The organism is Pelotomaculum schinkii, assembly GCF_004369205.1.
Classification (GTDB): Bacteria; Bacillota; Desulfotomaculia; order Desulfotomaculales; family Pelotomaculaceae; genus Pelotomaculum_C; species Pelotomaculum_C schinkii.
The window spans coordinates 1-57,671 of record NZ_QFGA01000004.1; the positions used below are offsets into that span (position 1 = coordinate 1).

Consider the following 57,671-nt stretch of genomic DNA (forward strand, 5'->3'; position numbering starts at 1 on the left):
GTTTGAGTCATGGTTTGTAGTTCGCTTGTCGTGTGAACTCCCGGCTTCCTCTTGGGTCCTGGACCCTTGAGTCTGTCATTCATTCCCACGTCTCACGTCTCACATCCCACGTCTCATTTCCATCCATCCACTGTTTAGTTTTCAAAGACCGTGTCGCCCTTTAGCGCGACGCAAGTGTTATCCTATCATTTCTGCCGGCCCCGTGTCAACCGGTATTTTCTGGCCGGATTCGTACTCTTGCTCCCGTGGGCTGTCCACCACACGGCACGGTTATAAATTTAACACAGGGTTAACATGCTGTCAAGGTACCTTATGGCTTTTTAACTTTTTAGTCGTAATATATTTTTCTGATATTATTCCTCGTTATCATCGGTGTAAACCTTGGCCACCGCAACTACAGAGTCTCCCGCATCCACCCGCATCAGGGTAACACCCATGGTAGACCGCCCAATAGTAGAAATATCTCCTGCTCTCAACCTGATGATGATACCCTCGGCGCTGATCATCATGATTTCTTCTTCATCTTTGACCACTTTTACAGCTACCACCGGGCCGTTCCGCTCGGTTGTTTTGATATTAATCAGCCCTTTGCCGCCTCTGGCCTGGGATCTATATTCCGTAAGAGGAGTACGTTTACCGAATCCATTGGCAGTGACAACAAGTAAAAATGCCTCGGGACGGACCGTTTCCATACCGATAACCTCATCATCATACTTAAGCGTAATCCCCCGGACTCCGTGGGTACCCCGTCCCATGGGGCGTACCTCTTCTTCCGGGAAGCGGACGGCCATGCCGCCCTTGGTGGCCAGGATAATTTCTTCTTGACCATTTGTAAGCTTGACGTCCACCAGTTGGTCGCCTTCTCTAAGTGAAATGGCTATAATCCCGTCCCGGCGGGAAGTGTCGTACTCATCGAGGGAGGTTTTTTTGACCTGACCCCTGGTTGTAGCCATAAAGAGGAACTGCTCGGGGTCGAACTCCCGGACAGGAATAACCGCGGTAATTTTTTCGTCCCCACCAATATACAACAGGTTCACGATGGCGGTACCCTTGGCCTGGCGTCCCGCCTCAGGAATTTCATGCACCTTCAAACGGTACACCTTGCCCTGGTTGGTAAAGAAAAGAAAGAAATGGTGGGTTGTAGTTATAAAGAGATGCTGGACATAATCCTCTGTCTTGGTCCCCATAGCCGTTACACCACGGCCGCCCCGGCGCTGGCTGCGGTAGGTGTCCAGGGGGATTCTCTTAATGTAACCCTGGTTGGTTATAGTGATGACCACGTCCTCTTCAGGAATTAAATCTTCCGCACCAAAAGTAATTTCATCACTGGAAATAACTGTGCGCCTGGGATCGGCAAATTTTTTCTTAACTATGGTAAGCTCGTCCTTAATGATGCCCAGGACCTTGCTCTCATCTGCCAGAATAGCCCGCAGATAGGCGATCCTTTCCATCAGCTCTTTGTACTCCTGCTCCAGCTTTTCCCGCTCCAACCCGGTAAGCTGTCTCAGCCGCATTTCTACAATAGCCTCGGACTGTCTTTCCGTAAGGCTGAACCTTTCCATCAAAGCCTTTTTGGCGGCGTCGGTATTATGCGAGGACCTGATTATTTTAATTACCTCGTCCAGGTAGGCTATGGCAATGCGCAGGCCTTCGACGATGTGGGCGCGTGTCTCAGCCTTGTTCAGTTCAAAGCGGGTACGGCGTACGATTACGTCCTTTTGATGCTCCAGGTAGTAATGCAAAGCCTGCTTTAAGCTCAACACCTGGGGTTTTCCGTCCACGAGCGCCAGCATGATAACGCCGAAGGTTTCCTGCATTTGGGTGTGCTTATAAAGCTGGTTTAGAAGAACCTGGGGGTTGGCGTCTCTCTTTAGTTCGATCATAATCCGCATACCGCGGCGATCCGACTCGTCCCTGAGGTCGCTGATCCCTTCCAGTCTTTTATCCTTAACCAACTCGGCAATCTTTTCAATCAGCCTGGCTTTGTTGACTTGATACGGTATCTCGTTGACAATAATGCAGTTTCTGCCGTTGTTTGTCTTTTCAATGACGGCTTGAGCCCGCACCTTGATGCTGCCGCGCCCGGTGCGATAGGCGTTCCAGATCCCTTCCCGCCCCATAATCATACCGCCGGTTGGAAAATCAGGGCCTTGAATGGCGCTCATTAATTCTTTAACTTCTATGTCCGGGTTCTTAATCAGCATTATGATACCGTCGATGATCTCGCCAAGATTATGGGGTGGTATATTGGTTGCCATTCCTACGGCAATACCGGATGACCCGTTTACCAGCAAATTAGGGATACGGGCCGGCAAGACCGTTGGTTCCTCATTTTTATCATCATAGTTCGGTATAAAATTAACTGTATCTTTATCTATATCGGCCAGCATCTCCGCCGTTATTCTGGCCATACGCGCTTCAGTATAACGCATGGCTGCCGGAGAGTCACCGTCCACGGAGCCAAAGTTGCCGTGACCGTCCACCAAAGGGTAACGGGAGGCAAAATCCTGGGCCAACCGGACCAGGGCGTCATAAACTGCCACGTCACCATGGGGATGGTACTTGGCCAGTACTTCACCAACTATATAGGCAGACTTACGGTGTGATTTATCGGAAGTTAAGCCCAGACTATGCATGGCATAGAGAATGCGCCTGTGTACCGGTTTCAGGCCGTCCCTTACGTCCGGCAGAGCCCGCCCTACGATTACGCTCATGGCATAATCCAGATAAGAATGCTTCATCTCTTCGTTAATATTTATTGGCACGATTTTTCCGGTTAATGACGGCAAACTCTGCTCACCTCAATCAATCCATTATTTTCTACGAAGGAATTATATCAAAATGAGCCGTCAAATGCAATTTGGCGCTCTGCTCATAATAAAGAGCAGGCCGTAAACCCGCTCTTTTAATACTTGAATTTTTTTGAGGTATCCAGGCTGGCCTCCCAAACAGTTTCCGCACCGGCTCCACCGGAGGTAAATGTGTTTATTTTGGAGATGTTTGCTTACCTGTAATACCGTTTACTCTATACAAATAATTATATAACATATTAAATTTTCCACAACCAGGCAGCTTGGTTATTATCGGGTTTAACAACCCGGGGATGGTACATATTCCCCTTATCATCACACCTTTGAAGCCGCATGGTCTTATTTTTTTAACCCCAGGAGCCCTGCCCGGAGTTTATACATGCAATCAAGGGACACCACCTCATATTTTTCTGTCTCGTTTTTTTGGGCGACATAGTTCATCCGCCCCAAACAACCTCCGGCACACTTTTCCAGCCGATAGTTTCAATACCAGTTGAAACTTTTGCAGGAGAGCCTGCGGCCTGTGCCTCGAGATTATTATTATTTTTGCATCCCCAATTAAGCACCTCCCATGTATACCGCATCATTCTTTAAGGCCCTCTAACGGAGTGCCAGATGAAATCCTTTATAACCAGCAGCGTTATAGCTACCGTCCATTTAAATTGGCTGGTCACTGTATTCACCTTAAAAACGACCTTCTCATTCAGGAACGCTTTAATTCCTTCTAAAGCGACGGGAGCCGCTGCAATTAAATCCTGTATGAAATTAGCTTCTTTTTGGACGGCGGCGCCCGCCAGGAATGCTGCTGCAAGAAACAGCAATGTTATTAATAAAGACTTTATTTTTTGCCCTTTAGCCGGCCGGTAGTTCGCGATAGTTCTCATAAGACGCCCCCCCAGATTTATGTGCAATCACACTGGGTCATCTTTACTGCATGTAGTTATTGGCCATGGTGTTGGCCTTCTGAAGGGTTTATCTAAACCACTCATCCCACGGCATGCTTCATACAAGCAAGGGACACCACCTCTTTTTTTGTTTTTTTGTAATGTAAGTTTTTTTCATTATCCCCCCCTCTTTACAAAAGTACCTTCGCCATATACCACCCAAGGACATATTGGTTATCCTTAAGTTCCTGGCCGATCCGGCAGGAATAATTCCAGCCTGTGCTCCAACCCTTACAGCCAGGCGGACAGCGTCCCGGGCAACGCCGCCACGGTACAGGGCACTCAATACTCCATCCTAATACAATAAAAAACTGCCTTCGTTTTTATTTTAAGGCCCCACAGACCCGTGTTAATTTAACCACGGCGTCATACATGGTTGACCAGAACTTTTCTTTTTCGGCGGTGATCTCATCGCGCACCTCAATTTGTGCTTCACGTTTCATAATCTCCCTTTCTTTATCCTGAAAATCCAACTCCATGTAACGGCGGTACTCCTCGCTTCTCTCCCTGACCTCGTTCTCAATGGCTGCAAGTCGCGCCTTGTACTCTTCCTGCTGCCTGACACCGGTTTCCTTTAGTTCAGCCAACTTGGCCTGGTAGTCTTCCTCAAGCGCCTTGGCCCTTAGTTCCAATTCCTTTTTACGCTCTTCGATAATAGCGTCCTGCGCTTGCTCCAATTCGCCAAGACGCGTCTCTCTATCTGCAATGAGCTCCTCCTTGTCCTCTATGTACCTCAACTTGTCTTCGGCGTAAGCAATTTGCCCCAGGATCCGGTCCAGTTCTTCCTTGGCGTCTTTAATCTCCTCTGCCTGCAGGCGGTATGTCGCGGCTTCTTTCCAGAATTGAGCCATTGTACTACCTTTATCTTTAATAAAGGCCTGCACCGCCTGCATAATGGCGGAAGGCACCTCAACGTTGGGTATGCGGCAATTTTTAACAGTTTCTATGGTCTTTGATTCCCCGGCGGATTTTTTTAGAGCAGTTACTTTTGACATAATTTACCACCTCGTTTTTGATTAACATATTACCATATCGATGCAAACTCCAAAAACGGTAATTATCGTTAAATAAGTTTTATTTTCTTTTGTATTCTTTTTGTATCGCTTTATTATAAATATCCATATTATGGATATTTATAATTTAATTAATTATAAAAAAATAAGAGGCCCGGACGTGAACTTAATCCAGGCCTCTCATTTCTATATTAAATGATTTTTTTAAACATCCAGGTTGCGCACAGCAAGCGCGTTTTCTGTAATAAAATCACGGCGTGGCTCCACCCGGTCACCCATCAGCATGCTGAAGATGGCATCTGCTTCGATGGCGTCTTCCAGGTCAACCCGCAGGACTGTTCTGGTATCCGGGTCCATAGTAGTTTCCCAGAGTTGGGTGGCGTTCATTTCACCCAAACCTTTATAGCGCTGGATGGTAATCCCGTCCCGGCCAGTTTGTTTAAGGGTTCTCTCCAATTCTTCGTCGTTGTAAATATATCTCTCTGTTTTTCCCTTCTTGATCCGGTACAGAGGAGGCTGGGCAATGAAGACATACCCCGCCTCTATAAGTGGGCGCATGTACCTGTAAAAGAAGGTCAGCAGCAGAGTCCTGATGTGGGCTCCGTCGATATCAGCATCAGACATCAAGATCAGCTTGTGATACCTGGCCTTATTAATGTCAAAATCCTCACCGATACCGGTGCCCATGGCGGTTATCATAGCCCTTATTTCTTCATTGGCCAGAATTTTGTCCATCCTCGCCTTTTCAACGTTTAAAATTTTGCCGCGCAGGGGCAAAATCGCCTGGAAGCTTCTGTCACGTCCCTGCTTGGCCGACCCACCGGCGGAATCACCCTCTACCAGGTAAAGTTCTGTTACCGACGGGTCGCGATCGGAGCAGTCCGCTAACTTACCCGGCAAGGTTGAGCTTTCCAGCGCGCTTTTACGTCTGGTTAATTCCCTGGCCTTGCGTGCAGCCTCGCGAGCCCGCGCGGACGTAAGAGATTTTTCCATAATACGTTTGCCAATCGCCGGGTTTTCTTCCAGGAAGGTAGAAAGGCTTTCTCCAACCACATTGTCGACAATACCTCTAACCTCGCTGTTACCCAGTTTGGTCTTGGTCTGTCCTTCAAATTGAGGATCCGTTACTTTAACGCTGATTACCGCGGTTAAACCTTCACGGATATCTTCTCCGGACAGGTTGCTGTTCCCATTTTTAAGCAAGTTATATTTACGCCCATAGTCGTTGATGACCCTGGTAAGAGAAGCTTTAAACCCGGCCTCATGGGTCCCGCCGTCAATAGTATGGATATTATTGGCATAAGAGAGGATGTTCTCTACATAGGCGTCGGTATACTGCATGCATACCTCAACCATAACTTCGTCTTTCTGCTTTTGCATATAAATTGGTTTGCTGTGCAGAGGAGTTTTATTTTTATTGAGATGTGTGACAAAGTCGCGTATACCGCCATCGTGGTGAAAAACAACCTCGGTCCCCTTGCGTAAATCACGCAGTATAATTTTGATGCCCATGTTCAGATAAGAAAGCTCCCTAAGGCGCTGAGCAAGGGTATCATGGTTAAAAACCAGCTCTTCAAAAATCTCCGGGTCGGGCTTAAAAGTCACTTTGGTGCCGTTGCTTTTGCTCTTGCCGATAATTTTTAACTCAGTGACCGGTTCGCCCCGCTGATACTTTTGGTGATAGACGTTACCGTCCCGTCTGACTTCAACCTCCAGCCAAACAGAAAGGGCGTTAACCACGGAGACACCAACACCGTGCAACCCGCCTGATACTTTATAGCCGCCACCGCCGAATTTGCCGCCCGCGTGCAGCATGGTCAGGGCTACCTGTACCGCGGGAATACCTGTTTTAGGGTGAATATCGACAGGGATACCCCGTCCGTTGTCGATGACCGCTATTGAATCATCTTCGTTGATAATGATCTCAATCTTATCGCAAAAACCAGCCATGGCCTCATCAATACTGTTGTCCACCACTTCATAAACCAAGTGGTGCAGGCCACGGGCAGAGGTGCTGCCTATATACATGCCCGGCCGCCGCCTGACGGCCTCAAGGCCTTCCAGGACCTGAATGTCCTCAGCGCCGTAGCGGACATTATTACTATCGTTAGACATAGCCAGTCAACTCCTAACTCCAATACTCTAAATCGCTATATTATCATAAATTTGGAAATTCCTCAAGTTTATCCGGAAATACAAAACCGTGACAATAAAGCACGGTAATATTTAGAAAATAACAATTAGATATAGATAACGCGGCGCCGGCAGAAGGTAAGAACAGCAATGCGGGCGCGAATTCAATCATACTTGCGTTGCGAAGCAGTTCAAGGTTTTTCTGCCAGGCCTTATACTGCGAATGAATTCGCACCCGCATTTGTAAGGCAACCAAGGACGTTATCCCCGGGGTGCTCTACTCACCCAGAAAAGCGTCGGATCTTTTACGTAAAGTAACGCAGGAAATAGGAGATATATAAATTTCCTTGTTTGTCACGATATATGCTTTATCTTTGTCGTTTTGCGATATCTTTTTTATAAAACCTTCATCTTTGGAAATCTCCAGAAACTCCCTGGTTGCAGGAGAAAGCTTTGTTCTGTAATCAAGAATTGCGATAATATCTTTCTTGGGGACAACCACGTCTCCTCCCAGATGTAAAAACATTTTTATTCCTCCTCGTAAAAGCAAAAATTTATATGATGCTGCCGTGGCTTACTGTAAATGTCTTATGGTTCAATTCTTTTGAAAAACCTATATCTTCAGTTTTGGTGGTAGTAAGAAAGGTCTGTACCAAACTTCCGATTCTCTCAAAAATAGCCTGCCGCCGGTCATGATCCAACTCAAAAATGACATCGTCTAAAAGCAGAATCGGATACTCATCCAGTTCTTCTTTCCACAGGTCAATCTGGGCAATTTTAAGAGTTAGCACAATAGTCCGCTGCTGTCCCTGCGATCCATAAATTCTGGCGTCCCGTCCGTTTATAAAAAAAATAAGGTCATCCCGGTGCGGACCCAACAGAGATTGCGCTCTGTCAATCTCCTCGGCCTGAAGGAGGTACATTTGTTGCTGCAATTTATTATAAATTTCTTCCTCGGAATTTAGCCCCTCCAACTTTACCGTCGACTTGTAACGAATATCAAAATCTTCGACTCCTGCGGCTAATTCACGGTACAGCGACCGCAGCAGCGGACTAAACTTTTTAAGGAGCTCCAGTCTGATATATAAAATTTTGGCTCCATAACGGCACAGCTGTTCATCCCAAACCTGTAAGGAACTTTTTTCTTCTCTCTTCTGCCTGACTTCCCTTAAAAGATTGTTGCGTTGTACAAGCACACGTTGATACCTGGCCAGGTTATGAGCGTATTGCGGGTGAAAAGGACCTGCCTCTAAATCTAAAAAACGCCGCCTCTCAAAAGGCGACCCTTTGACCAAAGCCAGATCATCCGCTGTAAAAAGTACCACACCCGGCCAACCCAAAGGGCTGCCGCGTTTTAACGACCCGTTCACTTCAATTTTTTTAAACCCTTGTTTAAGAAAAATATTAACCTGAAGCGAACGTTGCTCTGTTTGCAGCAGGGAGTGAATATAAGAGAAGTCGCTTTCCCAGTTAATAATTTCTTTTTCCTTGCCCGTACGAAAAGAATTTCCAATACATGCCATGTAAATAGATTCCAGTATATTGGTCTTACCCTGAGCATTTTGACCTGTCAGGATGTTTAGAAAAAGCCCTGGTTCAAGGACCTGTTTATGATAATTTCTAAAATTGTTCAACTCGAGCTGCTTTAAAAACAATGACCTAACAACTCCCAACGAAAAACAGGCTAGAACACGCTGATAAACCACCCCCGGAGAAAAAACAAATAAACAAGGGCGCCTCCACTATACCCCCCGTAAGCGAACCGGAAGCAGTAGTGAAAGATATTCTTGATCATCAACCGGTCTAAGTACTCCCGGACTGAGAGGACCGGTCAATTCCATGATTATTTCTTCCGAGCCCATGGCTTTCAAAACATCGCCAAGATAGCGGGCGTTAAATGCTACCTGAAACGGTTCTCCTTCCTGGAAAACCGGGATTTCCTCATGCACTCTGCCGGCTTCTGTATTAACAGAAATTATCAGTGTGTTTTGTTCAAGGCTCATTTTTACGATAGGAGAGCCATCCTTGGTCAGGAGAGAAGCCCTTTCCGTAGCTTCGGCCAATTCCTTGGTTTTAAGCCGTATCCTGGTAAGATGCTCCTGCGGGATTACCTGCTTGTAATTTGGAAACTGTCCGTCAATGAGACGGGAAATAAGACAGGTGTCATCAGCCTTAAAAAGAATCTGGTTTTCCGTAACTGTTATATTAACGACTTTCTCCGGCTCTATGACTTTTACCAACTCAGTTAAAGTTTTACCTGGAATGATAATATTTATATCAATTTTTTCGCAATTCTCCAGAGGAAGCCTGCGCCAGGCGAGGCGGTAAGTATCTGTTGCTATCACTTGAAGGTAGCCGTCATGTAATTCAAACAGGACCCCGTTAAAAACCGGACGGTTCTCATTATTGGCAGCTGCAAAAACGATCTGCCTGACCAACCCTCTTAATACTTCCGCCGGTAAATCGAAGGTCAAATCACCAGAGGGTATTGGAAAATCAGGAAATTCTTCGGCTGGATAGCCGTTGATACTTGTCTCTGATTGACCGTACTGAATGGTAACGCTGCCGGTGACTGTCTCGGCTCTTAGCAAAACTGGCACATCGGGCAACCGCCGCACCAATTCGCTTATATACCTGGCGGGAAGTACGGCGGCTCCAGGTTCTATTACTTCTGCTGCCAAGGAGCAACGTATACCCATGTCGAGGTCTGTTGCGGTGAGAAAAATCTTATTATCAACAGCCTCAAATCTAATCCCTGACAGTATAGGTAGAGGGTTTCTGACTGATACGGCCCTTTGCACGATCTGAACAGCGTTTAGAAGCTGTTCTTTAGCGGCAACAACTCTCATGGTTTTTCTCCAGTTTTTTTTATTATTATATTATTTATTATTAGAGATCTTTTAGTAATAGTAGTAGTTAGGTGTGATTATGTGTATAAGTAGCTTTAGAGATTGGTTAAGCTAGAAAATGTACGTGTTGATTAGTTAAGGACAAAGACAAAATAATTTTGCGCCATAAATGGACCGTTTAAAAAAATCCACAACTGTAGCAACAAGTTATAAGAGCAGCCTGTTAGTTCTTTTTAATAAGCTCAATCAAATGTTTTATTTTATCCTGTAAATCAACGTTTTGATTTAGTTCGGTGTTGATTTTTTCACAGGCGTGGATGACGGTGGTATGGTCCCGGCCACCAAAAGCTTCTCCTATTTTGGGCAGAGATAAATCTGTCAACTCCCGTACCAGGTACATGGCTATCTGGCGGGGGAAGGCTACAAGCCTGGTCCTTTTCTTGGCCTTGAATTCATCAATGCGGATATTGTAATAGGAGGCCACTACTTCCTGGATCAGATCAATGGTTATCTGTTTGGGTTTTCTGGTAGGAAGCATGTCTTTAAGGACTTCCGAGGTTAAGTCAGCATTAATCTCTTCATGGTTAAGAGTGGCGTAAGCGATGACCCGGATCAGAGCTCCTTCCAGCTCCCGGATATTGGATTGAATATTGTCGGCGATAAAATAGATGCACTCATCAGGTATTGAAAGGTTTTCCTGTTGCGCCTTTTTTCTTAAGATAGCAATGCGAGTTTCTATATCGGGAGGTTGTATATCCGTAATCAGCCCCCACTCAAAACGGGAACGCAACCTGTCTTCCAGAGTGGGGATATCCTTTGGTGGCCGGTCGCTGGATATAATGATCTGCTTATTGGCTTCGTAGAGGGTGTTGAAAGTGTGGAAAAATTCCTCCTGGGTACTTTCCTTACCGGCCAGAAACTGAATATCGTCAACCAAAAGAATATCCATACTGCGGTATTTATTTCTGAATTCTACCGTTTTATCAAAGCGTATTGAATTAATCAGTTCGTTGGTGAATTGTTCGGAAGAGGCATAAGAAACCTTTTTCTTATTGCTGTGTTCCAGAGTATACTGACCGATTGCGTGCATTAGGTGGGTTTTGCCGAGACCGACACCACCGTAAATAAACAAAGGATTGTAGGCCTTGGCCGGCAATTCCGCCACGGCCAGACAGGCGGCGTGGGCAAAGCGGTTGCTGTTTCCCACGACAAAGGAATCGAAGGTATATTTGGGGTTCAAGTGGGTCATGTTCAATTCTTCGTAATTATCTTTGTTTACTTTTTTATTCGGGCTTTGTGTATCTTCTACTTCACCTGATAAGACGAACTGGACCTCTATCTCTTGTTTTACAAGTCCTTGAAAAACGTTTTTTATCATTGGGGCATACCGGTCACTCAGCCAACTTTTTGAAAAATGACTGGGAGCCTCGATAATCAGCCTGTTATTATAGCAACCAATTGGTTTGATTGATCTGAGCCAGGTATCAAAAGAGTGCTTGTTTAATTTCTTTTCTAAAATATGGAGGGTTTGTTCCCATACCTCAAGTAATTCATTTCTGGTCAACCTAACATACCCTCCCGCATGGTGTTGTTTCAACGTACTATGAAAAGTAAACCTTTAAATTCCTCTCCTAGTCGAGAAGTGTTTTAAAGGTCGTTAAGAGAAATCAACAAATTAATCCACAATATTGTACACAGGGTGTGCAAAACCTGTGTGTGGACATTTTCAATGTTAAAATCATATCAAATTTTTTTAGAGTTATCAACAGGCTTTTTCCAGTAGAGAGGTAATAGGGCGGGGCGGGGATGCTCCTTGACGTTGAAAATTGGTTATTATATAATTGGTAGTGTGTGTCAATAGGACGGACTTTAATTTCCTTAAATGTATAAGAATTACTTTTCTATGTATTGCTTTTTTACAGGTAGAATAATTATATCAAATTTATTCAATATATAGAATTAATATATTCTATATCTACAAAATTTGATTTCTTGTGTATTACCTGTTTTAAAAGAGGTCTGCATCCTGTATAATAAGGTTTTTCGAAGGAGGGGTGTTTTTTGAAGCGTACCTATCAGCCTAAATGCCGCAAACATAAAAAAGTCCACGGGTTTTTAAGCCGGATGGCCAGTCGTGCGGGTCGTAATGTAATTAAAAGAAGGAGAATTAAAGGTAGAAAGAGGTTAACCGCGTGAGGCCGCTTCATCACAGCGGCCTCTCTAACTGTATAACGTGATAGGAGTATTGGATAAGCTATTTTTTGCAGGCAGGAAAATGATCTTGGGGAAGAAATGAGCAGTCTTACCAAAATTAAAAAAAACGGTGATTTTAGAAAAATATATAACAGCCGCAAGTCGGTTGCAGACCGCAATATGGTGTTGTATTTTTTGTCTAATAATAGAGAAGATTGTCGATTTGGTTTTACTGTCAGCAAGAAAGTTGGTAACGCGGTTACAAGGAATAGGGTCAGACGCCTGTTTGGAGAGGTATGCCGTTTAAATAAGGAAAAGTTTCCTAATGGATACGACTTTATTTTGCTGGCGCGCCGCGAAATAGTTGGGCTTAATTTTTACCAAATCGAGGAAGGTTTATTAAGGCTTTTAAAAAAAATCAAGATAAACAGGGGTTGAACCCTTTGCGAGTAGTAGTATTATTAATCAGGTTTTACCAGGCGGTTATTTCACCTTTAAAGCCGCCTTCCTGCCGGTTTTATCCCACGTGCTCCCATTATGCCCTGCAGGCCGTAGAGAGATACGGACCGTTTAAAGGTTCATGGATGGCCTTAAAAAGAATTTTAAAGTGTCATCCATGGCACCCGGGAGGATATGATCCGGTTTAAAATCAATTGGGAACCGCAGGGCTTATAAGGAGGCAGATTTTATTTGGAGATTTTTAATGCCATTGTAGATGGGATGACCTGGTTATTAAACTGGTTGTACCAGCTGACGGGCAGCGTTGGGGTGCCGAATTACGGCATAGCTATCATTTTGCTTACCGTTATTATAAAAGTGGCTCTCTATCCGCTTACCAACAAACAGATGAAATCTATGCTGGCCATGCAGCAGCTGCAGCCAAAGGTCAAGGAAATACAGGAAAAGTGGAAAAATAAAGACCAACAAAAAATGCAGCAGATGATCATGGAATTGTATAAGCAGAACAATGTCAACCCAGCTGCCGGTTGTTTGCCGCTTCTGGTTCAGATGCCTATTTTGTTTGCGCTGTACAGGTCTCTATTTAATTTTCCATATCTCAACGAAGCTCATGCCAGTTTCATCTGGGTGCAAAATTTGAGCGCCAGAGACCCTTATTTTATTCTACCGGTTCTGGCAGGTGTTACTACCTTCTTCCAGTCCAAAATGACAACTACAACAAACGATCCTACCCAGCGTATGATGCTCTATACCATGCCCGTCTTTATTGCCTGGATTTCCGGCACCGTTCCGGCCGGGCTCGCGCTTTATTGGGTAGTATTTAACATAGTCGGCATTATCCAACAGTTTTTTATCAATAAGCAGATGCTGGTAGTAAAAAAGGAGGCCGAGAACAGTTGAAGGCAGTCGAAAAAACTGGTAAGACGGTGGATGATGCCGTAAGCCAAGCCTTAATAGATTTAGGCGCTTCCAGGGAAGAAGTGGAAGTAACCGTTCTCGACGAGCCGTCTAAAGGTATCTTTGGTATTTTCGGGGCTAAAATGGCCAGGGTTATGGTTAGTTTAAAAAACGGACCGTCCCAAAAGGCCACCAACCTTCTAAAAAATATATTTAGAGCCATGCAGATTCAGGTGGGCATAAAGGCAAATGAAAAGGACCATGAAATTCAAATTAACCTGGAAGGGGACGACCTCGGCATCCTCATCGGCAGGCGGGGTGAGACACTGGATTCCCTTCAGTATCTGGTAAATCTCTCGGTTAATAAGAACCAGGAAGTCAGAAAAAAAATCATTATAGATATTGAGGGATATCGCAGAAGGCGGGAAGAGACGCTCCAGAAACTAGCATTGAAGCTTGCGGACAAAGCCAAGCAACGGGGCAGAAACGTAGTGCTGGAACCGATGAGTTCACAAGAAAGACGTATCATCCATACCGTCTTGCAGGGAAGGGATGATATTTACACCTTCAGCGAGGGAGAAGAACCCTTACGCAAAATTATTATAGCCCCAAAAAAATAACACCTTAAAACCCAGCAGGCCTTAGCCCGCTGGGTTTATAAATAGTGTGCCGGGAAGGTGCAATCGATGTACGAGGATACCATTGCAGCTATTGCTACGCCACTTGGTGAGGGCGGGATCGGTATTGTACGGGTAAGCGGCCCAGAAGCAGTAGAGATAGCCAAACTTATTTTCCGGGCCAAAAATAAAAATTGGACTGCTGCCGGAAGCCACCACCTTTTTTACGGACATATTGTTGACCGTGAAGGCGTGGTCGTTGATGAGGCTTTACTGAGCTATATGCAGGCGCCGTATACCTATACACGGGAAGACATCGTAGAAATTAACTGTCATGGCGGAATAGTACCATTGCGCCGGGTTCTGGAGTTGGTATTGGGTTGCGGAGCACGCCTGGCCGAGCCGGGTGAATTCAGCAAGAGGGCTTTTTTAAACGGCAGGCTGGATTTGGCTCAAGCCGAATCGGTCATTGATATCATCCGCGCCAGGACTGACGCAGGCTTAAAGCTGGCTGTGTCCCAGCTAAGAGGGGAACTTTCCAGGCACATTTTTTCTCTGCAGCACAAGCTGCTGGGTTTGTTGGCGCAGCTGGAGGCTGTTGTTGACTTTCCGGAAGAGGGACTGGAAGAATCGGCTGCCGCTGAAATCATGGTAATTAGTAAGGATCTCCTGTCAGAAATTGAGCAATTGATAAAAGGAGCTGAAACCGGCAAGATCTACCGGGAAGGTATCAGCACGGTTATTATTGGCAGGCCTAACGTAGGGAAGTCTTCCCTCTTAAACGCCATGCTGCGGGAGGACCGGGCCATTGTCACGGAAATTCCCGGTACAACCAGGGATATTATTGAAGAGATACTAAATATCCGGGGGATTCCATTAAAAATAATTGATACCGCCGGGCTGCGGGAAACGGAAGATGAAGTTGAAAAAATTGGGGTGGCAAGGACCAGGGATAGTATAGGCCGGGCCGACCTGATCCTGCTGGTGCTGGATGCCGCCAGGGGCTTGGCGGGCGGAGACAGGTCGATTATTGAGAGCATCGGAGAAAAAAAATCAATTATCCTGTTAAACAAGGTTGATGTTGCAGAAATAAAAATTGAGCAGGGTGAAGTTGAGAGCCTTGCTCCGGGAAGTCCGGTGCTTTGGATTTCAGCTGAACAGGGGACCGGTCTTTCAGAGCTGGAAGATACGATCGTTGACATGGTTTTGGGCGGCCGGGCGCCCTCTTCTGACACGGTACTGGTGGCAAGTTTGAGGCACAAGCAAGCTCTGGAAAAAGCAGCCTCGCATCTGGCAGAGGCTATTAACGGTATACACGGAAAACTGCCGCTTGACATGGTGTCAATTGATTTGAGATCTGCCTGGGAGAATTTAGGGGAAATAACCGGGTCAACTTCAACGGAAGATTTGCTGGATCGAATATTTGCAGACTTTTGCATTGGTAAGTGAGGTGAGGAAATGGAGTACAACGCGGGCAGGTACGATGTAATTGTGGTAGGAGCCGGCCACGCAGGGTGTGAGGCCGGTTTGGCTGCCGCGAGAATGAACTGTCGCACCCTGGTGCTGACACTTAACCTGGACTATGTGGCGCTGATGCCGTGCAACCCGGCTGTGGGTGGACCGGCCAAAGGCCACCTGGTGCGGGAAGTGGATGCCCTGGGTGGCCAAATGGGTCTGAACACCGATTACACCTCGATCCAGATGAGGCTATTAAATACCGGCAAAGGCCCCGCTGTCCACGCTCTTAGAGCGCAGGCGGACAAAAGTCTGTATCAGGGAAGGATGAAAGAAACCCTGGAAAGCCAGGCGTGCCTTGATTTAAAACAGGCTATGGTGGAAAGACTTGTTATCGAAAAGGGAAAAATTAGCGGTGTGGTGACCAGCACCGGGGCGCGGTTTACAGCGACGGCAGTGGTGATTACCACCGGCACCTACCTTAAAGGCCGGATCGTGATCGGGGACCTGTCCTATCCGGGCGGACCGAATGGACAGTTTCCGTCGGTAGGTTTATCAGATAGCTTGACTGATCTTGGTCTGAAATTGGGTCGTTTCAAAACCGGCACTCCGGCCAGGGTCAACCGGCACTCAATAGATTTTAGCCGCATGACTGTCCAACCTGGTGACGATAAGCTGCATAACTTTTCTTTTATTTCGGATGTCACCGGGAGGGAGCAGATACCATGCTGGCTCACCTATACCAATGAAGAAACCCACCGGATTATCCGCGACAACCTGTACCGCGCACCGCTCTATACGGGGGCCATTCAAAGTCAGGGTCCGCGTTACTGCCCTTCTATCGAGACGAAAGTAGTGCGTTTTGCGGACAAGCCGGCCCACCAGGTATTCATTGAGCCGGAAGGTAAGAATACGGCTGAGATGTACGTACAGGGCATGTCCACCAGCCTGCCGGAGGACGTCCAGTTGGCCATGCTGCGTACCCTCCCTGGTTTGGAAAGAGTTGAGGTAATGCGGCCGGGCTATGCGATAGAATATGATTACGTGGCGCCCACCCAACTGAAGCTGACCCTGGAAACCAAAACCATACCAGGTCTCTTCACGGCGGGACAAATCAACGGCACCTCCGGCTACGAGGAGGCGGCGGCGCAGGGCATTGTGGCGGGAATCAACGCAGCCCTTTACGTTAAAGGACGGGAACCGTTCATTCTAACACGTTCAGAAGCTTATACCGGGGTCATGATCGATGACCTGGTGACCAAGGATATTGATGAACCCTACCGGATGCTTACTTCCAGAGCCGAATACAGGCTACTCTTGCGGCAGGACAACGCCGACCTCAGGTTGACGGAAAAAGGTTACCAGGTAGGGTTGGTCTCACCGGAAAGGTACCGGAGTTTCGAGAGCAAGCAAAAACTAATAGAAATAGAGAAAAACAGGTTGGAAAAAACTATCGTGCCGGTTACGGAAGAGGTGAAAGGGATTCTGGAACAGCTTGGGAGCGCTCCCCTTCCCCAGCAGGGAGCATCGCTGGCAGGCCTGATCCGGCGGCCGGAAATCACCTACGAGCAGCTTCTTCTTCTGCCTTTGGAAAATCCCGGACTGCCTGAAGATGTACGGGAGCAGGTGGAAATTCAGGTAAAGTACGATGGTTATATAAAAAAACAGCAGGCTCAGGTTGAGCGGTTCCGGCGGCTGGAGGATAAAAAAATTCCCGGTGACCTGGATTATCAGATGGTCCGCGGACTGTCTTTGGAAGCCAGAGAAAAACTTGAGACGATCAGGCCCGCGTCGATCGGACAGGCCGGCCGGATCGCCGCTGTAACTCCGGCTGACGTATCCGTGCTGATGATTTACCTGGAGCAGATACGGCGTCTCAAGTAAGGTGGTAAATGTGGGAGAAATAACGGCTGTGCTGAACGCCGCAGCAGGCGATTTGGATCTGGAGCTTACAGGCGGACAGCTCGAACAATTTGAAAAATTCTACGCGTTGCTGGTTGAGGTTAATAAAAGTTTCAACCTCACCGCCATCACTGATGAACGGGAGGTTGCCATTAAGCACTTTCTCGATTCATTGACCTGTCAGGCCACAGTTCGTCTTAATAACGGCCTAAGGATTGTGGACATTGGGACGGGCGCAGGTTTTCCCGGTATTCCCCTGAAGATATACCGTCCGGGTATTATTCTGACTCTGGTAGAATCGCTGGAAAAGAGAGTTAAATTTTTAAAAGACGTGGTTGAGGCTCTGGGTCTTAGTGAAACCAGGGTTATACATGCCCGCGCTGAAGATTTTTGCAGGGACGGGGAGCACAGGGAACAGTATGATCTGGTTGTAGCCAGGGCTGTCGCCTGCCTGCCCGTACTGGCCGAGTACTGTCTGCCGGCCGTAAAAGTGGGCGGTTTATTTGTAGCAATGAAGGGTCCCAAAGTGGAGGATGAGACAAAAGCCGCAAAAAACGCACTGTCAATCCTGGAAGGAGCGCTGGAGAATGTGATTAAATTGAGGCTGCCGCTGTTGGGAGACGAAAGGAACCTGGTCATGGTAAGAAAAATTAGCTCTTCACCCGCCAAGTACCCCCGCCGCGCCGGCATGCCGCAAAAAAAACCGCTGTAGCTTGTGGCTTAAGCAGGTTACATTGGTTGTACAAAATAACTTTTTTATTCTAAAGAATTAGTAAGGTTAAATATGCCGTAGGGCGTAAGGCATAGGGCGTTAAAAAGTTGCTGGTAAACAAAATTTGATAACTCATTGCTTAGACAACATGTCGCTAATGTGCACGACTGTTGAAGATAAAAAACAGCGATGTGGGTGCGATTTTAATCGCACCCGGCGCGTAAGCGCCGAACCTGTATGGCGTTAAGGTAACATTGTGCGAATAAATTAACAACCAGCTCTCTGAAGCAAACCCAAAACGTTATTTTTTGGCGACGACAGGTCACTTGATAAGTAAAAAAATTCTTAACAAACATTTTCCGGGCGCTAAAAAAGCCCGGAAAATTCATTTTGGCTGGGGTAGCAGGAACTGGTACGGCGGATGTTGAATAATTACGACCGGAACCGCCGGATAATAACCGGCTTTCCATGCGGGGGGTGGGTACCATAGGCAAGTTAATAGCTATCGCCAACCAAAAAGGCGGGGTTGCCAAGACCACTACGGCTGTAAACCTGAGCGCGTGGCTGTCACTGATGGGACAAAAGGTGCTGCTGGTCGATATAGACCCGCAGGGCAACGCCAGCACTGGAGTTGGGGTGGACAAACAAGAAATAGAGCTTTGCATTTATGATGTCCTGATCAACGGTGTGCCCGCCCGTGAGGTGATTGTGCCCTGCGCCGTCGAAAAACTGTACCTGATCCCCGCCACTATTGAACTGGCCGGCGCCGAAGTTGAATTGGTCGGCGTGGCGGACAGGGAAAAAATATTAAAGAAAGCGCTTGGGGAAATAAAAGAGGATTACGATTATATATTTATTGACTGTCCTCCCTCTCTGGGAATGCTGACTTTAAACGCGCTGACCGCCGCCGATTCCGTACTCATCCCGATCCAATGTGAATATTATGCTCTGGAAGGACTGGGCCAGTTGATGAACACCATCCAAATGGTGCAGCAGCAGCTTAACCCCGACCTGGTCTTGGAGGGAGTGCTGTTAACCATGTTTGACGGCAGGACCAATCTTGCCATTCAGGTGGTTGACGAAATAAAAAAACACTTCCGGGAAAAGGTATACAGGTCTATCGTCCCGAGAAATGTAAGGCTCAGTGAAGCGCCCAGTCACGGCAAGCCCGTAATGGTTTACGACCGGCGTTCGCGGGGCTCGGAGGCCTACCAGGAGCTGGCAAAGGAAGTGATGGGGATTGAGTAAGCGCAGGGGTTTGGGTAAGGGCTTGCAGGCTCTGTTTCCCGGCGCCGATCAGGCAGCCGCCGGCGCCACAGAACAGCTCAAAGAAATTGATATTGACAAGATCAGGACGGCGTCCCGGCAGCCCAGGCAGTTGTTTGATCCGGAAAAATTGGCTGAACTGGCGGAATCGATCAGGGAACTGGGTGTTATCCAGCCGGTGGTGGTGCGACCCGAAGCAGGTGGCGGCTACGAATTAATTGCCGGCGAAAGGCGTTGGCGAGCCTGCAAAAGTCTGGGATACAAGACGATTCCGGCTGTGGTCAAGGATTACCGCGACCTGGAGGCTACTGCAGTTTCTTTAATTGAAAATATACAAAGAGAGGATCTGAACCCATTAGAAGAAGCTCTGGCCTATCACCAACTGATGGAGGATTTTCAGTTGACCCAGGAGGAGGTCTCGGGAAGGGTTGGTAAAAGCAGGCCTTTCGTTGCCAACATGGTCAGGCTGTTGGGACTGCCCGACGAGGTTAAGGAAATGCTTGCCGCAGGGCAGCTTAGCGCCGGGCATGCCAGAGCTTTGTTAGCCATAGAAGATGCCAAAAAGCAGGCTGCCGCAGCCGGAAAAATTGTCAGGCAGCAGCTTAACGTCCGCCAGACTGAGAATTTAGCGAAGGCGCTTATGGCGGAGAAAGCTGCCGGCGAAAAAAAGAAGCGGTATAAAGCAATGCTGTTGGCGTCAGCCGAGGAAGAATTGCAAAAATTTTTAAAGACTCCGGTCAAAGTTCGAGAAACCCGAAACGGCAGGGGTAAGCTGGAAATTACTTATGGAGATCCGGTTGAACTGAACAGGCTTGTGGAACTTATCACCGGGCGGAAAAAGACGTGAATGTTTCACGTGAAACATTGTGAGGGGCTGGTTATACAGTGGGGACAATTGTCAATGCAGTTTCCATTATCCTGGGCTCCGTCCTGGGTCTTTTGTTTAAAAAAGGGATCCCGGAACGTTACGGGAGCACTATCATGCAGGGCCTAGGGTTGGCCGTACTCCTTGTTGGTGTCAGTATGTCGCTGCAGACCAAACAGGTACTGGTGGTTGTCCTGAGCCTGGTGCTGGGGGCCGTGACCGGCGAGTTTCTGAATATCGAAGGTGGTCTGGCCCGCTTGGGCAAATGGTTGGAAGCGAAGGTTGGCGGATCTACAGGCGACGTCGGCCGGGCCTTTGTCACCGCCAGCCTGATTTTTTGTGTGGGGGCCATGGCTATTATGGGCTCGATCGAAGACGGTCTAAATCACAATCCCCGCATCCTCTTCATTAAGTCGGCTTTAGACGGCGTTTCATCGGTTGTTTTTGCCTCGACCATGGGGCTGGGGGTGGCCTTTTCAGCTATACCTGTGCTCCTGTATCAGGGTTCCATTACCCTTCTGGCCTGGACTGTGAAGGACTACCTGGGACCGGCTGTGATTTCGGAGATGACTGCCACGGGAGGTCTTTTAATTCTGGGCATAGCTTTTAATATGCTAAACATAACCGAGATCAAAGTCGGCAACCTGCTGCCGGCGATATTTTACGCAATTCCCCTGGCCATACTAATACCCAGAATTATACCAGCGTGATTGGACGTGAGACGTGGAACGTGAGGTTTAATACTTGAAGCAGTGTTGATACTAGCGCCGGTATAGACCCAAAGGGTATTATTTCTGACCCCAAAGGAATACAGCATATTCCCACGTCCCACGACCCACGTCCCATAGTTAGGTCGTAGGCTAATCCAGTATTCCTATCGGGTCTTGAAAAACCCTTGGAAATTTCATATTTTCCAAGATATAATACCCGATTACATGTTGTTACGCCTTACGCCCTACGCCTTACGACGCAACAATTAATGTTCAACAGAATGATTTTAGAATGCAACGTGCAATCCATATGCTATCTAGACTTTCGTTTGCTTTTATATATTCATAATAGACCCAGCGGGTATTTTCCCTACCCCAAAGGAATACAGCATATTCCCACGTCTCACGTCTCACGTCCCAAAAAGCAGGCGCGCAAATTCCTTAGTTATGCTATTCAGGCTTTTTACCGCATTTGTGTATATATTCGTGTGCTGCCCGCTGGGCGGCGGCGTATACTTTTTTAATGGGAACTGCATGCTGCAGGGCTAATTTTTTGCAGTCTTCAAATTCAGGAGCGTATTGTACCGGCGCGCCTCCTTCAGCGAGGCAGCCTGCTTTTACAGCAACCTCTCCGTATAGGGTACTTGTCATAAAGAAGTACCTGTGCAGGATTCTCCTCTCATCGTCCCGCACGCGGACGCCAAGCGTTGTTGTTTCATTAAATATAATACTAAGAACATCCTCAAGCCTTGACCGGTTGCACAAGGCTGTTAGCAGGTGGGCCGGACGGCTCTTTTTCATGTAAATGGGGATCAAAAAAGCATCCACGGCGCCGCCGGCAAGGAGACGATCGACCAGGAATGGGAAAAACTCGGGGTTCATATCGTCAATTGCTGTTTCAACTACCGTAATCGTTTCCGATTGGCCGAGCGGGGTTTCACCATCTCTTCCCGTACCGTACAGGATCCGCACCCGGGGGTTGTCCTGCCGGTCTTCACCTGAGGCGCCATAACCGGTTTCAGACAGCGTCATTTCCGGTAACAGTCCGAATTCATCCGCCCGGCAGGTCAGCAGCGCCACCCCCAGTGGAGTTATGGGGACGTCCGTCCCTCCGTATTGCTTGACTGCCGCTCCCCTGGCCAGTTCCATGAGGAGGGGCGCCAAGTTATGGGTGGAAAGTTGAGAGCCAACCGGCAAGGGAGACGCATTTATTCTCTCAATCCCTAACTGCTCTAAGGCCGTGAAAAAACCGGTGGCTATAATTATCATTCTCAGTATTTCCGCTTCCGGCATGACGACCTCCGCGACAGGTAAATTGAAAACTTTGGACTGAGCCAGAATAAATTTGTCGAATAAAGAATGTAACCTGTCTTCCAGTTCATCGCCAAAAAAAACTTTGGTGTTAATGCTTTTGAACATGGCGGCAACCGGTACGGGTTCTTGCCCGGCTTCCACCTTCAGGACAGTGGCCGTGGCAGTAGCGCCGTTTATGTTTCTCTTACGAAAGGTCAGTTGAAAAGGAATAGTTACAATGCTTTTAATTTTTTCCACCAGCAACTCCGGCTTTGCTCCCAGTTCAACCAGCGCTCCCAGGAGCGCGCTGCCGCTGAGTCCAGCCGAGCAATCTATATAAATGGCTTTCAATACAGCTCCCTCCCATACTAACTATTAACAATTTTAACGCTTCGATATTAATTTATTAAGAAGTTTTTTTTGGCTGTAAAACTGTTAGCGAGTATATTATGATGTAACCTGTTAACGATAGTGTATAATGATTTATCAATTGTGGCACTAGTTTAGTCAAAAATCCTGACCGGTGGGCCTTTAAGCAGGAACAGCAGTGCTTTTTTTTATACACAGAGCGCTTCAAAAAAAAGCAGGTGCGAAATCATTCGCACAAAAGTTAATTTAGATCCCATGTTCGGCGCTGGCGCGCCGTGTGCGATTAAAATGGCGCCTACATCGGCTGGTATTTTCATGATACGTGGCGCCGCGGCGGCATGGACAACTACAATGAAAACATGCAGAGCGCTTCCACTGTCGTGTATAACAAGTGGATGTGTTTGGGAATTATTGAGAACATAAGGCTGGTTGTAACAGCAGGTTTAAAAGGTGGTGCGACATGATTTTTCGTAACAGGGCCGAAGCTGGAAGGCAACTGGCGGAAAAACTTGCTGGTTTTATTGAAAGGGACGCGCTAGTGCTGGCTGTACCCCGGGGCGGGGTGGTTATAGCCGCTGAAATTGTCAGGATGCTGAATCTCAATATTGACCTGATTATACCCCGCAAAATAGGGGCGCCCCATAATCCCGAGGTTGCCATAGGCGCTGTCACTCAGGACGGAACCACTCTCTTTGAGCCACGCCTGATTGAATTGCTGGGAATAAGCCGGGGGGAACTGGAAGACAGGGTCGCCTATGAACTGGAAGAGATCCGGCGTCGTATGACGCTTTACGGCGCCGGACGAAACATAGGGAAAAGCGGGGGTCGCCAGTTGATAGTGGTTGACGACGGTGTCGCAACCGGCTACACCATGCAGGCCGCCCTGCGTTCCGCCAGAAGTTATGGGCCAAAAGAACTGGTTTTGGCCATTCCGGTAGCTCCTCGGGATACGTTGGAACTGTTGGAAAAAGAGGTCGACCGGACGGTCTGCCTGATGGTTCCCGAGGATTTCTACGCTGTTGGGCAGTTCTATGAGAATTTTGAACAAACTAAAGATGAGGAGGTCATGGAAATAATGCGAAGATTTTCAGATCTTTAAATCCGGCTGAAGAATAAAAAACACCTCTTTAGCAGAACACTAACTGTTGTACAGGGAGGTGATTCAAGCTGAAAAGGATAATTGCTGTAGAAGACGGGCTGTCCAATATTAAAAATGCATTGGAGCGAGTGGGTTACAAGGTGGTCAGTCCTGACACCGGCGGCAAAATTGACGCCACCATCGTGACAGGTATGGACGATAACATGATGGGGATGCAGGATATTAAAGAAAGGTCCATAGTGTTGGAAGCGGCAGGAAAAACTGAGGACCAGATTATAGACGAGCTAAGAAATAGGCTTTAGCAAAGGGCGTGGCGCTTTAATGTTTCTGCTTCTTGGCTTGATTTGTACAGCGCGGACTCTCTTTTAGAAATGAAGAGAATATCAAACACCCGGGGGGTATGCTTCCCGGGTGTTTGATTGCCGAAAACCTTTTGTCATGCAATTAGAGCATTCCCCACATACGAATAAATCTCTAAATAACATACGCGCAGGTTTATACTCCCCCTGCGTATTCCTGCTCAAACTCGCGGATAGCCTTGATGAGTCCGCCCACAATGGTGTCAGCCAGTCGCATCACCAGGTTGAGCCGGGTGTTCTGCAGGATCATGTATTCCATATAGCCGCCAACATTGACAATGCCGGTAATATGGATTTGTCCCACCGGGGGGAGGTTTTTGTTTACACCTGCTCCAGGCAGTAGAGAGCCGTCGCCAAGGTGAATGCAGCCAACGCTTTCGAGCCGTCCGAGGCAGGCGTCAACTGCGATAATAAAAGGATTTTGATAGAGGTTGTTGATGTGTTCCAGGGTCTCTTTGAGGTTGCTGGCGTGTACCGGTTGGTCCAGGGTGCCGTAAACAGCAAAGAAATCTTGCTGCATTAAATCAATTTTTGAGCCAACCAGTGGTCCCAGACAGTCCCCGGTAGACCGGTCGGTGCCGATACACAGCAACATCTTGGCAGTATCTCCGGTTACCCTGTATCTCTGCATGCGCTTAACCAGGTCACTTGCAATTTTGCTGACGGCCACCGGATCTTCTATAGTTATTTTAGTCTTATCAGATAAAACCACAGTACCAGGATTGCCAGTAGTGGTCATGCGCCTTCCCCCCAACGCGACACAAGCAATTTTTCTCCAATAATATATTTATTGCCAAAGTGGAGGAGGGATATTCTTCAATCTGTTAAATAATTTTTATGGTCAGCTCCTGTCCTTCCCGGCATAGTATTGCATCAGGCGGCTTTCGTTGCTATCCGGGAGCGGCCCAAAGGGGGCTCTAATCAGCTTGAAGGGACAGGTGTGGCTGCTGGCCAAGGTTGTCACCGCTTACATCGGGGCTGTAATCGGGGCGGGATTTGCCTCCGGGCAGGAAATAATGCAGTTTTTTATCCTGCACGGAGCAAGCGGGCTGAAAGGTGTAGCTCTGGCAACCGCACTGTTTGCGTATCTGGGCGGCTATGTTATGTTTCTCTGTACCTCGTTGAAATCAACCGGCTATAAGGAAATTCTCACTCTGCTGCTGGGTTCGCGGGTTGGAAAGGTTATAGATATATTAAATCTATGCATGCTTCTCGCTGGACTTAGTGTGATGCTATCCGGCAGCGCGGCTGTTTTCGGCGAGCAGTTTGGCCTGCCTGCCAGAGCCGGGGTCCTGGTGGTGGCCACCCTGACCGCAATGGTTATCCTGGGGGGGCTGGATGGAGTGTTGACGGCGAATGTGTTCATGGTTCCCTTAAAATTTTTGGCGGTTTCTCTTATATCGCTGGCTGCTCTGCGCCTGGGTGGAGGGCCGGTAAACCTGGAGCCGGTTGTACCGGCGGCGGCCGGGGTGGCCGGGCACTGGGCTGTGGCGGGCTTGCTCTATGTATCCTATAACATGGTGGTGCCGGTGGCAGTCCTTTCCTCACTGGGCAGGATGGTTCCTCGCAAAATTGGAGTGGCCGGGGGGGTATTGGGTGGCCTGCTGCTGGGAGCCGCGGTCTGCCTGGTTACCTTGGCCGGACTGCGGCACTTTCCGGAGGCGTCCACTTACCAAATTCCGCTGCTTTACCTGGCCGGGCGCCTGGGTTATGGCTTTCAACAGGCTCTGGGCCTTCTGATCTGGTTGGCTATCCTCACCACTGCTATCGCCCAGGCCCACGGCTTTGCCAGCAGGTTGGCCGGAGGAGCGTTGAAGCCTTACCGCATCTTTGGTGTTGGGGCCTGCCTGCTGGCCTTGCCTCTATCCGGGTTCAGCTTCGCTGCGCTGGTCAGGTTACTCTACCCTCTCTTTGGTTGTGTCGGGCTGGCGTTGCTGTTAGCCTTGCTGGCGGCGCCGTTTTCTAAATTTTTCCGGAGACCGGAAAAAATGCTTCACATTATTAAAAGATTCAATATAATTAATAGGAAAATATGATTAGACAGGGAGACTTGAGATGAACTGGCTGGATTGGTTAATCGTTGTGATTGTATCCTTTTCAGCTTTCCAGGGTTTGCGCCGCGGTCTATTGGCAAGTTTGGCAGGACTGGCCGGCACCCTGGTTGGCCTGTTTGTCGCCTACACCTATCACCGTCCCCTTGCGGATTACCTTATCATAAACTGGAATGTGGAAGAAAAGATTAAGCCTCTGATCATGCAGTTGTTTAAAATTTGGATGCCTTCCCAGAGCCCTGTTCCCGGCGCCGCTCAGCCGGGCAAGCTTATATCCGCAGGGAGCGCGGCTTCTGGTCAACTGTCTGATATCGGTGATTACCTGGCCGGAAGCTTTGCCTCCGTGGCGCTGGACGCCCTATGCTTTTTAGCTCTTCTGCTGGCCACCACCTGGGCTATTAACCTGGCTGGGATAGTTTTGACCAAGGTGGCTCAATTCAGTCTGCTGGGAGCGCCGAACCATCTCGGTGGTCTTTTGTTCGGAACCGTCCGGGGGTTGGCCGTTGTAGTCATCTTGTTGGCTCTGCTTACACCCTTTCAGAGCGCCACTTCTTTTCCTGACAGCCAGCACGGGACGCCCGGCGCTACCCAGCGCCGCAGCGGCGCCTTTGAGGACTCCATGCTGCTGCCATATTTTGAACCTCTGTTTAGTGCAATCGGACGATCGCTGCCCACCGGCGCCACCGTGCTCCGTAAAGAACCGGGGGAACTCAAAGAAAACTAATATATTCCATCACGTTTAAGGGGTATAATAGAAGTACATGCCGCCAATGTCCATAACAAAAACATCAAACATCTATTGATGCGAACACAAGTTCTGCGATAAAATGGTAACGGTTAGCAGGTAAACTATATATAGCTGAGTGAGAATATAAGTGAAAGGGAAAAGGGTTTCTCAGCAGTTACATCCAATGAATGTAAGCGGCGAAGATATTAGCTTACGAAGTGGAATCCTTTTGCAACTGCCTCCTGTTTAGTCGGCAGGAGCGAAATCCAAACAAAGGCCTTTGTTTGGATTTTAGAAACCAGGCCTAAACAATGCATGTCGATAAGGAGTACCCTGCTCAAACACTTGCTTACAGCAGGCGCAATGTCTGGGACAGGATGTCTAATCAGGAAAAAGCTACGACCATGGGCTTTTGTGAATACTATAAGAGATACTTAAACGATTGTAAAACAGAAAGAGAAGCGGTTGATGTAACTGTTGCTCAACTGCGGGGCGCCGGCTTTCTACCCCTGGGTGGGAGTGTCCGGTTAAAGGCAGGGGACAAAATATTTGCAGTCAACCGCCAAAAGGCTCTCATCGCTGCAGTCATTGGCAGCAAACCACTGGAGTACGGGCTGAACCTGGTGGGGGCGCATGTAGACAGCCCGCGACTGGATCTCAAGCCGCAACCTCTGTTTGAAGAAGAAGGTTTGGCCCTCTTGAAAACCCATTATTATGGTGGAATTAAAAAGTACCAGTGGCTGTCGCTCCCCCTGGCCCTGCACGGGGTGGTCGTCAAGGGGGACGGCAACGCCGTTCCTGTGGTAATAGGAGAGGCGCCGGGAGACCCGGTTTTTACTATTACAGATCTGTTGCCTCACCTGGCCAAGGACCAGATGGAGAAAAAAATGATTGACGCCGTACCCGGTGAAAGCTTGAATGTCCTGGCCGCAGGCATGCCGCTGGGCGGGGTTGATCTGAAGGAACGTTTTAAATTATATGTCCTCGAATACCTCCATCGCATATACGGGATTAACGAAGAGGATCTGATCAGCGCTGAACTCGAACTCGTCCCGGCCTGGTCTGCCAGGGACACCGGTTTGGACCGGAGTTTCGTCGCCGCTTACGGTCAAGACGACCGTGTTTGCGCTTACACTGCTCTGAGGGCTATAATTGATACGCCCAACCCTATACGGACATCCATGCTGCTGCTGGCCGATAAGGAAGAAATAGGCTCTCTCGGCAACACCGGGATGAATTCGGCTTTTTTCGAGCATACGGTTGCGGAAATCGTCTCACGCTGCACGCCATCTTACAGCGATCTCCTTGTACGGCGGGTACTTGCTAACTCCTTTGCCCTTTCAGCCGATGTAAATGTAGGTTTGGATCCCAATTTCGGGGATGTAGTTGAGAAAATGAACACTGCCCGCCTGGGCTGTGGTGTGGTCTTAACCAAATATACAGGAAGCCGCGGCAAATCTTCTTCCTCCGACGCTCATGCTGAAGTGGTGGCCACGATCAGGAGGTTGTTTAACAGCGCCGCAGTAACCTGGCAGACTGGAGAACTTGGTAAGGTAGACCAGGGCGGGGGCGGGACTATCGCCCACTTCCTGGCAGAGCACGGCATGGATGTCCTTGATTGCGGGGTGCCCCTGCTGGGTATGCATTCTCCCCTTGAGGTGGCCAGCAAGGCGGATATCTACATGGCCTACCAGGGCTACCGGGCTTTTCTGGCTGGCTTACAATGACAAGCTTCAAGACCATCCGCCTGTGAGGAGGTCGACGATTTGCATAAGTATACTGTCGGGGATGTGGTCAGGACGAGAAAAACCCACCCCTGTGGCGGCGACCTGTGGGAAGTCATTCGCACTGGCGTGGATTTCCGGATTAAATGCCTGAAATGCGGGCGGGTTTTGCTGCTGCCGCGGCCTAAATTTGAAAAAGCGGTTAAAACGGTGGTCCAACAGGGAACACAAAGCCCCCCGGAACAGCTGTCCTGAAAATGCAGGTGCGAATTCATTCGCACAAAAGTTACTTTAGATGCCCAAGTTCGGCGCTGGCGCGCCGTGTGCGATTGAAATTCGCACCTGCATCATACGTGGCGCCGCGCTAGCGGCGTGGGCAGCTATCATGAAAATAAGTTGCATCATTTGATAAGCTATAACACCAGAAATTGTGGGTGGAGAATTATTCGCGCCGGACTACTCGGAAATTCGGTAGGCCCAGTTCGTTCCGTTGTTGTTGTCCCAGTGGTTGGAATTGTCTTTGAAACAAAAGTTTAGCTGGTTGCCCTTTTCTAGCCGTACAGCCTTTTCCCATCCGTCGTTGCGTTGCTCCATCGGCTGGTCGATTGTTTCGAGCCAATCCTGCTGTTCCCCGTACCCGTAGTGCAGGTAAACGCTGGCAGCGCCCTGGTTTGCCAGGAGACCCTTGTAAAGTATGCTTACATGCCGTCCGTCTTCCGAAAGCGGTTTAACTTGTACGCCTTGGATGGAATGAGAGTAGGTAAAAGGCTTAATTGAGCTCACAAAAGCACCTCCCAATATATTCACCAGCTTTATTGTGCGCCGAAGGCCTTTGTAATATTAGCTAAGCGGAAGAGGACAAATTTCCCATTATCCTTGTCAATTTTAAGTCCTTGTGCTATAATCTATAGGTCAAAATTTGCATTTGACGTTCCACCCTGCTCTACCCCTGGTGTAGGGCCGATAGTCCAAAGGGAGGAGGTGAATGGTTTGCGCAAGTATGAGGTAGTCTTTGTGCTTCGTCCGGATCTGGACGAGGAAAAAAACGCGGCGGTATTGGATAAATTCCAGTCTTTAATTGAAAGCCACGGTGGAGAGATTACAAAACTCGACAAGTGGGGCAAGCGCAGGCTGGCTTACGAGGTGAAAGACTTCAGAGAAGGCTTTTACATCCTGGTCAAAATGAATGCAGAACCCAAAGTGGCTGCAGAGCTTGATCGCGTTTTTAAGATTACGGATGAAGTGCTGCGACATATCATCGTCCGGGAGGACGAGTAGCGCCAGGTAGAGCATAACTACCTTTAGCGCTGACCGCTGGAAAAAGATTAACTTAAGGCGGTGAGAAAAATGCTAAACCGAGTGATTCTAATAGGCCGGCTTACCAAAGATCCGGAGCTTCGCTACACACCTAACGGTGTGGCGGTAGCCAGGTTTACCTTGGCCGTGGACCGGCGTCAGGCCAAGGACCGGGAAAAAGAGGCCGACTTTATTGACATCGTGGTATGGCAGAAACAGGCCGAAAACTGTGCCAACTATATTGGCAAGGGGAGGCTGGTGGCGGTCGACGGTAGATTGCAGATACGCTCTTACGACGACAGCCAGGGTATACGACGCAAAGCCGCCGAGGTAATTGCCGAGAATGTGCGTTTTCTGGATCGCGCCAAAGAAGGCGGATCTTCATATAACGCCAGTCACCCCAACCACGCCGACGAGGGCATGGGGAGCGAAATTAGCTTTAATGAGGATGATATACCGTTTTAATAAATGACCGGTACCAGCGCAGCGGGCCGGTATGAGGAGGTGCGCGAATAAATCGTGAAACGTGAAAGAGGCCGTCGCGGTAAAAAACGGATTTGCAGTTTCTGTGTGGATAAAATGGAAGCAATTGATTATAAAGATATACCTCGCCTTAAAAAATATATCACCGAACGGGGCAAAATTCTACCCCGCCGCATTTCTGGAAACTGCGCCGGACACCAGCGCATGCTGACCACAGCGGTTAAGAGGGCTCGTAATATAGCGCTCCTGCCGTTTACAGCGGAATAGTAGCTACCGGGGAGGCCAAGGCCTCCTTTTTTAATTAAACGTGTCTTTTCGCGGGCACAGGGCCGGCCGAAAGCGCTACGGAGCGCCTGGGCGCGTTCTCCGTAGCGCGTGCAAGCATGTTTATGAAGCTTGCATAGAAGCGTAGTGAACTGGCGGCTGCCTGCAAAAGCGGCAGGTATGATGAATAGTAGACCATGACCTCTTTTGTGAAATTATATTGAAAGCTTCTAGGCCCATACATTTGGGGCAACAAATAACAGGCAAATCGGCCATGATAGGGGCAGGAAAAGAAATCGCTCCTGAAGAATAGTTAAAGGTCAAGTGTCAAGTCTACCGAAGGAGGATACCCATGTTACCCGGCAGTCAGGAGGGCGGTATTGCCAAGAATATTAAAATAATCGATTGGTTAAAGGCAGATTTGATTACCTCCGTTTCTGCGCTTTTCAAGGCCATGCTTAGAAGCAATGAGGAGTTAATCATGGACGCGCTGGCCAGCTTGCACATCACTTGCTATGTATTAGGCCGGCGGTTGGGTATTAATTTTAACCGACTCGACTTGAAAGTGGAAGCAAAACTGCGTAAGGGCATCGACCAGGAGCATGAGGTTGAAAAATGGTACGGCGACCTCTCGGGTCTGTTAAATTATCTGGCCGAAAAAAAGAGGTGATTCTTTGCTGACCGGCAATAAGACCAGAGCCCTGTCGGAATGGGCTTTTTTTACATCCCTGGCGATTCTGTTTGTTCTGGCTGGTCTTTATGTACCGTTTCTCGGTCTTCTAGCCACAGTAGTTTTCCCCCTGCCGTTGATACTGTTGGTTTTACGGCTTGACACCCGCTACGCCGGCCTAAGCCTGGCGGTGGTTGGAACCAGCCTGTTTATTTTGGTTCCCGGCCAAACTCCGGCCTTGCTGATGCTTTTACCGGCAGGTTTGCTGGGTGTTTTGTACGGTTTACTGTTTAAAAATCAGGTATCCCCCGGTATCAGTATTTTTGCGGGACTGGCCGGGGCGGCTGTTCTTACGCTCCTTTCAGCTCTGCTCATAGATGTCATTACAGGCATAAAGCTGTTTACTCTGGACCAGGACAGCCGGTTGTTTGTCGAGCAGTGGCTGGAAGCGAACAGTAGTGTGAATGTTTTCAGTGACGTTCCCCCTGAGATGCAGGGAAACTTAAATCAGAACGTTACGAGCCTTTTTGAACTATTCATTCCGGGTCAGTATATTGTAGCTTCGGCTGCCGGCGCAGTTTTATCGTATTTTGCGGCCAGAACCGTGCTCAGACGGATGCAGTATGAGTTGCCGCCGGTCCCCGCCTTCAGCAGGGTATATGTTCCATGGTATGCCATCTGGGGTCTTATTTCAGGATTGGGGATGACCCTGGCGGGTGATTTTTTATCAATACCGCTGGTGGGGAAGATAGGAAAGAACATCCTTTTCGTCTTGTTTTATTTTCACCTGGTGTTGGGAGCCTCTGTCGCCGCGTATTTTTTCCGCAGCATCAAACTGGCCAGGCCTTTCAAACTGGCGCTTTTGGCCTTGGTCTTAGTCTACCTGCCCTTCAGTGTTTCTGTTTTTTTGATGTTGGGAGTGATTGACCCTCTGATAAACATGCGTCAGCTGCCGGAAGCGAAGGAATAATCCCTTATAGGGCCGTCCAAGTGTTTTTCATGCAAAACAGGCTGAGGTTAGCTTTCCAGGAGGTAATGGATATGAAAGTAATACTGCTAAAAGATGTACCCGGCCAGGGCAAGCGGGGGGACGTAATCAACGTAGCGGAAGGCTACGCCCGCAACTATCTGCTGCCGCGCAACCTGGCCAGCGAGGCTTCCCAGGGAAAGATGAAGGAACTGGCCGAGCGACAGCAGGCGAATGCGTTAAAAGGGGAAAAAATAAGGCGGGAGGCGGAAGAACTGGCAGCCCGCCTGGGAAAGATTACAGTAGTTGTGCAGACTAAAGCCGGTGAGGGCGGCAAGCTCTTCGGCTCTGTCAACAACAAGGATGTTTGCGACACCATGGTCTTACAACATCGTATCAGGCTTGACAAAAAGAAGGTTATTCTGAAGGAGCCCATCAAGCAGCTTGGAGAGTATTCTGTGGTGGCCAAACTGCATCCGGATGTACATGCCGAGATTAAGGTCAAAGTGGTTGGGGAGCAGGATTGATTAACCATCATCTTTCTCTGGGTTTGGTCCGGTTGTTTGTGCCCGTAAACTGTAAACGCCGGGTTGTTCAGTTAGTTCACAACCATAACGCGGCGCCGGCAGAGTAGGAAAACGCAGCAATGTGGGTAACACCACACCGGGTCTTTCAGGTTTTGCCTATGCCTCTATGGCGGCGACTTGAGCCGTGCGATTTTCTTTCGCACACGGCGCGCTGGCGCCGAACTTGTAGGGAGCGAATGCAGCACTTGTCGAATGAATCGCCCCCACGTTTTGGGGTTATCGCTTCTTATGCCGGACTCTTATTTTTAGGGTAGCACTGAAAGGAGCACAACATGAAAGTATTCCTCGAAAAGTTTATCGGAGGGAACAAAAACGAAACCTCTGTTAAACTGAAAGGCAACGAGCAAATTAAACGCCAGGTTACGGCTATGTTTGGCCTCCTGGCTGATCTGTACGGCTCCGACAAGCTGGTCCTGCGGGCCGGCAAGTTGGATGCCCTGCAGTTCATGCGCTCCGAAAGGATGGAGGAAAGAGTACTGGCCCTCCAGAAGTTGGTTTTCGAGGATCCAACCTTTAATACCCCGCCCGAGCAGGAAGCCATCCCGGGCATATTGGAAGAGATAGAAGAAGAGATTGCCGATAATATTGCCCGGCGCACGGTCGAAGACCAGCTGGAAAAGAAAATCAGCGAAAAGCTGCAGCAGCGCCACGAGGAGTATGTCAAAGAAATAAAAATGCAGGTTATCAAGGAGAACGCAGGTCCGGAAAACGCCCACACTTTAAAGAAGCTGGCCCTCCTGGAAAAGATGGAGCAAAAAAAACTGACCACCTCCGCCATGGAGTTTCTGCGCCCGGCTTCCTTTGAAGAAATTGTTGGCCAGTCGCGCGCAATTAATGCCTTATTGGCCAGGCTGGCATCTCCCTATCCACAGCATATTATCCTTTATGGACCGCCGGGTGTAGGCAAAACCACTGCAGCCAGGCTGGCCCTGGAAGTGGCTAAAGCGGCCAAGGGGACGCCCTTTGCCAGGGAAGCGGCCTTTGTGGAGGTAAATGGCGCCACCTTGCGCTGGGATCCCCGTGAAGCTACAAACCCGCTCTTGGGCTCAGTGCACGACCCTATTTACCAGGGAGCAAAGCGGGATCTGGCTGAGACGGGTGTGCCGGAACCCAAACTGGGATTGGTCTCCGACGCCCACGGTGGTGTGTTGTTCATTGACGAAATCGGGGAAATGGACCCCCTGTTACAGAATAAGCTTTTAAAAGTGTTGGAGGATAAGAGGGTCTTTTTTGACTCCTCCTATTACGACCCGCATGAACCCAACGTACCCCAGTATATTAAAAAGCTTTTTGAAGAAGGCGCCCCGGCAGACTTTATCTTAATCGGGGCGACCACCCGCGAGCCTGAAGATATTAACCCGGCCATCCGCTCGCGTTGCGCCGAGATTTTCTTCGAGCCGCTAACGCCAAAAGACATCCAGGCCATTTTGACACAGGCGGCCGGAAAACTGGGTGTGTTTTTAGATAACAGGGTGGCCGAGGCTATCAGCGAGTACACCATTGAGGGCCGTAAGGCCATCAGCATCCTGGCAGACGCCTACGGACTGGCCTGCTATCGTGATAAGACGGATTGCGGATGTCCCGCGATAACCCTTGAAGATGTCCTGGAAGTGGCTCAGGTAAGCCGTCTCAGCCCCTATGCAACCTGCAAGGTTTCCAGCCGGCGGGAAGTGGGGAAAATTTTTGCGCTGGGCGTGCTGGGCTACCTGGGGTCAGTTTTAGAACTCGAAGCAGTGGCTTTTCCCGCCCGCAGCCAGGGCCAGGGGGCCATCCGCTTTAACGATACCGCCGGCAGTATGGCCAAGGACTCCGTGTTCAACGCCGCCTCTGTAATACGCAAACTGACAGGCGAAGACCTCAGCAATTATGACCTGCACGTTAATGTGGTGGGTGGCGGCAGAATAGACGGCCCATCAGCTGGTGTAGCTATTTTCCTGGCCATCTTAAGCGCTATTCAGGGGCGCCCCATACCCCAGGATATAGCCGTCACCGGCGAGGTGTCCATCCAGGGCAAGGTCCGCGCGGTTGGAGGAGTATGCGAAAAAATATATGGCGCCAGGCAGGCCGGCATCAAAACCATCCTGCTGCCGGCGGAGAATGAAAATGACGTGCCTTCCGAGGTAAAGGGCATTCAGGTGGTGCTGGCGCACACTGTTGAAGATATCATCAGGCACGTGTTTCCACCCACGGATGTTGATGAACTGGTCAGCTGATTGTTTATTGAAACGTACGGCTTTCATTTGTTAAAAAGGAGATCATTTTGTTAGACCGAATTCCTCCCCAGAATATAGATGCGGAACAGTCCGTGCTGGGCGCCATCCTTATCGACCGCGAGGCTATTTACAAGGCGATGCGGGTGCTCCAGCCGGGCGATTTTTACCGGGAAAGCCACCGTACCATCTACGAGGCCATGCTCTTCCTGAATGAAGCAGGGAGCCCGGTGGATTTGATCACGCTCAGTGATCAGCTGAGGCAGCAGGGTGACCTGGAAAAAGTGGGCGGCGTAGCGGCTATCGCCACTCTGGCGGAAATGGTGCCAACTGCCGCCAATGTGGAGTACTACGCCCGCATCGTCGAGGAAAAATCGCTCCTGCGCACCCTGATCAACCTGTCGACGCGCATTGCCGGTATGGGGTACGAAGAACACGAGGAGCCTGAAAAACTGATCGCCGAGGCCGAGCAGATGATCATGGAACTCGGTAACCGGCGTACCAGCCAGGCCTTTTTCACAATCAAGGAAATCTTCCTGCAGACCTTCCCGCACCTGGAGTTCCTTTACAATAATCGCGGCGTTGTAACCGGCGTGCCGACATCCTTTGGGGACCTGGACCAGATCTGCTGCGGATTTCAGCCAAGCGACTTTATTATCCTGGCGGGGCGTCCCAGCATGGGCAAAACCAGCTTAGGGTTATGTATAGGCTATAATGCCGCCATGAAGCACAATATCCCGGTGGCGGTGTTCAGCCTGGAAATGTCAAAGGAGCAACTGGCGCAGAGGATCCTCTGCGCGGAGGCGAAAGTCGACCAGCAGCGACTTCGCAATGGTACCATTGATGAGGAGGACTGGCTGAAGCTGCACGAGACGGCCGGTAAAATGGCCAAGGCGCCAATATATATTGACGACACCCCCGGTATCAGCATCCGCCAGCTGCGGGCCAAGGCCAGACAGCTCAAGTCTGAGAAGGGGCTAGGGCTGATCGTGATCGATTATCTTCAATTGCTCCAGGGCAGCCGTCGCTCCGAAAACCGCCAGCAGGAGATTTCAGAGATATCCCGTTCCCTTAAGGGACTCGCCAAGGAACTGCAAATCCCTGTACTGGCTCTGGCTCAGCTCAGCCGGTCTGTGGAGCAGCGTCCCAACAAGCGCCCGGTGATGTCCGACCTGCGTGAGTCGGGTTCATTGGAGCAGGACGCCGATCTGGTCATGTTTATTTACCGCGATGAATACTACAACCCCGAATCGGAGAAAAAGGGCATCGCAGAGGTCATTATCTCCAAGCACCGCAATGGACCGGTCGGCAGCGTCGAACTGGTTTTCCTGAAAGAATATACCAAGTTTGTCTCCATTATAAAAAACACATCAGACCATTGACAGCCCTCTCCAGGGCTCTATACAGGTGTTAAATCGTCCCTGGCCGGCCGCAGGCCGGGATTTTTTGTCTTGACAAGATTTCTTTGGTTTGTTAAGATCTTTGTGTTGTTTAAAAAAGGTTCACTCACTACTACAACTACATTTTCGGGGACCACACTGAAGCACTCAAATGGCAACTGGTATAAGGTTTGTTGTTTGGGTTATTTTTATGCCGGCAGGGAAAAATATCATAAAGCTTCCTACCCAAAAAAGGGGGAGGGAATATTTTTGAGTAAATTGTATGATGTTGTCATCGTAGGCGCCGGACCGGCCGGGATTTTCACGGCGCTGGAGCTGGTCAAGTCCGGCAAGGATTTAAAAATTTTAATTATCGATAAAGGCCGGGCGATCGGCGACCGGTCCTGCGTAGCCCGCGTCCAAAACGCCCCGTGCAGCAACTGTTCTCCTTGTTCGACGGTGTGCGGCTGGGGTGGCGCCGGAGCTTTCAGCGATGGCAAGCTTACTCTTTCCACAGAGATAGGCGGCAGCCTGGAGCAATACATCGGGGAAAGTCGCCTGGCTGAACTCATTGATTATGTGGACCGTACTTACCTGAGCTTTGGCGCTCCTGAAAAGGTCTACGGCCTGGAGAATGAAGAGGCAATCCAGGAGGTCCAGCGGCGCGCCGTACTTGCAGAGTTGAAGCTGGTGCCGGTCAGGATCAGGCATATGGGAACAGGCCGCTGTAAGGAAATCCTCCATAGAATGTACGAAAGCCTGGTTTCCGCCGGGGTTGAAGTGAGAACCTCCACTTCGGCGGAAGAGGTGCTGGTGGAGAACGGGGTCGCGCGTGGTGTGACCTGCCGCAACGGGCAGGTGATCACAGCCAAACAGGTGGTTCTGGCGCCTGGCCGGGAGGGCGCCGGCTGGCTCTGTGACGAGGCTCAACGTTTGGGACTCGAGACCACCATCAATCCTGTAGATATCGGGGTCAGGGTGGAGTTGCCGGCAGCCGTGATGGATCCCTTGACCAGTATTTTTTACGAAGCTAAATTCATTTACTACTCCAGGACCTTCAACGACAAAGTACGCACTTTCTGCATGAACCCGAACGGGGAAGTGGTGCTTGAAAATAATGACGGGCTCGTTACGGTAAACGGGCACAGCCACGCATATAATAAGACGGAAAACACCAATTTTGCCGTCCTGGTCAGCAAGACCTTTACCGAGCCCTTCAAAGAGCCGATTGCTTACGGCAGGTACGTTGCCAGCCTGGCTAACCTCCTGGGTGGCGGAGTTATTGTGCAAAGCCTGGGTGACCTCATTTCGGGCCACCGCTCCACCAGGGAAAGGCTGGCCAAGTGCATGACCGTACCAACCCTGGCGGAGGCCACGCCGGGTGATTTAAGCCTGGTCCTGCCGTACCGCCACCTGATGGGCATCGTAGAGATGCTCAAGGCGCTCAATGAACTGGCGCCGGGGGTTTATTCCAGGTATACACTGCTCTACGGGGTAGAAGTCAAGTTTTATTCTTCCCGCCTGGCCCTTACAGGTTCCCTGGAAACACGGGTGAAAAACCTGTTCGCGGCCGGGGACGGCGCCGGTATCACCAGGGGCTTGGCCCAGGCCTCTGCGGCCGGTGTGGTGGCGGCCAGGGAAATTATTAATAGGATTTAGGGGGTAACCTGATGTCTACAGTGGTTCTAGTCGGCGCCCAGTGGGGCGATGAAGGAAAAGGGAAGGTAACGGATTTCCTGGCCGAAAAGGCCGACCTGGTGGTCCGCTACCAGGGGGGCAACAATGCCGGACACACGGTTGTGGTGGGTGACCGGGAGTTTAAGCTACACCTGATCCCTTCGGGCATACTTTACCCCGAAAAAATTTGCGTCATCGGGAGCGGTATGGTTATCGATCCGGGGGTTCTGCTCCAAGAAATGGAAGCCCTTAAGAATAAAGGGATCAGTATTGATAACTTGAAAATCAGTGACCGCGCTCATGTCATTTTCCCTTATCACCAGCGACTCGACCAGGTGGAAGAAGAGCGCAGGGGAGATAATAAAATCGGCACTACCGTCCGCGGCATCGGACCTGCCTATATGGATAAATCGGCGCGTGTCGGTATCCGTATGGTTGACCTGCTGGATCAGGATGAATTCGCTTCTTTACTGGAAGCCAACATCGAAGTTAAAAATCACCTGCTTACCAAGGTCTACGGGATGAATGCGCTGGATTACCCCAGCATCCTGGCAGAATACCGCGGTTACGCCGAGAACCTGGCCAAGTACGTGGCTGATGACTCTTTGCTTATCAATGAGGCCTTCAAGAAGGGGCAGAACGTGCTCTTTGAGGGCGCTCAGGGCACCCTGCTGGATATTGACCATGGCACCTATCCCTATGTCACCTCTTCGCACCCGACTGCCGGGGGCGCCTGCCTGGGCGCAGGGGTTGGACCGACCAAGATTGACCGTGTCATCGGCGTTGCCAAAGCTTATACCACGAGGGTCGGGGAAGGTCCCTTTGCCACGGAACTTGAGGACGACACCGGCGAGTACATCCGCACCCAAGGGGGCGAGTTCGGCACCACCACCGGCCGGCCACGCCGCTGCGGTTGGTTTGACGGGGTAGTGGCCCGCTATGCCGTGCGCATCAACGGCCTGGACTATCTTGCCATCACCAAGCTGGATGTCCTGAGTGGTCTGGAAAAGGTTAAAATCTGTACCGGTTACAACTACCGCGGGAGAATTATTGAAGAATTTCCGGCCAGCCTCAGGGTTTTAGAAGAGTGCGTGCCTGTCTACGAGGAGTTTGACGGCTGGCAGGATGATATTACTTCAGCCAAAACACTGTCGGATCTCCCAACTTCCGCCAGAAAGTACCTGGAACGGGTCAGCGAAGTCGCCGGTGTGCCCATAGCCCTGGTTGGCGTCGGCAGCAGGCGCAGCCAGACCATTCTAACAACCGAACTATACAAATAATCTAAATACCCCCGGCCCGGCCGGGGGTTTAGTATGTGGGTGTGAATTCATTCGCACAATGACCCCACAGAAATGCATGTTATTAAAGGATTGGCATTAATTCCTGAAACGCTAGGAGGTTATTCCCAGTGATCCCCTTTGCAATTTAAACCAGCATAACGAATTATAATACGGGCGCATATACTATTGTTCTGCCGGCGCCTCCGCTGTATAAGAACGATCCAACCAAAAAAAGAACCTATTCAATATTTAGTTTAATGCTTTTTATCTGATAATCCTTTAAGTTTTATATTTTTTAGTGGTTGACACCCCATCGGGGTTATAGTAATATATCTATCTGTAAGGCTTGTTGGGCCATTAGCTCAGTCGGTAGAGCACCTGACTTTTAATCAGGGTGTCCCGCGTTCGAGTCGCGGATGGCTCACCAATTTAATCCTTGCGAATATACGGCCCCATGGTCAAGCGGCCTAAGACACCGCCCTTTCACGGCGGTAACCCGGGTTCGAATCCCGGTGGGGTCACCAAGACGTATAACGAAGCAGCCTTGGACAGGCTGCTTTTACCATCAAACAACAAGTCTGAATAACTTGCATTTTCATCTGGATCAGGCTATAATAATAGAACTAAGCGGGTGTAGCTCAACGGTAGAGCATCAGCTTCCCAAGCTGAGGGTTGCGAGTTCGATCCTCGTCACCCGCTCCAAGAAAATTTAACCCTCATAAAGATTATTTAATCTTTGTGAGGGTTTTTTTACGCCTGAGCGTCATTTTCGTCTGACTTAAGAACTAAAAACATCATCTTTACATTGTATTTTGGGTCACCTGGCAACCTGGTCGACCTCCGGCCGCAGCTAATAACTTAATTTCTCTGTTTGGTGTACTGTTTAATCAGTTCCATTCTGGTATTCCAGACCTTTTCGCTCAGGTCGACGGGATAAACCTCGGGGTTGAGACTGCGCAGGTACTCCGGCCAGAAGAGGGACAGTTGGCTTTTGTGATGGTTTTTAATCTCTTTCAGGGACGGCGGGTCAAACACCTGCTCCCCGTCAATAAATATAGGTTCGAGCAGTTCAACCGCCTCGAAACCGGTTACATATTTATAGAGCCAGGTGTGTACAGGGTCAAACATTTTAATGCGGCCCAGGCTCCGTACGTCCTCATCCGCCATGGCGATGTAATCGCCCCCAGTCTTGCCCGTATCCTTCTTGATAATCCTGTACACTGTCTTATAACCGGGTATGGTAACTTTTTCAGGGTTGCTCGAGATCTTGATGGTCGGGACATAAACTCCGCGCTCTTCCTTGGCGGCCAGCTTGTAGATGCCGGTTAGCGCCGGGTCGTCCGCGCAGGTAATCAGCCTGGTGCCAACTCCCCAGCTGTCTATTTTGGCTCCCTGGGCTTTTAAATAGCATATTTTATTTTCGTCCAGGTCGTTGGACGCAACGATTTGGACGTAATTCAGGCCGGCCTCGTCCAGCATCCTGCGGCATTCGATAGAAAGGAAGGCCAGATCTCCGCTGTCGAGGCGGATTCCTTTCATCCTCTTGCCCACAGACTCCATGTATTTGGCGGTTTTAATCGCGTTGGGGAGGCCTGATTTCAGGGTGTCGTAGGTATCCACAAGCAGAATAACGTTATCAGGTAAAGCCTTGGCGTAGTTGATAAAGGACTCTGCCTCTGTGCCGTGAGCCTGGACCCAGGCGTGGGCGTGAGTGCCCTTGCTGGGAATGCCGAACATCTTCCCGGCCAGGAGGTTGGAGGTGGAGTCAAAGCCGCCGATATAGGCGGCCCTGGTTCCCCAGATAGCGGCGTCGGCTTCCTGTGCCCGCCTGGTGCCGAACTCCATCAGGACGTCGTTGGGGGCCGCCTGTCTGATCCTGGCGGCTTTGGTTGCAACCAGGGTCTGGAAATTAATAAAATTCAGGATGGCGGTTTCTACCAGCTGAGCCTCAAAAATCCTCGCCTCCACCTGGACCAGCGGTTCGTTGGGAAAGACCAGCGTGCCCTCCCTGACCGCTTTCAAATTGCCGCTGAACCTGAATTTTCTCAGCTCGTCGAAAAAACCGGGCTCGTAATTTTCCTCCTGCTCGGCCAAATAGGCGATATCCTCTTCGGTGAACCTGAGATTGTTGATGTAGCTGATAATCCTTTCCAGACCTGCGAAAACCGCAAAGCCGTTGCCGAAAGGCAACTTTCTGAAAAAAGCTTCAAAGACACACTTTCTGTTCTCCGTACCATGTTTCCAGTAAGCGTACATCATATTGACCTGGTACTTATCGGTGTGAAGAGACATGTTATCGTACTGCAAGTTCCATTCCCCCCTCCACAATCATCAAAAATATGCAGCCGATGGTTCAATCCTCAACTGAACTATAGAGTTTCACGCCGCTCTCCTGCATAAAATAAAGCGCCATCATGTGTGTCAGATCACCATTGTGAGGTCCCAGGTCATAGGTATCCACAGCGTCCACGGGGACAGCCACCAGCCTGCGCTGGTTTTTACGGTTGAAATCTGCTTTCAGTGAGGTGGCGAACTGCTGGATGCAGATGTCGGTACAGTCGCCCACAATGATAAAATTTTCTATCTGCCGGTTATCTATCAGCCATTCCTGAAATGATTCCTCCAAAAAGCCGTTGGTCGAGTTTTTATGAATCAGGGTATAGTCTCCGATTTCCTTAATCTCGTCGACAATTTCGCATTCTGAAGTTCCAGTCAGGGCATGGACTGGAAAGGCATCGTATTCGGGCGATTCAGTGGTATGGCAGTCAGCAAAGGACAGGACCGTAATCCCTCGGCTCCGGCACAGCCTTACCAGCTTTGCTACGGCAGGGATTAGAGCGTTAACCCGGGGACTCTGGAGCGGCCCCTCTCTGGCAAAGGCGTTGATCATATCTACTACCACCAGCGCTGTTTTTTGCGGTTCAAGCCCGTCGAGCTTGAGAATGGGTAAATCTTCCAGAGATGACAGGATATTGACCAGGCTATCGGCACAGTTCTTAACTATGCTATCTTTTTGCAGGGGCATGTCGCATGACTCCTTTTAAAAAAACACTTTGATCTAGTAAACCATGTTTGATAAGGTTTAGTCAAACTATAGCACCATGTAATGTTTTTGAGATGATTATTTATTTCACATATCCATTTAAAATGGAATTTGCCGGGGTGAATTTTTAAAAAGCAACAGTGCCAGGTTTCATTATTAAAACCGTATAATAACTAAGTGGAAATGAAGAAAAAGCCGTACCATAGATACGCCTTTAAGATTTTTTCTAGTTTTTATGCTTTTGGGGTTAAGGTTGCCGGGGACAAGATTAACCCGGAACTGCCTGCCCCGGGGCTGGAGATCAGAAGCTGTTTCAGGAGGCTTAAGGGTTGGCGTTTAAACGCTGTTCCTGCCTTGAGAACAGCTCTTCGTAGGTAGACATGTTGCGGATTAATATCCTTCTTTTTTCCTTGGCGGTTAACTCCGTGATCCTTTCCAGTTTCCAACTGCCTCCGTTGACAAACCCGGAAACCAGGTAGCCCAGATAGAAATGCAGTTTGTTAACCAGTTTCAGGTTGCCGATTCTAAAAATTACCATTACTACCACCCGCTATTATTTTATCATTTCTTACAGGCATATACAATATTCGCTGGAAAATTTGAATTTCTTACCTGCATCTGTGGTTATTTTACTTTTTCACCCTGTTGCGCAGGCCAACCCGATCCATTATAATGTTTAGGAAGGAGGGATAGGTAAAATTGGGCAAGCATATCAGGACAATCAACAGCGCCAGGCTCGCGGCTGATGTTGCCGGTCGCGGTTGCGGTGAATGCCAGACTTCCTGCCAGTCCGCCTGCAAGACCTCGTGTACGGTGGGAAATCAGGCATGTGCGAAGAAAACAGATAAGTAGCTAAAAAGCCTTGTCCCCGGGGATAAGGCTTTTTTTTGGGAGGTTTGAAATTTTTGCTGCATAAGTTTGAATTTGACGGAACGAAGATAGTGCTGGATGTGCATAGCGGCGCTGTCCATGAAGTGGATGAACTGGCCTGGCTGATGCTGGATGAATACAAGGCACTGGCCAGGCCGGAGTTTTTAGAAAAATTTTGCAGGCGTTACGATAGTGATGAAGTTGATATGGCGGTTGCAGAAATTGAACAGCTGGAACGGAGCGGCTTGCTGTTCAGCCCGGACCCCTACGAAGGTAAATATAACCCGCCGGCGGGAGGCATTACCAAGGCCCTCTGTCTGCATCTGGCACATTCCTGCAACCTGAGCTGCCGCTACTGCTTTGCCGGGCAAGGGCGTTTTGGTGGGGCTGATGAGCTGATGCCGGCCGGGATCGGGCGGTCCGCCATAGATTTTCTAATCGGCAGGTCGGGCAGCCGTAAGAACCTGAACATAGATTTTTTTGGTGGAGAGCCTTTATTGAATTTTCAGGTGTTGAAGGAACTGGTTGCTTACGGGAGGCTGCGTGGCCGGGAAAAAGGCAAGGAAATACAGTTCACGGTGACTACCAATACCCTGCCGCTCAATAGTGAAATCTCCCATTACCTCAACCAGGAAGGGATCAGCGCGGTACTGAGCCTGGACGGACGGCGTGAGGTACATGATAAAATGCGCCCGACGCCCGCTGGAGGAGGCTCATATGAGCTGGTGCTGAAACGGATCCGGAGTTTCGTGAATTCGCGGGATGGTTTAAACTATATCATCCGCGGTACCTTTACCGGTTTCAACCTTGATTTTTGCGCTGACGTTCTGCACATGGCCGACCTCGGCTACAAAAATCTGTCGGTGGAACCGGTGGTAGCGACCGGTGAAGCAGACTACGCTATCCGTGAAGAGGACCTGCCTGCCCTTTTCAGCCAGTATGAGCAGCTGGCGCGAGAACTCCTGCTGCGCCGGAAAGAAGGCAGGCCTGTGGATTTTTTTCACTTCAACATCGACCTGGAAGGCGGTCCTTGCTTACCCAAGCGTCTGACCGGATGCGGGGCGGGGTATGAGTACCTGGCAGTGGCTCCGAACGGCGACCTGTACCCCTGCCACCAGTTTGTCGGAAGGCCAGGCTTTCTTATGGGAAACGTCAGGGAGGGACTGGTTAACAGCGACATTGAAGCCGTTTTCAGAAACGCCCATGTATATAACATGGAAGACTGCGCAGATTGTTGGGCTAAGTTTTACTGCAGCGGGGGTTGTCATGCCAACGCCGAGCTTTTTAACGGCTCTATTTTCCAGCCTTACCGCCTGGGCTGCGCATTAATGAAGAAACGACTTGAGTGCGCTCTGTATTTGAAAGTCATGGAAAGCAGTCAGGCGGGCTGAGAAATATGCAGCCTTTTCCTGCTGGACGGTTTATTTGCCAATTAGACCAAATACAACATGTTTCCCTGCAATATTGTGTTGATTGAGCCGTTTGCTATAAAGAAAGATGTTTTACGCTGGCGCCGTTACCATGTTATAATGAAACATCTTTTTTCCTCATGTAGTCGCTATAATCTGCAATTTTTTACAATATATGCTACTAATTGCGCAGAAAGGAGCTGACCGATTTGCCGCCAAGGTTTGAAGGATTGCGGCGCCTTCCGGGGCTAAATAATAAAGCTTTTAGCGGTGTTTTTAGGCAGTGGTTAGCAAGGCAAAGCATATTTCGCCGGGTGGTAATGGGTGTGGCGGGCTACCTGGTACTGGCGCTCATCGCCTATGCCATCTTTGGAGGTAACGCTTGCGCTGTGATGGTGGACGGCAAGACCGTTGCAGTGGCTGCAAACGAAAAAACCGCAAGGCAAGCCCTGGGTGAAGTGCTTAAACAGAAGTCCGGTGAGATCGGTGGATCCGTCAAGGTAGCCGGCAAGATATCATATAAGGCAATTAAAGTTCAACCTGAAGAGTTGCTTGAGCGGGAAACCTTGCAAGCAAGGCTGAACGAGACGCTTACTTTCAGCACCGAATGCACGGCCATAGTCATTAACGGCGAGGAAAAGATTTTCATCAAAGAAAAGGAAGATGCCGAAACTTTGCTGGCCTGGTTGCAGACGCTATACCCGGTGGAAGCAGGTGAACATCCGTCCATCAAAGAAAATGTCGAGCTGGTTAAAACGAGCTCTGCGATAGACAGCGTCCTGGACCTCGAGACAGCCAAAAAAACGGTCTTACTGGGAACCAATAAGATCGAGCAGTACGTTATCAAAGACGGGGATACCCTGTGGGATATTGCCCGCGCGGTCAATATCGATGTGGACCAGATTGCGATGGCAAACCCGGGCATCGACATCGATAATATCAGCATCGGACAGTCGCTTTATCTCAGCAAGGCGGCGCCCCTGCTTACGGTGGTGGCCACCCGGCAGGTAACCGTGAACGAAGAGATACCATATGAGGTCGAGGTGAAAAAGGACGACCAGCTGCTGCTGGGTGAGAAGAAAGTGCTCACGGCGGGTGAACCGGGTGAGCGTACAGTTACATACTTGATTACAAGGGAAAACGGGTTTGAGACAGGGCGACAGGTGCTCGATCAAAAAATCATACGTGAGGCCACAACTGAGGTGGTAGCCATGGGCTCCGTAACCATGCTGGCGTCACGTGGCGGCGGGAGGCTTAGTTGGCCTTGTTCCGGCGGCATTACCTCCCCCTTCGGCATGCGGTGGGGTAGAATGCATGAAGGCATTGATATCGGCGCCGGCTACGGGTACAAGGTGGTGGCTGCAGCCGGAGGAACAGTGATTTCCACCGGTTGGGAGGGCGGCTATGGCAAGGCCGTGCAAATTTCCCACGGGGGAGGCCTGGTCACACATTATGCCCACCTTTCTTCAATTGAGGTCAGCAATGGACAGACGGTTGAACGAGGTGAGTTGATAGGTTTGGTGGGGTCAACCGGAAGTTCCGAAGGGCCGCATTTGCACTTTGAGGTGCTGATGGCTGGACAGCCACGCAACCCGGTCAATTACTTGCCTTAAAATATGTTAAGCTTAAACCGCCAGGGGGTTGCTCTGGCGGTTTAAAATTGGAAAGCTCCAGGATCCTTCCGGGAAATTGGTTTCCAACCAAAAATACTTGTCTTTAAATGCGTCAATGCTATAATGTTAGTAAGGTGATGGAATTGTTTAATAAAAAAACATTTAGAAAAAAATTCCACAAAGGGATTTTTCTGTTCGTAACCATACTTATCGCCATTGGTCTGGTCATACCACTCGCGGGACTATTTTCCAGTCAGCCTGATTATAGCGGTGTACAGGGCGCCGACACTGCACACCAGACGCTTCAGGAGAGGTTGTCCGAGCTGGAAAAACAGGCCCAGGAAAATCCGGGGGATGTAAATGTTCTGCTGGAACTGGCCCAGGCCTATTTTTACGTCGGTGCTCCCGACCAGGCCACGAAGACCTACGAACAGGTGCTGGCGCTGGATGCCCAGAATAGCGAAGCCCGTTACGATATGGCAACTATTTACTATTACAGCAGCGAATATGACCTTGCTGTAGCGCAACTGCAGGAGTTGTTGAAAAATGAACCGGACAACAAAGACGCCCGCTATTTCTACGGGATCGTCCTGGGTACGGGAGTCAAAGATTATCAAAGCGGCATACAGGAGCTTGAGAAATTTATTGAGCTGGCGAAGGAAGGTCCCGATGTAGAGAAAGCCAAACAGATTATCAATGAATGGAAAACCGCACCGGCCCAGTAAGTTTCACTATGTAACCGACCACGGCAGGGTTGGCCCAACGCTCTCTGCCGTGATTTTTTTACGAAATTTTCGACCCGTTACTTAAAAACAAGTGGGTCAGGCCGTAATTATTTATTAGACAATCATGCCGTTGCCGCGGTACTCCCTGCATTATGAAGTATTTTCCGCTTGGACGGGCTTATCCCCCGGCTTTATAATTAGACTGATTAAATGACTAATTAGGAGGCCGGCTATGAAACTTGCAGCGCAGGATAATATCGATCGTGCTTCCGGCCGCCCCTGGGGAGCGTCCTGGTTTCGAGTGATGAGGGCTCTGGCTGCAGCTTTTATTTTACTGGCCGCTCTTTTCTGGAATATACCGGCCGGTATAAAATCTTACAGTTATGCCGCTATCCGCGAGCTGGTCAAGGTCCATACCATCCTCGGGACCTGGCATTTGGAAAAATTAACTTCCGAGCACTATTATATAAAGTTCAGGCCGGAGGACCGTGTCGAGGCTGAGTTAGTCCTGGACACGGCGGAGTTTTTTTACCGGCCGGTTACGGAGGAGTTTAACTTTACCCCGCGCGGCAGGATCCCTATTATCCTTTATTCATCCCGCGAAGCTTTAAACAAAAGCTTTGGCTGGGAAGCTGACGAAAGCGCCATGGGTGTTTACTGGGCCGGGGCGATCCGGGTCCTGTCGCCGGGGGTCTGGGTGGAACAACAAGAGGCCGGGCGTATTGCTGAAGTCTTTAAAACTGCCGGACCTATGGCCCACGAATTGACCCACCTGGTGGTGGATTACCTGACCGGGGGCAACTACCCCCGCTGGTTTACTGAAGGAGTCGCTCAGTATGAGGAATACAAGCTAACCGGCTTTGAATTACAAGACGCGACCAGCTCTCTGAAGCCGCCTTTTTACAGTATGCGCGATCTTACCGGGCGTTTTGACCAGTTGCCCAATCAAACCAAGGCCTACGGGGAGTCACTGGCAGCGGTGCGTTTTATTGTGAGCTATGCCGGGGAACCAGCTCTTCACCAGCTCATAGCTGAACTGGGGCAGTGCCTGGATTTCAACCAGGCGGCCGCTAAGGTGTTGCGTCTCGATGAGGCCCAGTTTGAAGCCGGCTGGCAGGATTGGGCTATGACTAAGGCGCCCCGGCGGGATTTATTTTGATGCCCTCCTCCTGAAGCGGCGCAGGAATAACGGCAGTTGAGACGAATAGTTAAATAAGTGGTTGAAAGGCAGCAACATAAACAGGAGGACTTCATGGACAGTATAGTCATAGCCGGAGGCAGGCCCCTCCGTGGCCGCTTGAAAATTTGCGGCGCCAAAAACGCTTCTTTGGCTGTTTTGTGCGCCACCTTTCTATGTAAAAATGAAGTTGTGCTCGAAAATATTCCGAACATCAGTGATGTGCGGTTTATGCTTGGCATTATCAAGAGCCTGGGGGCCTCCGCCGGCTGGGACGGGCCGGATACCCTGCGGGTAACTCCTCCGGAACAGGTTAATGACGAGGCGCCCTACCAGCTGGTCAAGAAACTGCGGGCCTCCAACCTTCTTTTGGGTCCTCTGCTGGCCCGTTTCTCCGAGGCTGAAGTGGCGCTGCCGGGCGGCTGCAATATCGGCATCCGTCCTATGGATTTGCATTTTAAGGGACTGTCCGGGCTTGGCGCGGAACTGTCCCTGGAACACGGCTGCATCCGCGGTAATGCCCCCGGACGGCTCAGGGGGGCCAGGGTTTACCTTGATTTTCCCAGCGTCGGAGCCACTGAAAATATCATGATGGCCGCCTGCCTGGCCGAGGGGCAGACACTGATTGAAAACGCGGCCAAGGAGCCCGAGATAGTCGACCTGGCCAACTTTCTTAACACCATGGGAGCTAAAGTACGGGGCGCCGGTACGGATGTGATTAAGATAGACGGGGTACCCTTTCTGGAGGGGGGCGCCCGCTACTCCGTCATACCGGACCGGATCGAGGCCGGGACCTTTATGGTCGCGGCGGCGGCCACAGGCGGTGACGTCGTACTGGAAAACCTCATTCCAATTCACCTCCAGCCCTTGACCGCCAAGCTCCGGGAGGCAAGAGTCGAAGTGTATGAGGAGGAGGATACCATCCGGGTATGCGCGAACCAGCCCTTGCGTTCCATTGACATTAAAACGATGCCTTACCCCGGTTTCCCCACGGACCTGCAGTCGCAGTTGATGGCCATGCTTTCCACGGTGCCGGGGACCAGCGTAGTGGTTGAAAATATTTTTGAGAACCGCTTTATGGTTGCCGACGAACTCAAGCGCATGGGTGCACGGATCAAAGTGGAAGGCCGCATGGCGGTCATCGAGGGAGTGCCCTCCCTGCAGGGGGCGCAGGTCAAGGCCACCGACCTGCGGGCCGGGGCAGCCCTGATTGTGGCCGGCCTGATGGCCAACGGGGAAACGGAAATCGGCAACGCCGGCTACATTGACCGGGGCTATTACGACCTGGAAAAAAAATTAACCTCACTGGGAGCGACAATCTGGAGAAAATAAAGCGTGGCAACACGCTTTTTGTTTTTTGGTAATAAATTTATGTTCTGCATGAGTGCTCTGTGAGCTTATGCCAGCGGCTCATGTCCGACCCTTATAATTGTATGAGCGAATTCCCCCTTAAGCCGGGGGACTTACCGGCACTCCGTCACTCGAACAGTTCCCGAGCCTTGCTTCGGATTCACTTACTCTTTAATTGGGACTCAAAATCATTGCTAACGTAAGCCTATAGGTCACCAGGCGCGAATTAGTTCTTTTGGAGGGAAATCATGTTTCATATTACCATCCTGGCCGTAGGCCGGCTGAAGGAGAGGTACCTGACCGAGGCGGCAGCCGAATACTTAAAAAGGCTGTCCGTTTATGCCCGCATCAACGTCGTTGAAGTGGAAGACGAGGGTTTTAGTGAAAACCTGACCGGGCATGGCCTGGAAAAAGTTAAGCAGAAAGAGGGCGAGCGTATTGTAAGCCGCCTGCGTCCGGGCGCCTTTGTGATTGTCCTGGATCCGGGGGGGAGCGCAAAGACCTCCGAAGAGATGGCGGAAATCCTGGACAAGCTGGCGCTGGAAGGCAGGGGAGAACTGATCTTTGTGATCGGCGGCAGCCTGGGTCTGGCCAAGGCTGTGCTGGAGCGGGCCGATCTGAAGCTGTCTTTTTCCAGGTTCACCTTCCCCCACCAACTGATGCGGGTAATCCTCTTGGAGCAGATTTACCGCTGGTTCAAGATTTCCAGGGGTGAACCGTACCACAAGTAACGGTTCAACGAGAATGCTTCTTTAATCAATACCGCCAGCCCGTCAATGGATCTTCTTAAGTCGGTGCTGCCGCAGACCAGGTAAACTTGCCGGTTCGATACTTCGCTATTATATTGTCTGTACATAATTCATTACAAATTCGGTCCACTTATATTTCTGTTCCAGTGCAGGTAAATCTTTAATATTGTTATCCGCCATAACGTCCTTAATATCTTCCCAGGCATCCAGCAATATATCGCAGCCCCTCACTGTTTGGCCGCTTTGAAGTACCCCTGACCGATCTTCCCGTCAATTTTTCTGTATTTCTCCACAGCTTCCTCTGATGTTCCGGCATCTTACAGTCATCTTACCATTTTTGCATTTCTGGAACAGCGGTCATCTATTCCGGCAGCACCGGTCAGAAAATTCCGTCAGCTTTTTGCTGCTTTCGCCGTCAACATTTACTACTAAATAAAAATTGAACATTTTTACTACAAATTGCATAAAGTAATAAAAATTAGCAATGACGCTCCAATTTCAGAATACCTGTTACCATAAATGTTATGGTATTTGGGTCGTTAGGATGGGGTGTCTCCCATTTTAGGGGAGAGGTGTTTTAATGCAGTCATTTTATTAACTAACAAGTGAATCCGGAAACTTGATCAAGGTCATAATAACAATTTGCATCGAGGGGTTCAAATCGGATTTATCGACATGTTTCTAAGGGCTAATGGCAGCCCAGCTTTGTTAGTTGCCCCTTGCCATGAAAAGGCTAACACGTGCATTCCCCATGTCAAGGGTCTTCGCTATCACTCCGAAAAACGACCCCGATCTATGCGTATCCTTTTTAATAAACCTAGCAACAAAAAAAGAGATCATGAACAAATTAGGAGGAAGTTTTATATGGAAAAGAATTTACTAGCTGAAGAAAATTCAATATCGGCATTAGAGGCTAAGAGGGCAGTTGTATTTCAAATTGTAATGGATATGAAAAGTTTTAATCATACTCCTTGGAGCAACAAAGCCGTTAAAATTCAGAATCCTATTGAAGTATATGATGCATCAGATTCCCTTTATAGTTACCTGTTTAATTTATCAGTAGATGGAAAGGCCGCAGGATTTATTGAAGTGAGCGCGATGAGGGACGAATATCCAGTCCTCAGTTTTGCCAGGGAAGGTTCTGCTATGGACCAATTACAGATGGAGAAGCTACAACAAAATGTGAAAAAACCGCCAGAAAACAAGAAGGTAGTTTTAGCCGGACCTGCGCATTTTGCGTTGAAAGTTGATTACGCCGACGGTTCCGCAGATGTCATGACGTCTCTTGAAACTTTCTCGCTTTCAAAAGAAAAGAATAAACCCGTGCCTAAAAAAGGTATGGATAGAAATGACCATGCCAGAGAGCTTAGACAGAATATTGACGCAATTACTAGAGAAATCGGAACGATAGACGATGGGGTAACGGATGACCTCGGTTTTGAAACCGGTTCAAATAGTTATGCAAATTATGACGGTGTACCTGATTTAAACCAGTTTTTGAATCCATTATGGGTTGGTTTTTCCGGTTGTTCACCAACTTCTGCCGCCAACATTATGAAGTATTGGAGTACTCACGGCTATCCGGCATTAACACAGGGCATGTCCGATGCCCAACTGCTTTACGAACTTCGTCTTGCTATGGGAACAGATAACAATGGTGCAACATCGGTCAATAGCATTGCGCCCGGGATGAAATCCTTTGCCCTTTCCCGCGGCGTAAGCGCAGCCAGAGCTTACTATCTTCCCGGAACACCCCCTTCATGGAGTACTTATAAATCATATCTTAACTCCTTTGACCCCAATGTAATAACTTTAGATACGCACACATATTATAACGAAGGGGATAAGCGCAGATCGCACTCGGTAACAGGAGTGGGCTGGACGGAATTCTTCTACAATGGTTCATCTACCGGGCATCAATATATGGAGGTTCATGATAACGACTTTGACACACCGATGACTGTGTATGTAGCTTATAACCAGAATTACTACGAAGCAATATACTTTGATCAATTCTCCCCTGCCGGGCTTGCAATAGGAAAATATATATTGACACCAGTTACAAATTCTTACTATACTAAGGGTAAGACAGCCGACGGCATAAATACCATGACTGTGAACAGTGGGGTCCAAGGATTAAAGTACTTCACCGTAACCAGTGCCCCGGTAATAGAACACCGGGGCACTGAAACAGTAATCTTTACCCAGTTGCGGGATGGTACGCAAATAGGCATGAATACCACCGTAGCGGACTTTGATGTAGTGCAAACCGCCAGCGCGGGGTTTAACGTGCAGTCCGGTGACGTGATCCGGGTATTTATCGTAGATTTCCTGACCAATGAGCCCGACTTCAACCCGAGTCTATTAGAATAACAACCCCCCTTCCACAGCTGGCGTAATTTCGGCAACCCAGTTTGGAAGGCCAACCGCGACAGCGGCGCGCAACGCAGTGGAGCGGCCTTGACCGGTATGCCGGGCTGACAGAGCCCGGGCGGCCCGACGTCCAGCTTGCGGCCGTCGGGCGGTCGCCTTCATAGGCGCATACCGAGTCAAGGCCTGTCCTGTACTCTTACAATGAAGGGAGGGGCTAGCTTTGAAAAAGACTTTTGTGATGCTGCTGCTTATTTTGATGATGAATTGCGGCTTCCAATCTGCGGTTTTCGGTAACACGGTTACGGAAGCCCCTGAACCGGCAAAGGTAAAAATATTGCTTGATGGGGAAACAATCTCCTTTGACGAGCAGCCGGTAATGCTAAACAACAGGGTCCTGGTGCCGCTACGCGAGGTGGCGGAACGGATGGGGGCCGATGTTGCATGGTCCGAAGCAGGAAGAATAGCAGTAAGCAAAGACGACACCGGTGTTCTTTTAACTGTTGGGAAGGATACTGTTTATGTAAATCGGCAGAAATTCTTTATGGACCAGGTGCCGGTCCTTCTGAACGGCCGCACATTTGTGCCCGTCCGTTTCGTCGCTCCGGCACTGGGGGCAAAAGTGGATTGGGACGAAGCAAACCAAACGGTATTGATACTATCGGAGGGGAATTTTTCTGACAGCTTTCAATCAACCGAAAAATATTATAAATTATTTGATGTTAAAGTAGGAGGACAAGATTACTGCTCTCCCGAAGAAGCCAAACAATACGTTTTGCAACAAAACCTTTTAAAATATGCCGAGAATATTCGCGTCGTTTATATTCGCTTTGCTGAATATGGACCAGCGGACACGATGGTTACAGGATATGATTGGGAGGGCAATAGCAAAGCTGTATGGCTATCTAAGGACCCTTATTTAGAAACTATAGAAGTGGACGGTTCTGTGCTTCTGCAGGATGGAGTTTCGGAGGAGAAAATTTATGCAATCTTACAGGAAAAGGGAGTTAAACGGGAGGATGTCACAGACTTATACCTGGCGATAAACAACAAGGAATTGAATCAAATATGCTGGTATGCATTGGTTCAGCAAGAGCAAAAAAAATATAATTACTTGTTTGATTTTAAAACCGGAGAGCTTATTTCCGAATATCAATACGAGGTAGAAGGGAATGTTTCATATTCCATCACAAAGAAGCAGCACCCTTTATATTCCTGCTTTTCTTTATAAGGCAACATCGGGTATCCAGAATGGAATCCCATTAATTTTGACGGATATATTTTTTCAGTTGTTTAGCAGACAAACCAGGGGAAACGAGGTGTGAGGCGATAACCTTGCAGCTCTTTTTTTATGCGCAAGCAACCCCGGCGCAAAATACAGAGCACACCCCTTAAGGCGGGTTGACATTGAGAAATACGGCAAAAAGTTGTAATACGGTATTTTATGGCGGAATTAATAAACTTCGTTTCAGACGACAGGTATTATTTACCAGATAAAAATTCTATCAAAATGCTGGACAAGCTGGCATTGGAAGGCCGGGGCGAGTTGCTCTTTGTTATCGGTGGCAGCCTGGGCCTGGCCAAGGCAGTGCTGGAACGGGCCGACCTGAAGCTTGCTTTCTCCAGATTCACCTTTCCCCACCAACTGATGCGGGTAATCCTCTTGGAGCAGATTTACCGCTGGTTCAAGATTTCCAGGGGTGAACCGTACCACAAGTAACGGCGTTTTTTGTAAGATATGTTTCCGCATACGCACCATGTAGAGGCAGTTGTGAAATTGGAGAGGGCGAAAGGCTGATGGATAGAGGGTTTGCTGCTCTTTATTAATTTGCTGTTCTTGGGTAACCCTTGAGTGCTCAAAAGAGATTGAAGATGATATCACGCAGCCGGTTGATTATCTGACGGATTTTGACTGGTGAATGTTATAGCTAGATGGAAAATTTTATGATATAATTACTTATTAAAAGACAAAGATATTGCTGAAATAGATGGAGGTGCCAATATGGAAAAACGAATACAGGATGAGTTGAATATCCTAAAAGATATCATAGTAGAAACTGTTCCTGTAGAACAGATATTCCTGTTTGGTTCCTATGCAGGCGGTACGCCGCATGCTGATTCGGACTTAGACCTTTATGTTGTAATGTCGGATAATGTTAACATTAGAGAAATTGATGCGATGAGACTAATTCGCAAAGCGATTCGGGATAAAAAAACAATGCCTGTGGATGTTATGGTAGGCAAAAAAGATAAGTTTAATCAGCTCAAATCTACCCCTAGTATTGAGCGGCAAATTGTGAGGGAGGGGATGATGCTGTATGGATAACGTAACACAAGCACAGGAATGGCAGAGATTTGCTGCAATGGATTTAGACAGTGCCGAATATCTTCTCAAAATGCATCCTGTTCCAATTGAAATCATTTGTTATCACTGCCAGCAATCTGCTGAAAAGTATCTAAAAGGATATCTTGTTTTATGCGGCCAAAACCCGCCTAAGATACATGATCTAGACGAATTGTGCAAGCTTTGTACGCGATTGTCCGAAACCTTTAAAAATATAGCCGACAACTGCTCCGACCTGACTGCATATGGTGTCCATTCGAGGTATCCAATGGAGATGATGCTGGAAGAGCAAGATATGTGGCAAGCACTAAACAGCGCAAAAGCAATTCGAGATTTTGTTCTAGTCCTGGCACCGAGAATGGCACCGGGGAAACAGGACTAAGTATAATCGCAGGACATTCCTTCATTCTAGCCAAAAATAAATGTTGATTTCCACTGAGCTATCGTAAGAAAACGATGGCTTTTTGCTTTGAAATATATAAATTATTCGATCCTATCAACTTGCCACCGTACTGGATGCTACCGTCCTTGGGGGAGCCGACATACTTTTTAGCAATAACGGTTCATTAACCGGCGTCAGCCACACTGCGGGGACCGCCACTCTTACAGTTGATACCACAGGTGTTTATATGATAGATTATAATGTCAACATGACTGCCGGTGTCGGCTCACAAGTGGCAATTGCAGTTAACGGAGTGGTCGATGCGGATACCTGCGTTTCAGCGCTTAATGGGTGTAGTATTACGGTTCAACCCGCTAATTCATAGAATCCAAACTATATGATTGTAAGGGGTATATTTAATGGCCAAAAAGTATGTTTTTACAATAATATTATTCTTCCTAATTTTGGTTATCTCATTTCTAATCTATAAAGCACAGGATCTCAAGAGAATGTATAAAGCAGAGGCGTCAAAGGCTTTAATAGGTGCTTCGGAAACAAGCAGCAGTATTCTAACTCACCAGGATATAAAACACTTGCCTGCGCCTGTTCAAAAATACCTTATATATGTCGGGGCGATAGGTAAGGAAAAAGTAAGGAATTTCAGGGTTGCATTTGATGGAGAGTTTAAAACCGACCCGAAGAAAAGTTGGGCTAAGATGGCCGCCATGCAGTTTAGTGAGTTGGATCATACTACACGACTTTATTTTTTACAGATGAGAATGTTTGGGCTCCCGGTTATTGGCTTGCATAAATACGCCGATGCAAAAGCTACGATGCTGGTTAAATTGGCAGGCCTGATTACAGTTGCCGATGGCAGGGGCGAGGAAATGAATCAAGGTGAAACAGTGACGGTATTCAATGACATGTGTATACTGGCGCCCGCCAGTCTCATCGATAAGAGAATAGAATGGGAAACCGTTGATCCGTCGACAGTGAAAGCAACCTTCAATAACAACGGCTGCAAAATATCTGCGTTATTGTATTTCAATGAAAAAGGTGCGTTAGTAAACTTTGTTTCAGACGACAGGTATTATTCGCCGACTGGAAAATCCTATCAAAAGGTTAGATGGTCAACTCCGGTCAAAGAGTATAAAGACTATAACGGGATAAAGATTTCAGCTGGCGGAGAAGCCATATGGTCTTTCCCCGAGGGTGATTACTGTTATGCCAGGGCTGAGATCAAAGAAATCGAGTATAATTGTACAAGTCAAGGACAATAGAGACATATATTTTATATAACCTGCCTGTCGTACAGAGAAAAGACGCCGGCCCAACAATGCTCCTCATATTGCAGAGTCTTGGACATTTCTGGAGCTTGATTAAAGGTAGGTTGTGTGGTAATCTGGGCCAAACTTGTCCGCTGGATTAGTGAAAATTTCATGCGCATAATTTGTGGCGGACCAGATTTTGGGTAAAAAGGGGAGCTGATGTTGTGGTAAAAAAGATTACCCTGATGCTGCTGGTGGTGATACCGCTGCTGGTTTTGCAATTTACCGCTCCGCTGGAAGCTGCTCCGGTGAAGCTCGGCAGTGAAGTCCTGATGAGCTCTCAACATGACTTAATTGAAGGGAAAAGAGTGGGCCTGGTTACCAATCAAAGCGGTGTGAACAGCCGGGGTGAAAGCACGATTGAGGTACTGTCACGGGATCAAACCATTCAGCTCGCAGCCCTTTACGGGCCGGAGCATGGCATTGACGGGCAAGCCCCGGCAGGTGAGTATGTGGAGTCATATGTCCACCCGGCATTGGGGATTCCGGTGTACAGCCTGTACGGCCAGACCAGGATGCCAACGGAGGAGATGCTGGAAGGCGTCGATGTCCTCCTGTTTGACGTGCAGGACATCGGAGCCAGGTCTTACACCTACATGTCCACCCTTAATTACTGTATGGTCGCGGCCCAAAAATACGGTAAAGCCATCATTGTCCTGGACCGGCCAAACCCGGTCGGGGGGGTAATCGCTGAGGGGCCTGTTTTGGAAGAGGCATATCGCACTTTTGTCGGGGTGGATAACCTGCCCATGGCGCACGGAATGACCGCTGGGGAACTGGCGCAATTTTTTAACCGCAAAATCGGCGCCCAACTCACCGTGGTCCCCATGGATGGTTACAACCGGTCGATGGTCTTCCAGGATACCGGACTCCAGTGGGTTCCCACGTCGCCGCATATCCCTGACCTGGATGCAGTTTTTGGCTATATGGCCACCGGTTTGGGGGAGGGTACGGGGATTTCTCAGGCGGACAACTTTAAATGGATTGGCGGAAAAGGTGTGGATTCTCAAAGTTTTGCCGGTTTACTGAACGGTTCCGGTCTGCCTGGCGT

56 protein-coding genes, 3 tRNA genes and 1 pseudogene (1 of these 60 running past the window's edge) are annotated in these 57,671 nt (G+C 49.1%); 45 read left to right on the forward strand and 15 right to left on the reverse strand.

The features are described 5' to 3' along the window. Nucleotides 1-353 precede the first annotated feature (353 nt). The 8 genes from gyrA to dnaA all read right to left on the reverse strand — a co-directional run bounded on the left by gyrA (nt 354) and on the right by dnaA (nt 11,313). Nucleotides 354-2,789 carry a DNA gyrase subunit A gene (gene gyrA, locus Psch_RS19015; protein ID WP_190259375.1) on the reverse strand — a complete coding sequence of 812 codons (2,436 nt, stop codon included), beginning with the start codon at nt 2,787-2,789 and terminating at the stop codon, nt 354-356. Nucleotides 2,790-3,400: 611 nt separating this feature from the next. Continuing rightward, complete coding sequence (locus tag Psch_RS19020; protein ID WP_190259376.1) at nt 3,401-3,694, reverse strand: hypothetical protein; 294 nt, start codon at nt 3,692-3,694, stop codon at nt 3,401-3,403. A gap of 383 nt (nt 3,695-4,077) precedes the next feature. After that, nucleotides 4,078-4,749 carry a hypothetical protein gene (locus tag Psch_RS19025; protein ID WP_190259377.1) on the reverse strand — a complete coding sequence of 224 codons (672 nt, stop codon included), beginning with the start codon at nt 4,747-4,749 and terminating at the stop codon, nt 4,078-4,080. 222 nt (nt 4,750-4,971) lie between these two features. Then, nucleotides 4,972-6,882, reverse strand: coding sequence for a DNA topoisomerase (ATP-hydrolyzing) subunit B (gene gyrB, locus Psch_RS19030; protein ID WP_190259378.1), 1,911 nt, complete (start codon nt 6,880-6,882; stop codon nt 4,972-4,974). Between the two features lie 295 nt (nt 6,883-7,177). Next, nucleotides 7,178-7,426 carry an extracellular matrix regulator RemB gene (gene remB / locus Psch_RS19035; RefSeq protein WP_134216818.1) on the reverse strand — a complete coding sequence of 83 codons (249 nt, stop codon included), beginning with the start codon at nt 7,424-7,426 and terminating at the stop codon, nt 7,178-7,180. 28 nt (nt 7,427-7,454) lie between these two features. Then, nucleotides 7,455-8,555 carry a DNA replication/repair protein RecF gene (gene recF / locus Psch_RS19040; protein ID WP_190259379.1) on the reverse strand — a complete coding sequence of 367 codons (1,101 nt, stop codon included), beginning with the start codon at nt 8,553-8,555 and terminating at the stop codon, nt 7,455-7,457. A gap of 87 nt (nt 8,556-8,642) precedes the next feature. Then, the gene (gene dnaN / locus Psch_RS19045; RefSeq protein WP_190259380.1) at nt 8,643-9,749 is read right to left on the reverse strand and encodes a DNA polymerase III subunit beta; all 1,107 of its coding nucleotides are present in this window, start codon (nt 9,747-9,749) and stop codon (nt 8,643-8,645) included. Between the two features lie 223 nt (nt 9,750-9,972). Continuing rightward, on the reverse strand, nt 9,973-11,313 hold the full coding sequence (gene dnaA, locus Psch_RS19050) for a chromosomal replication initiator protein DnaA (protein ID WP_190259381.1): 1,341 nt from the start codon (nt 11,311-11,313) through the stop codon (nt 9,973-9,975). A gap of 497 nt (nt 11,314-11,810) precedes the next feature. Between dnaA and rpmH the strand changes: the two genes are divergently transcribed. The 11 genes from rpmH to Psch_RS19105 all read left to right on the forward strand — a co-directional run bounded on the left by rpmH (nt 11,811) and on the right by Psch_RS19105 (nt 20,825). Then, nucleotides 11,811-11,945, forward strand: a complete 135-nt coding sequence (gene rpmH, locus Psch_RS19055) for a 50S ribosomal protein L34 (protein ID WP_134216814.1) — start codon at nt 11,811-11,813, stop codon at nt 11,943-11,945. A gap of 96 nt (nt 11,946-12,041) precedes the next feature. Beyond that, nucleotides 12,042-12,380 carry a ribonuclease P protein component gene (gene rnpA / locus Psch_RS19060; protein ID WP_190259382.1) on the forward strand — a complete coding sequence of 113 codons (339 nt, stop codon included), beginning with the start codon at nt 12,042-12,044 and terminating at the stop codon, nt 12,378-12,380. A gap of 5 nt (nt 12,381-12,385) precedes the next feature. Beyond that, a complete protein-coding gene (gene yidD / locus Psch_RS19065; protein ID WP_190259383.1) occupies nt 12,386-12,589 on the forward strand; it encodes a membrane protein insertion efficiency factor YidD in 204 nt (67 codons plus the stop codon). Nucleotides 12,590-12,632: 43 nt separating this feature from the next. Beyond that, on the forward strand, nt 12,633-13,301 hold the full coding sequence (locus Psch_RS19070) for a YidC/Oxa1 family membrane protein insertase (protein ID WP_243124238.1): 669 nt from the start codon (nt 12,633-12,635) through the stop codon (nt 13,299-13,301). Further along, nucleotides 13,298-13,918, forward strand: a complete 621-nt coding sequence (jag, locus tag Psch_RS19075; RefSeq protein ID WP_134216810.1) for an RNA-binding cell elongation regulator Jag/EloR — start codon at nt 13,298-13,300, stop codon at nt 13,916-13,918. Before Psch_RS19070 ends, jag begins: the two co-directional genes overlap by 4 nt. Before the next feature lie 66 nt (nt 13,919-13,984). Then, nucleotides 13,985-15,364 (forward strand): tRNA uridine-5-carboxymethylaminomethyl(34) synthesis GTPase MnmE, encoded by a 1,380-nt coding sequence (gene mnmE / locus Psch_RS19080; RefSeq protein WP_134216809.1) that lies wholly within the window; start codon nt 13,985-13,987, stop codon nt 15,362-15,364. A gap of 9 nt (nt 15,365-15,373) precedes the next feature. Continuing rightward, nucleotides 15,374-17,254: a tRNA uridine-5-carboxymethylaminomethyl(34) synthesis enzyme MnmG gene (gene mnmG / locus Psch_RS19085; RefSeq protein WP_134216808.1), complete on the forward strand. Its 1,881-nt coding sequence runs from the start codon at nt 15,374-15,376 to the stop codon at nt 17,252-17,254. Between the two features lie 10 nt (nt 17,255-17,264). Then, entirely contained in the window at nt 17,265-17,984 is a 720-nt protein-coding gene (gene rsmG / locus Psch_RS19090; protein WP_134216807.1) for a 16S rRNA (guanine(527)-N(7))-methyltransferase RsmG, read from the forward strand. Between the two features lie 486 nt (nt 17,985-18,470). Further along, the gene (locus Psch_RS19095; protein WP_190259576.1) at nt 18,471-19,232 is read left to right on the forward strand and encodes a ParA family protein; all 762 of its coding nucleotides are present in this window, start codon (nt 18,471-18,473) and stop codon (nt 19,230-19,232) included. Next, entirely contained in the window at nt 19,225-20,097 is an 873-nt protein-coding gene (locus Psch_RS19100; RefSeq protein ID WP_190259384.1) for a ParB/RepB/Spo0J family partition protein, read from the forward strand. The genes Psch_RS19095 and Psch_RS19100 overlap by 8 nt, the downstream gene beginning before the upstream one ends. 38 nt (nt 20,098-20,135) lie before the next feature. Beyond that, nucleotides 20,136-20,825 carry a DUF554 domain-containing protein gene (locus Psch_RS19105; protein WP_190259385.1) on the forward strand — a complete coding sequence of 230 codons (690 nt, stop codon included), beginning with the start codon at nt 20,136-20,138 and terminating at the stop codon, nt 20,823-20,825. A gap of 450 nt (nt 20,826-21,275) precedes the next feature. Here Psch_RS19105 and larC2 read toward each other — a convergent pair whose 3' ends face one another. After that, the gene (gene larC2 / locus Psch_RS19110) at nt 21,276-22,469 is read right to left on the reverse strand and encodes a nickel pincer cofactor biosynthesis protein LarC2 (RefSeq protein WP_190259386.1); all 1,194 of its coding nucleotides are present in this window, start codon (nt 22,467-22,469) and stop codon (nt 21,276-21,278) included. A 478-nt stretch (nt 22,470-22,947) separates the two neighbouring features. Between larC2 and Psch_RS19115 the strand changes: the two genes are divergently transcribed. Beyond that, nucleotides 22,948-23,586, forward strand: coding sequence for a phosphoribosyltransferase (locus Psch_RS19115; protein WP_190259387.1), 639 nt, complete (start codon nt 22,948-22,950; stop codon nt 23,584-23,586). Between the two features lie 80 nt (nt 23,587-23,666). Further along, nucleotides 23,667-23,888 carry a YkuS family protein gene (locus Psch_RS19120; RefSeq protein WP_282432494.1) on the forward strand — a complete coding sequence of 74 codons (222 nt, stop codon included), beginning with the start codon at nt 23,667-23,669 and terminating at the stop codon, nt 23,886-23,888. A gap of 193 nt (nt 23,889-24,081) precedes the next feature. Here the strand turns inward: Psch_RS19120 and yyaC are convergent, their stop codons facing one another. Then, nucleotides 24,082-24,684: a spore protease YyaC gene (gene yyaC / locus Psch_RS19125; protein ID WP_190259389.1), complete on the reverse strand. Its 603-nt coding sequence runs from the start codon at nt 24,682-24,684 to the stop codon at nt 24,082-24,084. A 187-nt stretch (nt 24,685-24,871) separates the two neighbouring features. Here yyaC and Psch_RS19130 point away from each other — a divergent pair, with 187 nt between their 5' ends. The 4 genes from Psch_RS19130 (at nt 24,872) to Psch_RS19145 (ending at nt 28,702) form a co-directional block, all read left to right on the forward strand. Next, nucleotides 24,872-25,981: a YkvI family membrane protein gene (locus Psch_RS19130; protein ID WP_243124244.1), complete on the forward strand. Its 1,110-nt coding sequence runs from the start codon at nt 24,872-24,874 to the stop codon at nt 25,979-25,981. 19 nt (nt 25,982-26,000) lie between these two features. After that, a complete protein-coding gene (locus tag Psch_RS19135) occupies nt 26,001-26,720 on the forward strand; it encodes a CvpA family protein (RefSeq protein ID WP_190259390.1) in 720 nt (239 codons plus the stop codon). 314 nt (nt 26,721-27,034) lie between these two features. Beyond that, nucleotides 27,035-28,450 carry an aminopeptidase gene (locus tag Psch_RS19140; protein WP_190259391.1) on the forward strand — a complete coding sequence of 472 codons (1,416 nt, stop codon included), beginning with the start codon at nt 27,035-27,037 and terminating at the stop codon, nt 28,448-28,450. A 39-nt stretch (nt 28,451-28,489) separates the two neighbouring features. Beyond that, nucleotides 28,490-28,702: a DUF951 domain-containing protein gene (locus Psch_RS19145; protein ID WP_190259392.1), complete on the forward strand. Its 213-nt coding sequence runs from the start codon at nt 28,490-28,492 to the stop codon at nt 28,700-28,702. A gap of 201 nt (nt 28,703-28,903) precedes the next feature. Here the strand turns inward: Psch_RS19145 and Psch_RS19150 are convergent, their stop codons facing one another. Continuing rightward, a complete protein-coding gene (locus Psch_RS19150; RefSeq protein ID WP_134216797.1) occupies nt 28,904-29,230 on the reverse strand; it encodes a carbohydrate-binding protein in 327 nt (108 codons plus the stop codon). Nucleotides 29,231-29,437: 207 nt separating this feature from the next. On the opposite strand from Psch_RS19150, the gene rpsF reads away from it, so the two are divergent. The 13 genes from rpsF to Psch_RS19215 all read left to right on the forward strand — a co-directional run bounded on the left by rpsF (nt 29,438) and on the right by Psch_RS19215 (nt 39,962). Further along, entirely contained in the window at nt 29,438-29,725 is a 288-nt protein-coding gene (gene rpsF, locus Psch_RS19155) for a 30S ribosomal protein S6 (RefSeq protein WP_190259393.1), read from the forward strand. A gap of 69 nt (nt 29,726-29,794) precedes the next feature. Beyond that, the gene (locus tag Psch_RS19160) at nt 29,795-30,208 is read left to right on the forward strand and encodes a single-stranded DNA-binding protein (protein ID WP_134216795.1); all 414 of its coding nucleotides are present in this window, start codon (nt 29,795-29,797) and stop codon (nt 30,206-30,208) included. A 54-nt stretch (nt 30,209-30,262) separates the two neighbouring features. Continuing rightward, nucleotides 30,263-30,493: a 30S ribosomal protein S18 gene (rpsR, locus tag Psch_RS19165; protein WP_134216794.1), complete on the forward strand. Its 231-nt coding sequence runs from the start codon at nt 30,263-30,265 to the stop codon at nt 30,491-30,493. 349 nt (nt 30,494-30,842) lie between these two features. Continuing rightward, complete coding sequence (locus Psch_RS19170) at nt 30,843-31,160, forward strand: MazG-like family protein (RefSeq protein WP_134216793.1); 318 nt, start codon at nt 30,843-30,845, stop codon at nt 31,158-31,160. A 4-nt stretch (nt 31,161-31,164) separates the two neighbouring features. Continuing rightward, a complete protein-coding gene (locus tag Psch_RS19175) occupies nt 31,165-32,130 on the forward strand; it encodes a DUF2232 domain-containing protein (RefSeq protein ID WP_190259394.1) in 966 nt (321 codons plus the stop codon). A 71-nt stretch (nt 32,131-32,201) separates the two neighbouring features. Beyond that, entirely contained in the window at nt 32,202-32,654 is a 453-nt protein-coding gene (rplI, locus tag Psch_RS19180; RefSeq protein ID WP_190259395.1) for a 50S ribosomal protein L9, read from the forward strand. 332 nt (nt 32,655-32,986) lie between these two features. After that, nucleotides 32,987-34,927, forward strand: coding sequence for a Lon family ATP-dependent protease (gene lonC / locus Psch_RS19185; protein ID WP_134216790.1), 1,941 nt, complete (start codon nt 32,987-32,989; stop codon nt 34,925-34,927). Nucleotides 34,928-34,974: 47 nt separating this feature from the next. Then, nucleotides 34,975-36,306 carry a replicative DNA helicase gene (dnaB, locus tag Psch_RS19190; RefSeq protein WP_134216789.1) on the forward strand — a complete coding sequence of 444 codons (1,332 nt, stop codon included), beginning with the start codon at nt 34,975-34,977 and terminating at the stop codon, nt 36,304-36,306. Nucleotides 36,307-36,573: 267 nt separating this feature from the next. Next, complete coding sequence (locus Psch_RS19195; RefSeq protein WP_134216788.1) at nt 36,574-37,962, forward strand: NAD(P)/FAD-dependent oxidoreductase; 1,389 nt, start codon at nt 36,574-36,576, stop codon at nt 37,960-37,962. Nucleotides 37,963-37,973: 11 nt separating this feature from the next. After that, nucleotides 37,974-39,260, forward strand: a complete 1,287-nt coding sequence (locus Psch_RS19200) for an adenylosuccinate synthase (protein ID WP_134216787.1) — start codon at nt 37,974-37,976, stop codon at nt 39,258-39,260. Nucleotides 39,261-39,611: 351 nt separating this feature from the next. Further along, nucleotides 39,612-39,687, forward strand: a tRNA-Lys gene (locus tag Psch_RS19205). Between the two features lie 21 nt (nt 39,688-39,708). Continuing rightward, a tRNA-Glu gene (locus tag Psch_RS19210) sits at nt 39,709-39,784 on the forward strand. Nucleotides 39,785-39,887: 103 nt separating this feature from the next. Beyond that, nucleotides 39,888-39,962: transfer RNA gene (locus Psch_RS19215), tRNA-Gly, on the forward strand. A gap of 156 nt (nt 39,963-40,118) precedes the next feature. Here the strand turns inward: Psch_RS19215 and Psch_RS19220 are convergent. From Psch_RS19220 to Psch_RS19230, 3 genes are all read right to left on the reverse strand, one after another. Further along, on the reverse strand, nt 40,119-41,567 hold the full coding sequence (locus tag Psch_RS19220; protein ID WP_134216774.1) for a nicotinate phosphoribosyltransferase: 1,449 nt from the start codon (nt 41,565-41,567) through the stop codon (nt 40,119-40,121). 46 nt (nt 41,568-41,613) lie between these two features. After that, nucleotides 41,614-42,285, reverse strand: a complete 672-nt coding sequence (locus Psch_RS19225) for a cysteine hydrolase family protein (protein WP_134216773.1) — start codon at nt 42,283-42,285, stop codon at nt 41,614-41,616. A 340-nt stretch (nt 42,286-42,625) separates the two neighbouring features. Next, nucleotides 42,626-42,841: a hypothetical protein gene (locus tag Psch_RS19230; protein ID WP_134216772.1), complete on the reverse strand. Its 216-nt coding sequence runs from the start codon at nt 42,839-42,841 to the stop codon at nt 42,626-42,628. A gap of 161 nt (nt 42,842-43,002) precedes the next feature. Between Psch_RS19230 and scfA the strand changes: the two genes are divergently transcribed. From scfA to rlmH, 7 genes are all read left to right on the forward strand, one after another. Beyond that, a complete protein-coding gene (gene scfA / locus Psch_RS19235; RefSeq protein WP_134216771.1) occupies nt 43,003-43,155 on the forward strand; it encodes a six-cysteine ranthipeptide SCIFF in 153 nt (50 codons plus the stop codon). Nucleotides 43,156-43,208: 53 nt separating this feature from the next. Then, entirely contained in the window at nt 43,209-44,564 is a 1,356-nt protein-coding gene (gene scfB / locus Psch_RS19240; protein ID WP_134216770.1) for a thioether cross-link-forming SCIFF peptide maturase, read from the forward strand. Nucleotides 44,565-44,791: 227 nt separating this feature from the next. Next, the gene (locus Psch_RS19245; protein WP_134216769.1) at nt 44,792-46,195 is read left to right on the forward strand and encodes a peptidoglycan DD-metalloendopeptidase family protein; all 1,404 of its coding nucleotides are present in this window, start codon (nt 44,792-44,794) and stop codon (nt 46,193-46,195) included. A gap of 143 nt (nt 46,196-46,338) precedes the next feature. Continuing rightward, nucleotides 46,339-46,920 (forward strand): tetratricopeptide repeat protein, encoded by a 582-nt coding sequence (locus Psch_RS19250; protein ID WP_190259396.1) that lies wholly within the window; start codon nt 46,339-46,341, stop codon nt 46,918-46,920. A gap of 232 nt (nt 46,921-47,152) precedes the next feature. Then, a complete protein-coding gene (locus tag Psch_RS19255; RefSeq protein ID WP_134216767.1) occupies nt 47,153-48,079 on the forward strand; it encodes a peptidase MA family metallohydrolase in 927 nt (308 codons plus the stop codon). Nucleotides 48,080-48,172: 93 nt separating this feature from the next. Then, nucleotides 48,173-49,429, forward strand: coding sequence for a UDP-N-acetylglucosamine 1-carboxyvinyltransferase (murA, locus tag Psch_RS19260; RefSeq protein ID WP_134216766.1), 1,257 nt, complete (start codon nt 48,173-48,175; stop codon nt 49,427-49,429). Nucleotides 49,430-49,695: 266 nt separating this feature from the next. Further along, a complete protein-coding gene (rlmH, locus tag Psch_RS19265) occupies nt 49,696-50,178 on the forward strand; it encodes a 23S rRNA (pseudouridine(1915)-N(3))-methyltransferase RlmH (RefSeq protein WP_134216765.1) in 483 nt (160 codons plus the stop codon). Here the strand turns inward: rlmH and tnpB are convergent. Further along, nucleotides 50,133-50,303 carry an IS66 family insertion sequence element accessory protein TnpB gene (tnpB, locus tag Psch_RS21765; protein ID WP_134216764.1) on the reverse strand — a complete coding sequence of 57 codons (171 nt, stop codon included), beginning with the start codon at nt 50,301-50,303 and terminating at the stop codon, nt 50,133-50,135. The genes rlmH and tnpB overlap by 46 nt on opposite strands. Nucleotides 50,304-51,060: 757 nt before the next feature. Between tnpB and Psch_RS19275 the strand changes: the two genes are divergently transcribed. From Psch_RS19275 to Psch_RS19310, 8 genes and pseudogenes are all read left to right on the forward strand, one after another. After that, the gene (locus Psch_RS19275; RefSeq protein WP_190259397.1) at nt 51,061-52,569 is read left to right on the forward strand and encodes a cysteine peptidase family C39 domain-containing protein; all 1,509 of its coding nucleotides are present in this window, start codon (nt 51,061-51,063) and stop codon (nt 52,567-52,569) included. 259 nt (nt 52,570-52,828) lie between these two features. Further along, nucleotides 52,829-53,797, forward strand: coding sequence for a copper amine oxidase N-terminal domain-containing protein (locus tag Psch_RS19280; protein WP_282432495.1), 969 nt, complete (start codon nt 52,829-52,831; stop codon nt 53,795-53,797). Between the two features lie 288 nt (nt 53,798-54,085). After that, nucleotides 54,086-54,286 (forward strand): annotated as a pseudogene (locus tag Psch_RS19285) (23S rRNA (pseudouridine(1915)-N(3))-methyltransferase RlmH); the annotation flags it as partial. A gap of 282 nt (nt 54,287-54,568) precedes the next feature. Then, nucleotides 54,569-54,892, forward strand: a complete 324-nt coding sequence (locus Psch_RS19290) for a nucleotidyltransferase domain-containing protein (RefSeq protein WP_134216761.1) — start codon at nt 54,569-54,571, stop codon at nt 54,890-54,892. Then, nucleotides 54,885-55,292: a HEPN domain-containing protein gene (locus Psch_RS19295; protein WP_134216760.1), complete on the forward strand. Its 408-nt coding sequence runs from the start codon at nt 54,885-54,887 to the stop codon at nt 55,290-55,292. The genes Psch_RS19290 and Psch_RS19295 overlap by 8 nt, the downstream gene beginning before the upstream one ends. Nucleotides 55,293-55,422: 130 nt before the next feature. Further along, nucleotides 55,423-55,677, forward strand: coding sequence for a BclA C-terminal domain-containing protein (locus tag Psch_RS19300; RefSeq protein ID WP_282432496.1), 255 nt, complete (start codon nt 55,423-55,425; stop codon nt 55,675-55,677). A gap of 34 nt (nt 55,678-55,711) precedes the next feature. Then, nucleotides 55,712-56,572 (forward strand): DUF6544 family protein, encoded by an 861-nt coding sequence (locus Psch_RS19305; protein WP_134216759.1) that lies wholly within the window; start codon nt 55,712-55,714, stop codon nt 56,570-56,572. A gap of 212 nt (nt 56,573-56,784) precedes the next feature. Beyond that, a protein-coding gene (locus tag Psch_RS19310) for an exo-beta-N-acetylmuramidase NamZ domain-containing protein (RefSeq protein WP_243120417.1) crosses the window boundary here: on the forward strand, nt 56,785-57,671 show its 5' portion. It continues 682 nt past the right edge of the window; 887 of the gene's 1,569 nt are visible here — the first part of the coding sequence; the start codon lies at nt 56,785-56,787; the stop codon falls past the right edge of the window.

Coding starts and splice junctions, on each gene's coding strand:
- rlmH (WP_134216765.1), top strand. CDS start 49,696: ATGTTTCATATTACCATCCTGGCCGTAGGCCGGCTGAAGGAGAGGTAC.
- Psch_RS19115 (WP_190259387.1), top strand. CDS start 22,948: ATGATTTTTCGTAACAGGGCCGAAGCTGGAAGGCAACTGGCGGAAAAA.
- Psch_RS19020 (WP_190259376.1), bottom strand. CDS start 3,694: ATGAGAACTATCGCGAACTACCGGCCGGCTAAAGGGCAAAAAATAAAG.
- tnpB (WP_134216764.1), bottom strand. CDS start 50,303: ATGTACAGACAATATAATAGCGAAGTATCGAACCGGCAAGTTTACCTG.
- Psch_RS19230 (WP_134216772.1), bottom strand. CDS start 42,841: ATGGTAATTTTTAGAATCGGCAACCTGAAACTGGTTAACAAACTGCAT.
- yyaC (WP_190259389.1), bottom strand. CDS start 24,684: ATGACCACTACTGGCAATCCTGGTACTGTGGTTTTATCTGATAAGACT.
- Psch_RS19160 (WP_134216795.1), top strand. CDS start 29,795: ATGCTAAACCGAGTGATTCTAATAGGCCGGCTTACCAAAGATCCGGAG.
- lonC (WP_134216790.1), top strand. CDS start 32,987: ATGAAAGTATTCCTCGAAAAGTTTATCGGAGGGAACAAAAACGAAACC.
- mnmG (WP_134216808.1), top strand. CDS start 15,374: ATGGAGTACAACGCGGGCAGGTACGATGTAATTGTGGTAGGAGCCGGC.
- rplI (WP_190259395.1), top strand. CDS start 32,202: ATGAAAGTAATACTGCTAAAAGATGTACCCGGCCAGGGCAAGCGGGGG.
- Psch_RS19255 (WP_134216767.1), top strand. CDS start 47,153: ATGAAACTTGCAGCGCAGGATAATATCGATCGTGCTTCCGGCCGCCCC.
- Psch_RS19025 (WP_190259377.1), bottom strand. CDS start 4,749: ATGTCAAAAGTAACTGCTCTAAAAAAATCCGCCGGGGAATCAAAGACC.
- Psch_RS19200 (WP_134216787.1), top strand. CDS start 37,974: ATGTCTACAGTGGTTCTAGTCGGCGCCCAGTGGGGCGATGAAGGAAAA.
- murA (WP_134216766.1), top strand. CDS start 48,173: ATGGACAGTATAGTCATAGCCGGAGGCAGGCCCCTCCGTGGCCGCTTG.
- Psch_RS19275 (WP_190259397.1), top strand. CDS start 51,061: ATGGAAAAGAATTTACTAGCTGAAGAAAATTCAATATCGGCATTAGAG.
- Psch_RS19290 (WP_134216761.1), top strand. CDS start 54,569: ATGGAAAAACGAATACAGGATGAGTTGAATATCCTAAAAGATATCATA.
- Psch_RS19170 (WP_134216793.1), top strand. CDS start 30,843: ATGTTACCCGGCAGTCAGGAGGGCGGTATTGCCAAGAATATTAAAATA.
- Psch_RS19140 (WP_190259391.1), top strand. CDS start 27,035: ATGCATGTCGATAAGGAGTACCCTGCTCAAACACTTGCTTACAGCAGG.
- Psch_RS19225 (WP_134216773.1), bottom strand. CDS start 42,285: ATGCCCCTGCAAAAAGATAGCATAGTTAAGAACTGTGCCGATAGCCTG.
- Psch_RS19295 (WP_134216760.1), top strand. CDS start 54,885: ATGGATAACGTAACACAAGCACAGGAATGGCAGAGATTTGCTGCAATG.
- mnmE (WP_134216809.1), top strand. CDS start 13,985: ATGTACGAGGATACCATTGCAGCTATTGCTACGCCACTTGGTGAGGGC.
- Psch_RS19135 (WP_190259390.1), top strand. CDS start 26,001: ATGAACTGGCTGGATTGGTTAATCGTTGTGATTGTATCCTTTTCAGCT.
- gyrB (WP_190259378.1), bottom strand. CDS start 6,882: ATGTCTAACGATAGTAATAATGTCCGCTACGGCGCTGAGGACATTCAG.
- dnaN (WP_190259380.1), bottom strand. CDS start 9,749: ATGAGAGTTGTTGCCGCTAAAGAACAGCTTCTAAACGCTGTTCAGATC.
- Psch_RS19305 (WP_134216759.1), top strand. CDS start 55,712: ATGGCCAAAAAGTATGTTTTTACAATAATATTATTCTTCCTAATTTTG.
- Psch_RS19280 (WP_282432495.1), top strand. CDS start 52,829: ATGAATTGCGGCTTCCAATCTGCGGTTTTCGGTAACACGGTTACGGAA.
- rnpA (WP_190259382.1), top strand. CDS start 12,042: ATGAGCAGTCTTACCAAAATTAAAAAAAACGGTGATTTTAGAAAAATA.
- remB (WP_134216818.1), bottom strand. CDS start 7,426: ATGTTTTTACATCTGGGAGGAGACGTGGTTGTCCCCAAGAAAGATATT.